At 62.2% G+C, this 56,533-nt stretch carries 52 protein-coding genes (2 of these 52 running past the window's edge); 23 read left to right on the top strand and 29 right to left on the bottom strand.

The annotated features are described in order from the left end of the window. A protein-coding gene (locus K8B33_RS04690) for a cation diffusion facilitator family transporter (RefSeq protein WP_223423870.1) crosses the window boundary here: on the top strand, positions 1-36 show its 3' portion. Its footprint begins 885 nt before the window's first position; only the last 36 of its 921 coding nucleotides appear in the window; its start codon lies beyond the left edge, outside the window; the stop codon is at positions 34-36. A gap of 31 nt (positions 37-67) precedes the next feature. Here the strand turns inward: K8B33_RS04690 and rnt are convergent, their stop codons facing one another. Beyond that, the gene (gene rnt, locus K8B33_RS04685) at positions 68-742 is read right to left on the bottom strand and encodes a ribonuclease T (RefSeq protein WP_223423868.1); all 675 of its coding nucleotides are present in this window, start codon (positions 740-742) and stop codon (positions 68-70) included. Positions 743-967: 225 nt separating this feature from the next. Here rnt and K8B33_RS04680 point away from each other — a divergent pair, with 225 nt between their 5' ends. The 4 genes from K8B33_RS04680 (at position 968) to K8B33_RS04665 (ending at position 4,805) form a co-directional block, all read left to right on the top strand. Next, entirely contained in the window at positions 968-2,188 is a 1,221-nt protein-coding gene (locus K8B33_RS04680) for an argininosuccinate synthase (protein WP_223423865.1), read from the top strand. A gap of 225 nt (positions 2,189-2,413) precedes the next feature. After that, on the top strand, positions 2,414-2,854 hold the full coding sequence (locus K8B33_RS04675; RefSeq protein ID WP_223423863.1) for an ATP-dependent zinc protease family protein: 441 nt from the start codon (positions 2,414-2,416) through the stop codon (positions 2,852-2,854). Next, positions 2,851-3,759, top strand: coding sequence for a 30S ribosomal protein S6--L-glutamate ligase (gene rimK / locus K8B33_RS04670; RefSeq protein ID WP_223423860.1), 909 nt, complete (start codon positions 2,851-2,853; stop codon positions 3,757-3,759). Before K8B33_RS04675 ends, rimK begins: the two co-directional genes overlap by 4 nt. Next, positions 3,756-4,805, top strand: a complete 1,050-nt coding sequence (locus K8B33_RS04665) for a succinylglutamate desuccinylase/aspartoacylase family protein (RefSeq protein ID WP_223423858.1) — start codon at positions 3,756-3,758, stop codon at positions 4,803-4,805. The genes rimK and K8B33_RS04665 overlap by 4 nt, the downstream gene beginning before the upstream one ends. 527 nt (positions 4,806-5,332) lie before the next feature. On the opposite strand, the gene K8B33_RS04660 is transcribed toward K8B33_RS04665, so the two are convergent. The 3 genes from K8B33_RS04660 to K8B33_RS04650 all read right to left on the bottom strand — a co-directional run bounded on the left by K8B33_RS04660 (position 5,333) and on the right by K8B33_RS04650 (position 6,833). Continuing rightward, complete coding sequence (locus tag K8B33_RS04660) at positions 5,333-5,479, bottom strand: hypothetical protein (RefSeq protein ID WP_223423856.1); 147 nt, start codon at positions 5,477-5,479, stop codon at positions 5,333-5,335. 105 nt (positions 5,480-5,584) lie between these two features. After that, entirely contained in the window at positions 5,585-6,226 is a 642-nt protein-coding gene (gene nth, locus K8B33_RS04655) for an endonuclease III (RefSeq protein WP_223423854.1), read from the bottom strand. Positions 6,227-6,302: 76 nt separating this feature from the next. Then, positions 6,303-6,833, bottom strand: a complete 531-nt coding sequence (locus K8B33_RS04650; RefSeq protein WP_223423853.1) for a BrnT family toxin — start codon at positions 6,831-6,833, stop codon at positions 6,303-6,305. Positions 6,834-6,957: 124 nt separating this feature from the next. Here K8B33_RS04650 and K8B33_RS04645 point away from each other — a divergent pair, with 124 nt between their 5' ends. Continuing rightward, positions 6,958-7,791, top strand: coding sequence for an HAD family hydrolase (locus K8B33_RS04645; protein WP_223423850.1), 834 nt, complete (start codon positions 6,958-6,960; stop codon positions 7,789-7,791). A 14-nt stretch (positions 7,792-7,805) separates the two neighbouring features. Here K8B33_RS04645 and K8B33_RS04640 read toward each other — a convergent pair whose 3' ends face one another. Then, on the bottom strand, positions 7,806-8,453 hold the full coding sequence (locus tag K8B33_RS04640; protein WP_223423849.1) for a glycine zipper 2TM domain-containing protein: 648 nt from the start codon (positions 8,451-8,453) through the stop codon (positions 7,806-7,808). A gap of 218 nt (positions 8,454-8,671) precedes the next feature. On the opposite strand from K8B33_RS04640, the gene K8B33_RS04635 reads away from it, so the two are divergent. Continuing rightward, the gene (locus K8B33_RS04635) at positions 8,672-9,082 is read left to right on the top strand and encodes a DUF1330 domain-containing protein (RefSeq protein WP_223423847.1); all 411 of its coding nucleotides are present in this window, start codon (positions 8,672-8,674) and stop codon (positions 9,080-9,082) included. Between the two features lie 22 nt (positions 9,083-9,104). Here the strand turns inward: K8B33_RS04635 and K8B33_RS04630 are convergent, their stop codons facing one another. Genes K8B33_RS04630 through rsxA form a run of 6 tightly spaced genes read right to left on the bottom strand, consistent with a single transcriptional unit; the run spans position 9,105 to position 15,475 of the window. After that, positions 9,105-9,884: an electron transport complex subunit E gene (locus K8B33_RS04630; RefSeq protein ID WP_223423845.1), complete on the bottom strand. Its 780-nt coding sequence runs from the start codon at positions 9,882-9,884 to the stop codon at positions 9,105-9,107. Beyond that, positions 9,881-10,534: an electron transport complex subunit RsxG gene (gene rsxG, locus K8B33_RS04625; protein WP_223423842.1), complete on the bottom strand. Its 654-nt coding sequence runs from the start codon at positions 10,532-10,534 to the stop codon at positions 9,881-9,883. The genes K8B33_RS04630 and rsxG overlap by 4 nt, the downstream gene beginning before the upstream one ends. Next, positions 10,534-11,559 (bottom strand): electron transport complex subunit RsxD, encoded by a 1,026-nt coding sequence (gene rsxD / locus K8B33_RS04620; protein ID WP_223423840.1) that lies wholly within the window; start codon positions 11,557-11,559, stop codon positions 10,534-10,536. Before rsxD ends, rsxG begins: the two co-directional genes overlap by 1 nt. A gap of 30 nt (positions 11,560-11,589) precedes the next feature. Next, complete coding sequence (gene rsxC, locus K8B33_RS04615) at positions 11,590-14,310, bottom strand: electron transport complex subunit RsxC (RefSeq protein WP_223423837.1); 2,721 nt, start codon at positions 14,308-14,310, stop codon at positions 11,590-11,592. Continuing rightward, a complete protein-coding gene (gene rsxB, locus K8B33_RS04610) occupies positions 14,307-14,894 on the bottom strand; it encodes an electron transport complex subunit RsxB (RefSeq protein WP_223423835.1) in 588 nt (195 codons plus the stop codon). The genes rsxC and rsxB overlap by 4 nt, the downstream gene beginning before the upstream one ends. Next, complete coding sequence (rsxA, locus tag K8B33_RS04605; RefSeq protein ID WP_223423833.1) at positions 14,891-15,475, bottom strand: electron transport complex subunit RsxA; 585 nt, start codon at positions 15,473-15,475, stop codon at positions 14,891-14,893. Before rsxA ends, rsxB begins: the two co-directional genes overlap by 4 nt. A 354-nt stretch (positions 15,476-15,829) precedes the next feature. Between rsxA and K8B33_RS04600 the strand changes: the two genes are divergently transcribed. The 3 genes from K8B33_RS04600 to K8B33_RS04590 all read left to right on the top strand — a co-directional run bounded on the left by K8B33_RS04600 (position 15,830) and on the right by K8B33_RS04590 (position 21,280). Further along, positions 15,830-17,332, top strand: coding sequence for an amidase (locus K8B33_RS04600; protein ID WP_223423831.1), 1,503 nt, complete (start codon positions 15,830-15,832; stop codon positions 17,330-17,332). Then, positions 17,329-19,488, top strand: a complete 2,160-nt coding sequence (locus tag K8B33_RS04595) for a molybdopterin oxidoreductase family protein (protein ID WP_223423829.1) — start codon at positions 17,329-17,331, stop codon at positions 19,486-19,488. Before K8B33_RS04600 ends, K8B33_RS04595 begins: the two co-directional genes overlap by 4 nt. 169 nt (positions 19,489-19,657) lie before the next feature. Continuing rightward, on the top strand, positions 19,658-21,280 hold the full coding sequence (locus K8B33_RS04590; RefSeq protein WP_223423827.1) for a BCCT family transporter: 1,623 nt from the start codon (positions 19,658-19,660) through the stop codon (positions 21,278-21,280). 120 nt (positions 21,281-21,400) lie between these two features. On the opposite strand, the gene K8B33_RS04585 is transcribed toward K8B33_RS04590, so the two are convergent. The 4 genes from K8B33_RS04585 to K8B33_RS04570 form a co-directional block, all read right to left on the bottom strand. Continuing rightward, positions 21,401-21,697, bottom strand: a complete 297-nt coding sequence (locus tag K8B33_RS04585) for a sll1863 family stress response protein (RefSeq protein ID WP_223423825.1) — start codon at positions 21,695-21,697, stop codon at positions 21,401-21,403. Positions 21,698-21,752: 55 nt separating this feature from the next. Continuing rightward, a complete protein-coding gene (egtD, locus tag K8B33_RS04580) occupies positions 21,753-22,742 on the bottom strand; it encodes an L-histidine N(alpha)-methyltransferase (RefSeq protein ID WP_223423822.1) in 990 nt (329 codons plus the stop codon). Next, positions 22,739-24,106, bottom strand: coding sequence for an ergothioneine biosynthesis protein EgtB (gene egtB / locus K8B33_RS04575; protein WP_223423820.1), 1,368 nt, complete (start codon positions 24,104-24,106; stop codon positions 22,739-22,741). Before egtB ends, egtD begins: the two co-directional genes overlap by 4 nt. Positions 24,107-24,236: 130 nt before the next feature. Continuing rightward, the gene (locus tag K8B33_RS04570; RefSeq protein ID WP_223423818.1) at positions 24,237-24,962 is read right to left on the bottom strand and encodes a glycerophosphodiester phosphodiesterase; all 726 of its coding nucleotides are present in this window, start codon (positions 24,960-24,962) and stop codon (positions 24,237-24,239) included. A gap of 98 nt (positions 24,963-25,060) precedes the next feature. Here K8B33_RS04570 and K8B33_RS04565 point away from each other — a divergent pair, with 98 nt between their 5' ends. From K8B33_RS04565 to K8B33_RS04555, 3 genes are all read left to right on the top strand, one after another. Beyond that, complete coding sequence (locus K8B33_RS04565; RefSeq protein WP_223423816.1) at positions 25,061-25,336, top strand: hypothetical protein; 276 nt, start codon at positions 25,061-25,063, stop codon at positions 25,334-25,336. 135 nt (positions 25,337-25,471) lie between these two features. Next, on the top strand, positions 25,472-26,356 hold the full coding sequence (locus tag K8B33_RS04560; RefSeq protein WP_223423814.1) for a universal stress protein: 885 nt from the start codon (positions 25,472-25,474) through the stop codon (positions 26,354-26,356). Between the two features lie 110 nt (positions 26,357-26,466). Further along, complete coding sequence (locus K8B33_RS04555) at positions 26,467-26,616, top strand: DUF3096 domain-containing protein (RefSeq protein WP_223423812.1); 150 nt, start codon at positions 26,467-26,469, stop codon at positions 26,614-26,616. 520 nt (positions 26,617-27,136) lie between these two features. On the opposite strand, the gene pyrC is transcribed toward K8B33_RS04555, so the two are convergent. Beyond that, positions 27,137-28,171, bottom strand: a complete 1,035-nt coding sequence (gene pyrC / locus K8B33_RS04550; RefSeq protein ID WP_223423810.1) for a dihydroorotase — start codon at positions 28,169-28,171, stop codon at positions 27,137-27,139. Between the two features lie 156 nt (positions 28,172-28,327). Here pyrC and K8B33_RS04545 point away from each other — a divergent pair, with 156 nt between their 5' ends. The 3 genes from K8B33_RS04545 to K8B33_RS04535 all read left to right on the top strand — a co-directional run bounded on the left by K8B33_RS04545 (position 28,328) and on the right by K8B33_RS04535 (position 31,934). Next, a complete protein-coding gene (locus K8B33_RS04545; RefSeq protein WP_317846191.1) occupies positions 28,328-30,166 on the top strand; it encodes an ABCB family ABC transporter ATP-binding protein/permease in 1,839 nt (612 codons plus the stop codon). A 113-nt stretch (positions 30,167-30,279) separates the two neighbouring features. Continuing rightward, a complete protein-coding gene (locus K8B33_RS04540) occupies positions 30,280-30,750 on the top strand; it encodes a hypothetical protein (RefSeq protein WP_223423808.1) in 471 nt (156 codons plus the stop codon). 23 nt (positions 30,751-30,773) lie between these two features. Continuing rightward, positions 30,774-31,934, top strand: a complete 1,161-nt coding sequence (locus tag K8B33_RS04535) for a PQQ-dependent sugar dehydrogenase (protein ID WP_223423807.1) — start codon at positions 30,774-30,776, stop codon at positions 31,932-31,934. A gap of 28 nt (positions 31,935-31,962) precedes the next feature. Here the strand turns inward: K8B33_RS04535 and K8B33_RS04530 are convergent, their stop codons facing one another. From K8B33_RS04530 to coxB, 4 genes are read right to left on the bottom strand one after another with little or no spacing between them, the layout of a single operon-like run. Further along, the gene (locus tag K8B33_RS04530; protein ID WP_223423805.1) at positions 31,963-32,844 is read right to left on the bottom strand and encodes a cytochrome c oxidase assembly protein; all 882 of its coding nucleotides are present in this window, start codon (positions 32,842-32,844) and stop codon (positions 31,963-31,965) included. Next, a complete protein-coding gene (locus K8B33_RS04525; protein WP_223423803.1) occupies positions 32,837-33,199 on the bottom strand; it encodes a hypothetical protein in 363 nt (120 codons plus the stop codon). Before K8B33_RS04525 ends, K8B33_RS04530 begins: the two co-directional genes overlap by 8 nt. Further along, positions 33,199-35,676 (bottom strand): cytochrome c oxidase subunit I, encoded by a 2,478-nt coding sequence (ctaD, locus tag K8B33_RS04520; protein WP_223423801.1) that lies wholly within the window; start codon positions 35,674-35,676, stop codon positions 33,199-33,201. Before ctaD ends, K8B33_RS04525 begins: the two co-directional genes overlap by 1 nt. After that, entirely contained in the window at positions 35,673-36,719 is a 1,047-nt protein-coding gene (coxB, locus tag K8B33_RS04515; RefSeq protein WP_223423799.1) for a cytochrome c oxidase subunit II, read from the bottom strand. The genes ctaD and coxB overlap by 4 nt, the downstream gene beginning before the upstream one ends. A 45-nt stretch (positions 36,720-36,764) precedes the next feature. Here coxB and K8B33_RS04510 point away from each other — a divergent pair, with 45 nt between their 5' ends. Next, positions 36,765-37,265: a DUF2231 domain-containing protein gene (locus K8B33_RS04510; RefSeq protein ID WP_223423797.1), complete on the top strand. Its 501-nt coding sequence runs from the start codon at positions 36,765-36,767 to the stop codon at positions 37,263-37,265. A gap of 5 nt (positions 37,266-37,270) precedes the next feature. On the opposite strand, the gene K8B33_RS04505 is transcribed toward K8B33_RS04510, so the two are convergent. Continuing rightward, entirely contained in the window at positions 37,271-37,762 is a 492-nt protein-coding gene (locus K8B33_RS04505) for a CopD family protein (RefSeq protein WP_223423795.1), read from the bottom strand. Positions 37,763-37,898: 136 nt separating this feature from the next. Here K8B33_RS04505 and K8B33_RS04500 point away from each other — a divergent pair, with 136 nt between their 5' ends. Both K8B33_RS04500 and sbcB read left to right on the top strand, forming a co-directional pair. After that, the gene (locus K8B33_RS04500; protein ID WP_223423793.1) at positions 37,899-39,128 is read left to right on the top strand and encodes a lytic murein transglycosylase; all 1,230 of its coding nucleotides are present in this window, start codon (positions 37,899-37,901) and stop codon (positions 39,126-39,128) included. A 27-nt stretch (positions 39,129-39,155) separates the two neighbouring features. Beyond that, positions 39,156-40,643, top strand: coding sequence for an exodeoxyribonuclease I (gene sbcB / locus K8B33_RS04495; protein WP_223423790.1), 1,488 nt, complete (start codon positions 39,156-39,158; stop codon positions 40,641-40,643). Between the two features lie 7 nt (positions 40,644-40,650). On the opposite strand, the gene K8B33_RS04490 is transcribed toward sbcB, so the two are convergent. Continuing rightward, positions 40,651-41,046: a DUF2721 domain-containing protein gene (locus K8B33_RS04490; RefSeq protein ID WP_223423787.1), complete on the bottom strand. Its 396-nt coding sequence runs from the start codon at positions 41,044-41,046 to the stop codon at positions 40,651-40,653. Between the two features lie 122 nt (positions 41,047-41,168). On the opposite strand from K8B33_RS04490, the gene idi reads away from it, so the two are divergent. Further along, on the top strand, positions 41,169-41,687 hold the full coding sequence (gene idi / locus K8B33_RS04485) for an isopentenyl-diphosphate Delta-isomerase (RefSeq protein WP_223423785.1): 519 nt from the start codon (positions 41,169-41,171) through the stop codon (positions 41,685-41,687). Between the two features lie 463 nt (positions 41,688-42,150). Here the strand turns inward: idi and ahpF are convergent, their stop codons facing one another. From ahpF to K8B33_RS04460, 5 genes are all read right to left on the bottom strand, one after another. Continuing rightward, positions 42,151-43,701: an alkyl hydroperoxide reductase subunit F gene (gene ahpF / locus K8B33_RS04480; protein ID WP_223423783.1), complete on the bottom strand. Its 1,551-nt coding sequence runs from the start codon at positions 43,699-43,701 to the stop codon at positions 42,151-42,153. Between the two features lie 188 nt (positions 43,702-43,889). Next, the gene (gene ahpC / locus K8B33_RS04475; protein WP_223423781.1) at positions 43,890-44,453 is read right to left on the bottom strand and encodes an alkyl hydroperoxide reductase subunit C; all 564 of its coding nucleotides are present in this window, start codon (positions 44,451-44,453) and stop codon (positions 43,890-43,892) included. A 233-nt stretch (positions 44,454-44,686) separates the two neighbouring features. Further along, entirely contained in the window at positions 44,687-45,745 is a 1,059-nt protein-coding gene (locus K8B33_RS04470; RefSeq protein WP_223423779.1) for a patatin-like phospholipase family protein, read from the bottom strand. A 36-nt stretch (positions 45,746-45,781) separates the two neighbouring features. Beyond that, complete coding sequence (gene metG, locus K8B33_RS04465; RefSeq protein WP_223423777.1) at positions 45,782-47,836, bottom strand: methionine--tRNA ligase; 2,055 nt, start codon at positions 47,834-47,836, stop codon at positions 45,782-45,784. 108 nt (positions 47,837-47,944) lie between these two features. Then, a complete protein-coding gene (locus tag K8B33_RS04460; protein ID WP_223423775.1) occupies positions 47,945-50,902 on the bottom strand; it encodes a hybrid sensor histidine kinase/response regulator in 2,958 nt (985 codons plus the stop codon). Positions 50,903-51,113: 211 nt separating this feature from the next. Here K8B33_RS04460 and K8B33_RS04455 point away from each other — a divergent pair, with 211 nt between their 5' ends. Beyond that, positions 51,114-52,583, top strand: a complete 1,470-nt coding sequence (locus K8B33_RS04455; protein WP_223423773.1) for an alkaline phosphatase D family protein — start codon at positions 51,114-51,116, stop codon at positions 52,581-52,583. Positions 52,584-53,315: 732 nt separating this feature from the next. Here K8B33_RS04455 and K8B33_RS04450 read toward each other — a convergent pair. After that, positions 53,316-53,618 carry a DUF2288 domain-containing protein gene (locus tag K8B33_RS04450; RefSeq protein WP_223423770.1) on the bottom strand — a complete coding sequence of 101 codons (303 nt, stop codon included), beginning with the start codon at positions 53,616-53,618 and terminating at the stop codon, positions 53,316-53,318. An 11-nt stretch (positions 53,619-53,629) separates the two neighbouring features. Further along, the gene (locus tag K8B33_RS04445; protein ID WP_223423768.1) at positions 53,630-54,289 is read right to left on the bottom strand and encodes a glutathione S-transferase family protein; all 660 of its coding nucleotides are present in this window, start codon (positions 54,287-54,289) and stop codon (positions 53,630-53,632) included. 176 nt (positions 54,290-54,465) lie between these two features. Here K8B33_RS04445 and K8B33_RS04440 point away from each other — a divergent pair, with 176 nt between their 5' ends. Both K8B33_RS04440 and K8B33_RS04435 read left to right on the top strand, forming a co-directional pair. After that, on the top strand, positions 54,466-55,167 hold the full coding sequence (locus K8B33_RS04440; protein ID WP_223423766.1) for an alpha/beta fold hydrolase: 702 nt from the start codon (positions 54,466-54,468) through the stop codon (positions 55,165-55,167). 125 nt (positions 55,168-55,292) lie between these two features. Beyond that, positions 55,293-56,533, top strand: the 5' portion of a protein-coding gene (locus tag K8B33_RS04435; protein ID WP_223423764.1) for a tetratricopeptide repeat protein. 286 nt of this gene lie beyond the right edge of the window; the window shows 1,241 of its 1,527 coding nt (coding positions 1-1,241); its start codon is at positions 55,293-55,295; its stop codon lies off the right edge, out of view.

Raw genomic sequence — 56,533 nt, 5'->3', positions numbered from 1 at the left:
CATGCCGATCCGGTGCCGGAGCCCGGCTCTCGCTGAATTTTGTTTCGCCGCATCGAGATGCGGGGATTCAGAAGTCGCTGGTCTTGCGGGCCAGCGTCGGGGGCATTTCTGAGGGCGGTGGCGGCGGCCAGCCGCCCATGCCGCGCCAGCGGTTGACCATGGTGCAGAACAGTTCTGCAGTGCGGGTGGCGTCATACAGAGCCGAGTGGGCTTCGTTCTGGTTGAACGGGATGCCGGCCATCTCGCAGGCCTTCGCCAGCACGGTCTGGCCGAAGACCAGCCCGGCCATGGTGGCGGTATCAAAGCAGGAAAACGGGTGGAACGGGTCGCGCTTGAGGTCTGTGCGCAGCACGGCCGCCTTCATGAAATCGTGATCGAAGAAAGCGTTGTGGCCGACCAGAATCGCGCGCTTGCAGTGGTTTGCCTTGACCGATTTGCGCACGGCCTCGAAAACCCCGCGCAGAGCCATTTCTTCCGGCACCGCACCCCGCAGCGGGTTGTGCGGGTCGATACCGGTGAAATCCAGCGCCGCCTGCTCCAGGTTGGCGCCGTCAAACGGGTCCACATGGTAGTGCACACGCTCGGCTGGCCGCAGCAAGCCTTCGTGGTCCATCTCCAGCGTCACCGCCGCCACTTCCAGCAGGGCATCGGTATTGGCGTTGAAACCGCCAGTCTCCACGTCTACCACCACGGGCAGGAAACCGCGGAAGCGCAGCGCCATTGAAGAGCGAGATTCAGACATGGGGACTCCATCTACCAAGGGGCGCATGCTACCGGATTCAACCGGCCAGCGACAGGCGCGATGCCGGCTTTTCACCCCGACAGCCGATTCTCCTTGGCAGGAGCGTTTCCGCGGCGCATCAGGGCAGGTACAATATGCGCCCTGCGCGGCCCATGGCCCTGAGTCCCTGACCCGCGCAGACACATTGAATGCCTTGCGTTAAGCGCCCTAGCAGATGGAGTCCCCATGTCGGATATCAAGAAGGTTGTACTGGCTTATTCCGGAGGTCTGGATACCTCGGTAATCGCCAAATGGCTGCAGCAGACCTACAACTGCGAAGTCGTCACCTTTACCGCTGATATCGGCCAGGGCGAGGAAGTCGAGCCGGCACGTGCCAAGGCCGAGGCCATGGGCATCAAGGAAATCTACATCGAAGACCTGCGTGAAGAGTTTGCGCGCGACTACGTTTACCCGATGTTCCGTGCCAACACCATTTACGAAGGTGAATACCTGCTGGGCACGTCCATTGCCCGCCCGCTGATTGCCAAACGTCTGGTAGAAATCGCGGAAGCCACCGGCGCCGATGCGGTATCCCATGGCGCCACCGGCAAAGGCAACGACCAGGTGCGCTTCGAGCTGGGCGCCTACGCCCTGACACCGGGCATCAAGGTGATTGCTCCCTGGCGCGAATGGGATCTCAACAGCCGTGATCGCCTGATGGCCTATGCGGCCGAGCACGAGATTCCCGTGGACTTCAAGAAAGCCGGCACCAAATCGCCGTACTCCATGGATGCCAACCTGCTGCATATTTCCTACGAAGGCGGCATTCTGGAAGATCCTTGGGCGGAAGCTGAAGAAGACATGTGGCGCTGGACCGTCAGCCCCGAAGCGGCACCGAATGAGGCCGAGTATCTGGACCTGACCTATGCGGCCGGTGACATTGTTGCCGTTAATGGCCAGGCCATGAGCCCGGCTGAGGTGCTCGCAGAACTCAACCGCCTGGGCGGCAAGCACGGCATCGGGCGGCTGGATATCGTCGAGAACCGTTACGTGGGCATGAAATCACGGGGCTGTTATGAAACCCCCGGCGGCACCATCATGCTGCGCGGCCACCGCGCCATCGAGTCGCTCACGCTGGATCGCGAATCCGCGCACCTTAAAGACAGCCTGATGCCCAAGTATGCCGAGCTGATCTACAACGGTTACTGGTGGTCCCCGGAGCGCCTGGCAATGCAGAAGCTGATTGATGCCACCCAGGAGTGCGTCAACGGTGAAGTGCGCCTCAAGCTCTACAAAGGCAATGTGATTCTGGTGGGCCGTCGCTCGGAAGACAGCCTGTTTGATGCCAGCATCGCTACCTTTGATGACGACGCCGGCGCCTACAACCAGAAGGACGCGGAGGGCTTCATCAAGCTCAACGCGCTGCGTTTGCGCATTGCTGCACGGGCAGGGCGCAAGCTCTCCTGAGGCAACAGTTTTTTACCATTGCGCCATCCGTGTCCCGATCCTTTCCTGCCCATGCCCGGCATCCTGCCGGGCATGCTTTTGATGCCCCGCGACAGGTTTTCGTGCTCGCTCCGACGCCAGTAATATGTTGTTATCGCAACAGACGTAGCATAGCTGCAAGTGTCATGATGAACGCCAGAATCCGGCGGCCACACAGGATGCCGACAACACGATGACAAACACACCATGACAGAGAAAAGAACAGTGGGCTGGCGTGAATGGGCGAGGCTGCCTGCGCTCGGCATTGACGCCATCAAGGTCAAGGTGGATACCGGCGCCCGCACCTCGGCGCTGCATGCCTTCGAAGTGACGACATTCATGCAGGGCGATCAGGAGTGGGTGAAATTCCGCATTCATCCGATTCAGGGTGACAATGATTTCGAGCGGGAGTGTATCTGCCCCGTGCTTGATCGCCGTCAGGTGACAGATTCCGGCGGCCATCGCGAAGAACGGGTCGTCATTCGCACCGATATCGAGATGGGCGAACAACGCTGGCCCATCGACATCACGCTGACGGATCGCGATACAATGAAATTCCGCATGTTGCTCGGACGCACCGCCATGACCGCATTGCGCGTTGACCCTGCGGCCTCATATCTTTTGGGCACCCATGGAGCCAGACCATGAAGATCGCGATTCTGTCCCGGAATGCGAAACTCTATTCCACCCGCCGCCTTGTCGAAGCTGGCGAAGCGGCGGGCCACGAGATGCATGTCGTGGACACCTTGCGCTGTTACATGAGCATGACCTCACACAAGCCCGAGATTCATTTCAAAGGCAAGGTGCTGGAAAACTTCGATGCCGTGATTCCGAGAATCGGCGCCTCGATCACGTTCTACGGCACTGCTGTGCTGCGCCAGTTTGAAATGATGGGCGTGTTTCCGATCAATGAATCCGTGGCCATCACCCGCTCACGGGACAAGCTGCGCTCACTGCAGTTGCTGGCACGCAAGGGCGTCGGCCTGCCGGTGACCGGCTTTGCCAATGCGCCGGATGACATTCCCGATCTGATCAACATGGTGGGCGGCGCCCCGCTGGTGATCAAACTGCTGGAAGGCACCCAGGGCATCGGTGTGGTGCTGGCGGAAACCCGCCAGGCCGCCGAGTCCGTGATCGAGGCGTTCATGGGGTTGTCTGCCAACATCATGGTGCAGGAATACATCAAGGAAGCGGGCGGGGCCGATATTCGCTGCTTCGTGGTGGATGGCAAGGTCGTGGCTGCCATGAAACGCCAGGCCAAGGACGGCGAATTCCGTTCCAACCTGCACCGCGGCGGCAGCGCCGCCCTGATCCGCATCACTCCGGAAGAACGCGCCACCGCCGTCCGCGCTGCCCGCATCATGGGCCTGAACGTGGCCGGTGTGGATATCCTGCGCTCCAACCACGGCCCCCTGGTCATGGAAGTGAACTCGTCACCAGGCCTGGAGGGCATCGAGCTGGCCACCGGCAAGGACGTGGCCGGATTGATCATCCGCTTCCTGGAAAAATCAGCGCGGCCCTATCACACCGCCACCAAGGGAACCAAAGGATGACCGCTACTCCGTTCGAGCTGGGCGGTGTCAGTGTTGCACCCGGCCAGCGCACCATCGTTGAAATGCCGGCAGCGCAGTTGTACACACAGACACCGCTGAATATTCCGGTGCATGTCGTGCACGGCCGACAGAAAGGTCCGGTGCTGCTGGTGTGCGCCGCGATTCATGGTGACGAACTCAACGGCGTCGAAATCATTCGCCGCGTATTGCGCATGTCCTCCATGAAGCGCCTGCATGGCACGCTGGTAGCCGTGCCTGTCGTCAACGTTTTTGGCTTTATTCACAAGTCCCGCTATCTGCCGGATCGTCGCGATCTCAATCGCTGTTTCCCGGGCTCCGAAACCGGCAGCCTCGGCGCACGGATGGCCTGGCTGTTCAAAACCCAGATTCTGGACCGCGCCACTCATGCGGTGGATCTGCATACCGGCGCGGTATATCGCTCCAATCAACCGCAGATCCGCGCCAATCTGGAAAGCCCGGACACCGCCGCCATGGCAGAAGCCTTCGGTGTGCCGTTGATCCTCAATTCGGTGCTGCGGGATGGCACGCTGCGTGAAGTCGCCGAAGCGCAGAATATTCCGGTGATCACCTATGAAGCCGGTGAGGCGCTGCGTTTTGATGAAACCTCTATTCGGGTGGGTGTGCGTGGCATTACCAATGTCATGCGCCATCTGGGCATGCTCAGTGAGCGCAAGGTGCCGGGGCATCATGTCAAACCGGCGGTGGCTGGCAGCTCTGTCTGGGTGCGGGCTGAACGTGACGGGGTGTTCCGTTCTCTGGTAGCACTGGGGGCGCGAATCAAGAAGGACCAGATTCTGGGGCGCATCAGCAGCCCATTTACGGCTGACGAAATCGAAGTGCGCTCGCCCTGTGCGGGCATTCTGGTGGGGCGGGATAATTTGCCATTGGTGAATGAAGGCGAGGCGCTGTTTCATATCGCGCGCTTTGATGAGGTCAAGCAAGTGGCTCAGCAGGTCGAAGACTTTACCAACGGCATCGTCGATGCAGACCCCGTGGCTGAAAACGATCCGCCTATTGCGCCTTGAAGGAAGGCTTGTCTCTGATTGGTGGGCAGGTTTTCCAACAGAGAAGGTTGAGCGCCAATCGGTGTGTGGCGTGCTCTCTGGCTGGGTGGGTTACCCTCCATTGAGTACGCGTTGAGCCGGGGTATGCCCTTCCGGGACCGCTCAAGCCGTCCCTGGTCGCTCGCGCTTTGGCCATCCCTGGCCAAAGAGGTCCCTCCAGGGCATACCCCGGCTCAACGCTGGCAGTAGAGTCTGAGTTCGGTGGTTTTATCAACTTTTTGGAGGAACAAAGCCGCCGGTTGGCTGGGAGCTGTTAACTGGGCTGTGCGTGACGGCCCTCGGGGGGCGGGGATGTATTTTCAGGACTGTGTGAGACAAGGATGTCGAACACAAGCCTACAGGGACGTATTTACGGCGTGTCCTGAAAATACATCCCCGCCCCCCGAGGGCCACAACCACCAGACAAAGCAGAATGAAAAACACCAGGAAAAAAACTTCCCGGCTACTCTGCGATGAATATCAGGAAAGGCCCGCAGCTACAGCACGTTTCAGTTAGCGTCAGAGGTGTGGTGAGGGGCGTTATGGATGACCAGCGTTTCCTGCCGCGCTGTCCCTTCTGCAAAGACATCCTCGAAGATTTCCGGCATGTGTGCCGGTATCCATTGAAAGTTCTCGTTCTGGGTATCGTCAGCCATGTCCCGCTCCCCGCCAATACAGGTGATAGTTGAGTCTGGCGCGAGAGGGGGTGGTTTTTCCGTAAGGAAATTGTTGGGTTTTGGTTGCCGGGCAGCGTTGCCCTGCTAGTAGTCAGGCCGCTGGCTGATGGGCAGCTCACACAGATCCTCGATGATGCAGCTGCCGCACTTCGGCTTGCGGGCGATGCAGGTGTAGCGGCCGTGCAGGATCAGCCAGTGATGGGCGTCCAGTTTGAATTCATCCGGGATCACGCGCTCAAGGCGCTTTTCCACTTCCAGTACATTCTTGCCCGGCGCGATACGTGTGCGGTTGGAGACCCGGAAGATATGGGTGTCCACGGCAATGGTGGGCTCGCCGAAGGCGGTGTTCAGCACCACGTTGGCTGTCTTGCGGCCGACGCCCGGTAATGCTTCCAGTGCTTCGCGTGCTCTGGGAACCTCGCCGCCGTGCTCGGCCACCAGAATGCGGCAGGTCTTGATGACATTCTCGGCTTTGGCATTGAACAGCCCGATGGTCTTGATGTGTTCTTTCACGCCGTCTACGCCCAGCGCCAGCATGGCCTCGGGGGTATTGGCGGCCGGGAACAGTCGGGCGGTGGCCTTGTTCACGCCGACATCGGTAGCCTGGGCAGAGAGCAGTACGGCGATCAGCAGCTCGAAGGGGCTGGTGTAGTGCAGCTCGGTCGTCGGATTCGGCCGTTGGGCGCGCAGGCGGGCAAATATTTCGGTGCGTTTGGCTTTATTCATGGTGTGGTTCGATTCGGGGTTCGCTGCATTCTAGCGGCGTGGTCGGGGAATCGCATCTTTCTATTGTTCCCGTGACTTATTGTTCCTGTGGCGCGTCCTCGTTCTGCCAGTGCAGGGCAAGTTTGCGCTGCTTTTCGGCGCAATCGCGCAGATACAGGTTGATCAGGCTCTGGTAGGGCATGCCCATCTCGTCGGCCATGGTCTTGAAATAATCGATGGTCGCGGCTTCCAGGCGGATGGTGATCTGCTTGCGCTCGCGCTTGCTGTACGGGCTGGGCCGGGCGTTGCTGAAGTCGTATTCGCTGCGCATATCCATTACCCCTGTGGGCTTCTGCTGACTGAAATACTGATTTCCCTCGCCGGGGCTGGCTCGGCGGGCGGAAATCAGCCGGATGACATCGTCGCTGCGCCAGGTGTGGCAGACCACCAGCAGGTTCATACGCCGGCTCAGGCCGAGCAAGACGAAACGGTCCTCGTGAGGGTGATCCGGGTCGCAGATCACAAGCCCCGTGTCATCATCAAACACCGTGGCGGCTTCCTTGAAGCTGACGCGGTGCTTGCGCTGGTTGGTGCTGGCTTTGCTGTCATCCCACTCGAACGTGATCATAATGTAATTACTTTGTAGTTTCTCAGGGCGGAGGTGCGCCGTCAAGTATGGACCGTTGGTTGACTGGCTGTTGTCAGCGGTTGCTGATAGAAGAGGTAGGAGATCCGCCATTCGGGAGAGATGGATGAGCATACTGGCACTGCCGCATGCGCAGCCGGACGTCATACTGATTGATTGGCATGCGACGTTGGTGAATACCCACGATGCCATGTATCACGCGGTGGACGATGTGTTGCCGCGTTTACGCGAGTTGGGGTTGCTGGAGCGGTTGTTGACGGCGGAGCAGTCGAAGACGGTAGAGGATGCGAAGCTGGTGAAGTACGTGCGAGACCATCAGCGTTTGCATCCGAAGGTGGTGGCGGCGCGCAAGATTTCGCGTACGGATATCTTTGAGGTGCTGTTCGGGAATGACGAGGACGCCAAGCGGCGCGCGCATCTGGCGTTCGACAGCGCCTATCGCCAGCATGTGGGGGAGGTGGCGCCGCTGGAGGCGGATGCGCGGGTGCAGTTGACGAAGCTGCGGGAGCTGGGCATTGCGCTGGGGCTGATCTCCAATCGCAGTCGCGAGTTCATGGAACAGGAAGTCGCGCGGGTGGAGGAAGGCGGTTGGGCGGATCTGTTCGATGTCATGGTGTGCGGCAATGATGTGCCGCGCCGCAAACCGGCGCCGGATATGTTGCTGACGGCATTATCACGCCTGGGGAGGCTGCCGTCGGAGGCGTGCTGGTATCTGGGCGACAGCACGACGGATGTGATTGCGGCCAAGGCAGCGGGGGTTACGTCGATTTTCTATAATGGCGCCCACTGGGATCAGGCGTGGCTGGACAAGATCTTTCCCGGTACCCAGCGTCATCCGTCACTGCCCGACGCGGTGGTCACGGATTTGCCTGCGCTGGTGGCGATGGCCCGGCATCTGCAGGCGCAGAATATCCGGGTCACGCGCCACCGGGAGGGTTGACCACCGGGGAGGGTTCAGCGAATGACGACCTGGCCATCGCGCACCGGCAGGGTGTCGCCGGGGCGGTGGTCCATGCGCACGCTGCCGCGTTCATCGCCCAGCAGGTAGGTCACGGTATAACCGGTGGTCTCGCTGCGGGTGTCGTAGACGGTGCTGCACTGCAGTTCGGTGGTCGTGTAGGTGCGGCTGCGTTGCTGGTTGTCCTGGATACGGTTGCCGGTGTAGCCGCCCGCGAGAATGCCCGCGGCGGTGGCGACCTTCTTGCCGTTGCCGCCTCCCACCTGATTGCCCAGCACGCCGCCGACGACAGCGCCGATCAGGGTGCCTGCGGTGTTGTGTTCGCTGGTGATCGGCGCCTGGCGCTGGACCTCGACGACGTGGCAGTCCTCACGGGGTACCTGCCAGCTGCGGCTGATGGGCTCGACGTTCAGTACATGGGCCAGGGTTGGCGCTGCCGGGGCGACAGGCTCGACAGCCTGATCCGCGACCTTGTCGTGGATCGGCTCTTTTTTGTCGTGGAAAGTTTCGTCATGGAAAGTCTCGTCCTGGAACGCGACGGGCGCGTCTGCCTGGCGAGCACCGGCCTGGTAGGCGCCGAAGCCGACGCCCGAGAGGCCGATGATGCCGGCGGCAGACAGGGCAATCAGGTTGGTCTTGTCCATCTCGTCTCTCCTTGCATGGATTCGATACGCTGATTAAGACAGGCAATCGTGGTGTAAAGCGGGCGGAAATGTGGAAAAAGCGGGGAAGTGCTGTCCGGTCAGGGCCGGCTATTTCCGGTCATTGTGCCGACGGGCGCGGGCGGCAAGACTGGGGCCTCGACAATTCCTGCCACGCATCCACACAAGCACCCATACGTGGACCCACAACGGAGAGCATCATGCCCACCATTGATCCGGACCCGAAGCAGCTGCCCGCATTGCTGGCCAGCCTGCCGCAGGACACGCCCCTCGTCATGCTCAACCTGCTGCGCTTTCGCGACCAGGCGCAGTACAGCGATGCCAGTGAACCGGCGCGCAGTGGCCGTCAGGCCTATGGGGAATATTCAAAAACGGCGCTGGCGAAGGTGCAGGGTGTCGGTGGCCAGCTGGTATGGATGGGCCGTACGCAGGCGTCAGTGATTGCGCCAGAAGGGGAGCAGTGGGATGAAGTGCTGCTGGTGCGCTACCCCTCGGCGGCCGCGTTTGCCAGCATGCTGGCGGACCCGGAGTACCGGGCCGCAACGCGGCATCGCAGCGCTGCGCTGGAGGATGCACGCCTGATCGCCAATGTGGAGCAGCCGCTGGGGTAGCGTCGGCGTAAACGGTGTAGCGTCAGTTCACACTGCCGGTGGTGCGGACGCGGCGGTTGCCCTTGATCACTGGGCCTTGCTGGCGCCGGGCGCGCTCGCGGATGAATTTGTCGATCACGTTCTTGCCGGCAATGATCAGTCCCAGGCCGATGAAAGCGCCGGGGGGCAGGATCGCCACCAGGAAGCCCCGGTAGTCGGCGACCAGGGTGATCTGCCAGTCCCGCGCCATCTCGCCGAACAGCAGGTGCATATTGGCAAACAGCGTGCCTTCACCCACCGCCTCGCGCATGGCGCCGAGCAAGACCAGGATCAGCAGAAAGCCCAGCCCCATGACGAAGCCGTCGTACGCCGCTGGCAATGGCGCATTCTTGGAGGCGAAAGCGTCAGCGCGCCCGAGGATGGCACAGTTGGTGACGATCAGCGGAATGAAGATGCCGAGGATCTCGTACAGCTCGAAGGTAAACGCCTGCATGACCATTTCAATGACCGTCACCAGCGCCGCAATGATCATCACGAAGGCGGGCAGACGCACCGCGGGTGTGACGACATCACGGATGAGCGATACGACGAGATTCGAGGCGATCAGCACCGCCATGGTGGCCAGACCCAGGCCAAGGGAATTGACGACCGTGCCGGTCACCGCCAGCAGGGGGCACAGGCCCAGAAGCTGAACGGTGGCCGGATTGTTTTTCCACAGGCCGTTGTTGGTCAGTGCGCCATAGTCCGCCGTGGGCGTCGCGGCAGGCGTCGTATCCTGCTCAAGGTCAATGCCGGTCGGGGCGGTGGTGTCGGTACTGCTCATGACCTGCTCCCGCAGCCGCTCATGTCCGGGGCGGCTTCTGATTCTGCAGCGAAGAGACTGTCGCGCTGCGCCTGATAAAAGTCCAGAGCTCGATATACGGCGCCAACAACCGCGCGCGGGGTAATGGTCGCGCCGGTGAAGCTGTCGAAGTCGCCACCGTCCTGACGTACGGCCCAGTCCTTCGGCGGCGTGTCCGCCAGGGAACGGCCGTCAAAACTCAGGATCCAGTCGGACTTGCGCGTTTCGATCTTGTCGCCCAGCCCGGGCGTTTCATTATGCGGCGGGACGATTCTGACGCCAGTAATGACCCCGTCATAGTCCACACCGATGAGCATGGCGATATTGCCACCGTAGCCATCGGGCGCGGCGGCTTCAAGCACTGCACCACTGGGGGCGCCGTCCAGACGCGCCCGGTACAGGGAGTAGCGGCTCCGGCCCAGGCGGGAATCGGTGACGGTAATGCGATCTTCCAGCAGGCTGTTGTCGGCGTGCGTGGCGGGCATCACCGCCAGCAGGGATTCTTCCAGCGCGAACTGCCTGTTGCAGGCGACCCGGTCGCGGGTGCGGTCGTTGGTCCACGCCAGCATTGCTGCTGTGGCGATGGCAAACAGGCCGAGGATCACGGCGTTGCGGATGATCGCCTGGTGCATCAGCCGGTCCTCCGTTTGGCTTTGTCGTGGCCGTAGGTGCGGGGCTGGGTGTAGTAATCAATGGTCGGGGCCGCCAGGTTCAGCAACAGCACGGCAAAAGCGACCGCGTCAGGGTAGCCCCCCAGGCTGCGAATGACCCAGATCAGCACGCCGATCAGGGCGGCATAGATCAGCCGGCCCCATCGGCTGGTGGCGGCAGAGACCGGGTCGGTGGCAATGAAAAAAGCCCCGAACATGGCGGCACCGCTGAACAGATGGAACAACGGGCTGGCGAAGCGTACCGGGTCATACAGCCAGAAGGGCAGGGCGCACAGCGCCAGGCCGCCGAGGAAACCGGCCGGGATATGCCAGGTGATGATACCGCGCCACAGCAGGTACAGGCCGCCGAGCAGAAACGCTACGTTAACCCATTCCCAGCCGACCCCGGCGAAGACGCCATGCAGGATCTGCTCATTGGCCAGCGCCGCAGCGTCGCCAGCCCAGGTGCGGAAGCTGTCCAGCGGCGTCGCCCCCGTCATCAGGTCTACGGTCTCGGCATACCGCCCCAGGAACAGCTGCACCGAGCCCATGAAATACTCGGGCCCCTCGCCCGGCGCAAACCAGCGCGTCATCTCGATGGGGAAGGAAATCAGCAGCAGCACGTACCCGGCCATGGCGGGGTTGAAGGGATTCATGCCCAGCCCGCCATAGAGCTGCTTGGCTACCACAATGGAGAAGCTGACGCCGATCAGTGTCAGCCACCAGGGTGCGGAAGGCGGTATTGCCAGCGCCAGCAGCACGGCGGTCACCAGCGCACTGTTGTCGCGCAGATAAAAGCCCACGGCCTTGCCCCGCGCCTTGAGCACCGCTGCTTCGCTGGCCAGCGCAATCAGCATCGCCCAGATCACATTGATCAGTGAGCCCCAGCCAAACAGCCAGGTCAGCACCGCCAGCCCGGGCAGGGTGGCGAGCATGACTTCGCGCATCAACCGGCCGGTGCGTTGCTGGCCGGTGGCATGGGGTGAGGTGACCTTGATCAGGGCCATCAGCGGGTGTCCTTGTCGTACATGAGCGCGTCAGACATCAGCAAGCCCCTGGTCGGCAACCGCCTGCTTGAGTGTGCGGGCGGCCTCAAGCGCTGCTTGCTCGGCGGCGGCCAATTCCTGTTGAAGTACCGCTATTTGCGCCTCATCGCCAGCCTCGCGGGCTGCGGCCAGGGCGGCCGTTTTTTCCCGCGCGGCGCTCTCGGTGCGCGCGGCGGCGAGTTTGAGGGTTTTCAGGTCGCTGCCGGTGGCCTGTTTCATGGCCGCCTTGGCCTCGTCCACCAGCAGGTTCAGCTGGGTTTTGGCCAGATCGGCTTTTTTCTTCAGCTTGTCGACACGCGCCTGTTGCACATCCAGATCATCAGCGCCTTCCCGGGTTGCCCGCTCGAGCGCCGCAGAGGCGTCTTTCCACTGCTTGTTGGCCATGTTGAAGGCGGTTTTCAGTGCCTTCATGCGCTTTGCCCGGGCCGCGCTTTCTGCATCGGTGCTTGCGGCGACGGGGGCAGCGGCGTCTGTCTCTGTCGGCATGGTCGATGTAGCCGGTGAGACCGATGAGACCGGCGCGACAGTGACCGCCGGGGCTCGGTCTTTCGCGTCACGCAGTTCCGCCTTGAGCTGGTCAGCGCGGGCTTTCAGTTCGTCTGCTCTGGCACGCAGGGCATCGGCATCGTCGGCATTGTCTTCGGCGGCGGCCTTGGCGGCCTTCAGCGCATTCTTGTACTGGCTGGAGGCCTCGCCAACGGCTTTCTTCAGCTCGGCGACGGGGTCTGCTGCCGGCGGCGCGGCTGTCACGGCGGGGGCCTGGTCCTTGGCCTCGCGCAGGGCATTCTTGAGTTCGTCGGCACGCCCCTTGAGGGTATCTGCTTCGGCGCGCAGTGCGGCGGCCTCGGCGCTGCCTGAGGCCTCGGCCTCTTTCGCCGCCTTGACCGCCTGCTTGTAAGCGGAGGAGGCTGCGGCCACCGCTTTCTTCAGGTCTGCCACCGGATCGCTGGCTGGGGCTGCTGGTGTGGCAGCCGCGCCGCTGGCTTTGGCGTCGCGGACGGCCGCCTTGGCGGCATCGGCGCGGGCCTTGAGGGTGTCCGCCTCGGCACGCAGTGCATCAATATCCTCGCCTGCCGCTTCGGCGGCTTTCAGGGCTTTCACGGCAGCCTTGTAGGCGGAGGATGCTTCCAGGGATGCGGCTTTCAGCGCGGCCATGTCCACGGCGGGGGCGCTGTTGCTGCCCGGCGCCTGTTTCTGGCGATTGGCCGCCAGGCGCGCCTGACGTTTGGCTTCTTTCTCCGCTTTTTCGCGCTCGATGCGTGCCGTGCGGGCTTCGAAGCGTTCCCGGGCGCGGTCGGCTTTCTGCTGCTCTGCGGCCTGCTGGCGCAGGGCGCCCTTGGCAAAGCGGTAGTACTGCACCAGCGGAATATGGCTGGGGCAAACGTAAGCGCAGGCACCGCACTCAATGCAGTCCATCAGGTTGTAGTGCTGCGCGCGATCGAATTCCCCGGCTTTGCTGTACCAGTACAACTGCTGGGGCAGCAGATCCGCCGGGCATACCTCGGCGCAGGCGCCGCAGCGAATACAGGGTTGCTCCGGTTCCGGTTCCGGCAATTCCTGCGCGGGGGCGGCAATGATGCAATTGGTGGTCTTCACCACAGGTACAGTCGGGTGGTCGATGCTGAAGCCCATCATCGGGCCGCCCATGATCAGCCGGCCGTCGTAGTCGCCGTGCTCCGCCAAGTTGACGCCGCCGAAGGCGAGCAGGTCCTTCACCTGGGTGCCGAGCAGCACCTCGACATTGCCCGGCGCGCTGAACGCGGTGCCGGTGAGGGTGGTGATGCGGCTGATCAGCGGCTCGCCGTGGCTGAGCAGGCGATGGATCGCCCAGGCGGTGCCGGTATTGTGGCACACCACACCCACTTCGGCCGGCAGGCCGCCGGCACGCACTTCCTTGCCGGTGAGTATCTGGATCAGCTGCTTTTCCCCGCCGGACGGATACTTGGTGGGGACGACGACAATCTCGATATCGGTGCCGGCCGCCGCCGCGCGCATGGCCGCGATGGCCTCCGGCTTGTTGTCCTCGATGCCGATCAGGGTTTCTTGCGGCTGCACCAGGTACTGCAGCGCCTGTACGCCTGCGATGACGCCCTCTGCCCGTTCCCGCATCAGCAGATCATCGGCAGTGATATAGGGCTCGCATTCCACGGCGTTGATGATCAGCTGTTCGATGCGCTGGCTGTCCCGCAGATTGACCTTGATGGCGGTGGGGAACCCCGCGCCGCCCATGCCGGCAATCCCGGCTTCCCGAATCAGGCCCACCAGTTCGGCACGGGGCAACTGATGGTAGTCCGGGTGCGGTGTCAGGGGCGCCCAGCGATCCTCGCCGTCGCTGTCGAGCACGATACACAGGGCATCCAGGCCGGACGGATGCTGGATCGGTCGCGCTTCGATGGCGCGGATGACGCCGGACGTGGGCGCATGGACGGCGGCGCTTACCGGGCCCGACGGTTCGGCAATCTTCTGGCCCTTGAGTACCGTGTCGCCCACCTGCACGCAGGGCAGGGCGGGGGCGCCGATGTGCATGTTCAGCGGCAGCACCAGGGAGTGCGGTATGGGGCCCGGGCGAATGGGTGTCTGATTGGACAGCGTCTTGTGCTGGGGCGGGTGTATGCCGCCATGAAAATCGTGCAGCCGACGGGTATTGCCTGCCAGCAGTGGCTGGCGCGCGGGCGCGGACTTGCCGGGTCTGAGCAGCGACAGCAGATTCATGGCAGGTTCACCAACGCAATTTTGCGGGCTGGCTGATGGCCGACGCCGGGCGGCCGCGACCAGCCCCAGGTCTGCAATGTCGGTGCTACGTCGATCATGTCGATGCAGTCCACCGGGCAAGGCTCCACACACAGATCGCAGCCGGTGCATTCATCCACGATCACGGTGTGCATCAGGCGCGCCGCGCCAACGATGGCATCTACCGGGCACGCCTGGATGCATTTGGTGCAACCGATGCACTCATCCTCGCGGATATAGGCCACTTTCTTGATGTCGGAAGTATCGCCGTGTTCGTCGTCCAGCGGCAGCACCTCGCGCCCCAGCAGGTCCGAGAGTTCCTGAATGGTGGTTTCGCCACCGGGCGGGCATTTGTTGTGTTCTTCGCCCTCGGCAATGGCTTCGGCATAGGGGCGGCAGCCGGGGTGACCACACTGGCCGCACTGCGTCTGGGGCAGGATGGCGTCGATCTGATCCACAATGGGGTCGCCCTCGACGCGGAAGCGCTCCGACGCAAAGCCGAGGATGGCGCCGAATACGGCGGCCATGGCCAACAGGGCGGCTACAGCAATCAGGATCGTCGTCATAAGCGAATCAGACCACTGAAGCCCATGAATGCCAGCGACATCAGGCCGGCGGTGATCAGACCAATGCTGGGGCCACGAAATGCCTCCGGTACATCCGCCACGGCAATGCGCTCACGCATGGCCGCAAACAGCACCAGCACCAGAGAAAAGCCCAGCGCAGCGCCGAAGCCGTAGGTCAGCGAACTGAGGAAGCTGGTGTTCTCGGCGCGCACGTTCAGCAACGCGACGCCCAGCACGGCACAGTTGGAGGTGATCAACGGCAGGAACACGCCCAGCACTCGGTAGAGCAGCGGGCTGGCTTTCTTGACGAACATTTCGGTGAACTGCACGGCTGCCGCGATCACCAGAATGAAGGAAATGGTGCGCAGATATTGCAGCTCGAAGGGCACCAGAATGTAGGCCCAGGTGAGATAGGCGAGCACCGACGACAGGGTCAGCACGAAAGTGGTGGCCAGGGACATGCCCATGGCGGTCTCCACTTTGTTGGAAACCCCCATGAACGGGCACAGGCCCAGGAACTGGACCAGTACGAAATTGTTGACCAGCACCGCGCTGACCAGAATCAGGAGATATTCAGTCATATCGCAAACAGGTCGTCAGGGTTGGGCCATCAGGCATCGGGGCCGTCATCATGGTGTCGTAACCGATGGTGTCGCATCCGATGGAGTCGTGTACGGGCTATACATGCCGTCTACCCTCGTAACAGGGCCATAGTATGGAGCAGCAGCCCGGAGCGCTCAAGCGCACAGGCAACAAGGTTGTTGGTGCACATTGTGAACGCGCAGCGCGAGCTTGGCCATGACGGGTAAACACCCCGTTTATTGACAAGGCGAGACGGGCAGGACGCAATGTGGTCTTCACCGACTGGCACCGTAGCGTAGGCAGGGTATGATCGGGGTCGCTGCAACAATTGGATTGCCCAGGGGAAGCAAAAAATGAACTTTGATGAATACCGCAAACATGATGCGCTGGGTCTGGCTGCGCTGGTGGCAAAAGGGGATGTCACCGCAGAAGAGCTGCTGCACATCGCCATCAGTCGCACCGAGCAGGTGAATCCAGCGCTTAACGCGCTGATCCATCCGTTGTTCGAGCAGGCCAGGAAGCGCGCGGCGGGGCCCTTGTCCGGGCCCTTTGCCGGGGTGCCCATGCTGTCCAAGGATCTGTTCCAGGATATGGCTGGTGCGCCTCACTACATGGGCTGCCAGGGTCTCAAGGCGGCAGACCATCGCCCCGCCGAGGATTCAGAGCTGGTGCGGCGCTGGCTGGCTGCCGGTCTGGTGATCTTCGGCCGCACCAACACGCCGGAGTTTGGTGCCAAGGGCATCACCGAGCCGGACGCCTACGGCGCGACCCGCAACCCCTGGCATACCGACCACACACCGGGCGGTTCTTCGGGGGGCTCGGCGGCGCTGGTGGCGGCAGGCGCGGTGCCCATGGCGGGCGCCAATGATGGGGGTGGGTCAATTCGTATTCCGGCGGCCTGCTGCGGTTTGTTCGGCCTCAAGCCGGGGCGCGGGCGCACGCCCTGGGGGCCGGAGTTTACCGAGGCCATGCACGGCATGGCGATGAATCACGCGGTCACCCGCAGCGTGCGCGACAGCGCCGCGCTGCTGGATGCGGTGCAAGGTGATGAGCACGGCGCGCTGTTCCGGCTGGCGCCGCCGGAGCGTCCCTATATCGAGGAAGTGACACGCGATCCCGGTCAGCTGCGCATCGCGTTTACCTCCCGCTCGCCGATCAACACGCCTGTGGACCCGGAAGCCGTGCGTGCCGTGGAGGATGCAGCGCGCTTGCTGACGTCCCTCGGCCACATCGTGGTAGAGGCCGAGCCGCACATCGACATGGATGCGCTGACCATGGACTGGCTGAAGCTGTGGTTTGCCAACTGTGCCGCGACAGTGGATATGGTGCGCAAGGCGACCGGGTGTGGCGATGAAGGGTTCGAACCCGATACGCTGGTCATGGCCGCGTTTGGCCGCAGCATTCGCGGCAACGAGTATGTGGAAATCTGCCAGCGTATTCAGGACTACATGCGCCAGCTGGCGAATTTCTTCCAGAACCATGATTTCCTGATGACGCCGACACTGGCCATGCCACCAGCGAAAATCGGTGCCATGGCAACACCGCGCTGGCAGCAGCAGGCCTCCAAAGTGATTTTGCGACTCGGTGCCTCGCGGCTGATTCTCAAGTCCGGCATGCTGGAAACCATGGCGCAGGAAAACCTGAAATACACCCCGTTCACCCAACTGGCCAATGTCACCGGTGTGCCCGCCATGTCCGTGCCCCTGCACTGGTGCGATGCGGTGTCCGGCAATGGCTTGCCGCTGGGCGTGCAGTTCGTCGGCAACCATGGTGACGAGGGCAAGTTGCTGCGTCTGGCGGCGCAGCTGGAACAGGCCAGTCCCTGGTTCGATCGGCTGCCTCAGGAGGCATCATGAGCGACACACAGACCCACTACCGTACCTGTAATCTCTGCGAAGCCATGTGTGGCATCGAAATCACGCATGCGGATGGCAAGATCCAGAGCATTCGCGGTGACAAGGATGACCCGTTCAGTCAGGGGCATATCTGCCCCAAAGCCGTAGCGCTGAAAGATATCCACGAAGATCCGGATCGTCTGCGGCGGCCGATGATGCGGGTCGGTGACAGCTGGAAAGAAATCAGCTGGACCGAGGCGCTGGATCGCGCGGCGGAAGGCCTGAAGAAGATCCAGGCCGAGCACGGCCGCAACGCCGTCGCGTCCTACCTTGGCAATCCGAACGTCCACAACACGGGCGCGATGCTGCTGGGGCGCTTGCTGCACAACAGCCTGAAAACCCGCAACAGGTTTTCAGCGACCTCAGTGGATCAGTTGCCGCATCACATTGTGGCGCACCACTTGTTCGGGCATCAGCTGAAGATTCCGGTGCCGGATATCGACCGCACGGATTTCATGCTGATTCTGGGCGCCAATCCGATTGCCTCCAACGGCAGCATCATGACCGTGCCGAACGTGAAGAAACGGCTGCAGGCCATTCAGGGGCGCGGCGGCAAAGTGGTGGTCATTGATCCACGCCGCACGGAAACCGCCGCCATTGCGTCGAGCCATCATTTTATCCGTCCGGGCACGGATGTGTTGCTGCTGCTGGCCATGATCAACGTGTTGTTCGCCGACAAGCTGGTGCGCGAGGACAGCCGTGTGCTGGCCCTGTGTGACGGGCTCGAGGCGCTGCCGGAAGCTGTCGCACCCTGGACGCCGGAGCGGGTCGCACCGCTGACCGGCATGGACGCTGGCGAGATTCGCCAGTTGGTCGCATCATTCTGCGCGGCGAAGCGCGCTGTCTGTTACGGCCGTATGGGCGTCTCGGTGCAGGAGTTCGGGCTGCTCAGTCAGTATCTGGTGATGCTCATCAACCTGTTGACCGGCCGCCTGGATGAAGAGGGCGGCATGATGTTTACCCGCCCTGCGGTGGATGTACTCAGTCACGCCGGGCCCGGGCGTCTGGGGCGCAATCACACGCGCGTGCGCCAGCTGCCGGACTTCGGTGGTGAGTTCCCGGTGTCGGCGCTGGCGGAGGAAATCCTGACGCCGGGTGAAGGGCGTATTCGTGCGCTGGTCACCGTGGCGGGCAACCCGGTGTTGTCGACGCCCAACGGCGTGCAACTCGACGAAGCGTTTGCATCGCTGGATTTCATGGTAGCCATCGATTTTTATCTGAATGAAACCAACCGCCATGCCGACCTGATACTGCCGCCGGTCAGCCCGCTGGAGCGGGAGCACTATGATGTCATCTTCCACACGCTGGCGGTGCGCAACACGGCACGGTATGCCGATGCGCTGTTCAGTCCGCCGAAGGATGCCCTGCATGACTGGCAGATTTATCTCGGGCTTGCCGAGCGCATGGACCCACCGAAAAACCTGCGTGATCGTGCTTCCCGCGCGCTGCTCGGGCGCACGGGGCCGCGCGGCCTGCTCGCCATGATGCTGCGTTTTGGCGCCTGGGGGCGCGGCTTGCGGCCTGGTGGCCTGACGCTGGGCAAGCTGCGCCGTAATCCCCACGGGATTGATCTGGGCCCGCTGACACGCAGTTTGCCCGGTGCCCTGAAACATGCGGACAAGCGTATTCATCTGCATACGGAATTCTATCTGCCGGATCTGTTGCGGGTGGAGCGACATTTCTTCGGGGATGATGCCATTGCGCCGGAACAACCTCTGCTGATCGGACGGCGGCATGTGCGCAGCAATAATTCCTGGCTGCACAACAGCCACCGGCTGGTGAAAGGCAAGTCTCGCTGCACCGCGATGATTCATCCTTCCCACGCACAATCGCTGGGCGTCAGTGATGGCGATTTGCTACTGATCACATCCCGCGTGGGCAGTATCGAAGTAGCGGCGGAAGTCACGGCGGACATCATGCCTGGTGTGATCAGCGTGCCCCATGGCTGGGGGCATCAGCGCGTCGGTATTCGTCAGCAGATTGCGGCAGAACACCCGGGTGTGAGCGTCAATGATCTGACCGACGACCAGCGTATCGACATGCTGTCGGGCAATGCAGCGCTCAATGGTGTGCCGGTAACGGTGGCGCGCGCCAACGCATTGGCAGACGCGGTGTAACGCCCGATTCCCGGCGAGCGTCGTGGTCGGCGGCGCGATTCCGGCAGCGTGGCGCGCCGTGGCACCGGCATCAGGCGGTGTCACGGCTGGCCAGCGGCTGTCCGCTTCGCTATGGTTGTGACACTTCCGCCGGGCTGCGGCGCTTGACTCAACCACCACCGGGGGTGTGATGTTTGCCAGGGAACGCGTTTATTTCCTTTCTGCGGGTCTGATTTTCTTGCTGGTATTGTTTGGTGCCGCCTTTCCGGCTGAATTTGCCAGGGGCGCCGGTGTTGCCCTGGCAACGCTGGGCCATTACTTCGGCTGGTTTTATCTGCTGGCCGTGTTCATCTTCGTCGTTTTTCTGCTGTACCTAGCGCTGGGGCGTTACGGCAAGATTCGCCTGGGGCCCCAGGACAGCGCGCCGGATTACAGTTTCTTTTCCTGGATCAACATGCTGCTGTCTGCCGGTTTCGGCGTCGGCCTGGTGTTTTATGGCATGGCGGAACCCATGCTGCATTTTCTGACGCCACCCCATGGCATGGCGGAAGCCGGCACCGAAGCAGCAGCGGAGCTGGCCTTTCAGTACAGCTTCTTTCACTGGGGGATCAACCAGTGGGCGGCCTTTACGCTGGTGGGGCTGATCATTGCATTCTTTCAGTTCCGCAAGGATCGCCCCGGGCTGGTCTCGAATATGGTGGAACCGATGCTGCGTAGCGTGAAGCGACCGCGGCCGATCATGGACGGGCTCAATGTGCTGGCGGTGATTGCCACGGTAATGGGAGTGGCCACTTCCCTGGGGCTGGGCGTGCTGCAAATGAACGGCGGGCTCGAATCCCAGTTTGGCTGGGCCAATAATTTCTGGACCAAAGCGGCGATTCTCAGTGCCATGTTTGTGGTGTACACCGCTTCGTCATACTCGGGGCTGGATCGGGGGATCAAAGTGCTCAGTAACATCAACATGACGTTGGTGCTGATCTTCCTCGCCTACATGCTGATTTCCGGCCCCACCATCTATATCCTCGAAACGTTTGTGCATGGCATGGCAGGGTATCTGGGCAACTTCATTCAGATGAGCCTGACCTTGCCGCCCCGCGACAGCTCCGGCTGGATGAACGAATACACCGTGTTCTACTGGGCCTGGGTGATCGCCTGGTCACCGTTTGTCGGCACGTTTATCGCGCGGATATCCCGGGGCAGGACCATCAAGGAATTCGTATTCGGTGTCATGTTCGTGCCGCCCCTGCTGGCGTGCGTCTGGATAGCGATTTTCGGTGGCAATGCCATGTTCCTGCAACTTGAAGGAACACTGGACCTGGCGGCAGCCGTGGACAGTGATGTGACATCCGGGCTGTTCCGGATGTACGAGGTCATGCCCTATACCGCAGCGCTGTCGGCGCTGACGCTGCTGGTGATCTTTATCTTCCTGGTGACCTCGGCGGATTCGGCAGCCTATATCGTGGCGCAGATGACGGATAACGGGTCTCTCAATCCGCCGCTTTACAAGCGCCTGAGCTGGGGGGTGCTGATTTCGGCGATATGTATCACGCTGATCGCGGCCAGTGGTCTGCGGGGGTTGCAGTCAGCGTCGCTGGTGTCAGCGCTGCCGTTCTCCATCGTGCTGTTCATGATCATGATTGTGCTGGTGCGAGAGCTCTCCAGTGATCGGCGGGACATGCTGCTCAATCTTTATCATCGCAATGATGCAACGCCAGTGGGTGGGGATATCTTCGAAACGGATGAATTCAGCGAGCTCGATACCGAAGAGCGCATCCGGCGCAGGTTGGTCACGCGCAATCCGCGTCTTAAATAACACACATCAAATAACACACATCAAATAATGCACAGGGGCAGCATGATGCTGCCCCTGCTTGTGTTGGCCGCGTGTGCGCTGAGTTGCTCCGGGCAGTGTGCCAGTTGCGGCCTGAAAAGATCAGTTCCCGGGGAATAGCCGGTCAGTCACGGTTTTCAGTTCCCGGGACAGGCGCTCCCAGCCACTTTCAAGTTTGCTGCGGGTTTCTTCCCAGTTTTCCTCGACGCTGTCATGGGCATTCTTGACGCGCATCTCGAGATCGCGAAGTACCTGCTCAAGCTCCGGGCGACGCTCTGCCCACTGTTGCTGCACTTCATCGCGTGCCTGCTTTGCCTTGTCCTCAAGACGATCCAGTTCGCCGTCCCATTCATCCAGCTTGCGCTTGATGCGCTCGATATATTCCTTCCTGTGCGGCATCGGACAACCTCCATAAGAACGTACTCCTTAACCTTCCTCCAGCCGGGTCGACAGGTCAAGTGCCACTGGGCGCCAGGCAAAATACCGCGAACATGCCGGCCGGGTCCTGCCAGCAGTGCCGAACCGTCAAGCCTGCGGCATCCGCAAGCAGGGCAAAGTCATCGCGAGTGTATTTGCAGGAATACTCCGTGAGCAAACGTTCGCCGGCATCCAGCGTAATCGTGATGTCGGCGCAATCAACCTGCTGCGCCTTCCGGCTCTCCAGGTGCATTTCAATGCGCTTTTCTGCCTCATTATAGTGCGCGACATGGCGAAACGCGCGCAGGTCAAAATTGGCCGGCAGCAGTTGATTGAGGTGGCGCAGGATATTCAGGTTGAAGTCCGCCGTGATGCCGGCGCTATCGTTGTAAGCGGCTTCAAGCGTGGCCGTTTCCTTGTGCAGATCAATGCCAATCAGCAGTGTACCGCCGGCCCCGATAAGCGTGGCGGCCTGGCACAGAAACGCCTGCGCTTCATCACGCTGGAAGTTGCCCAATGTCGAGCCGGGATAGAACAGACAGCGCGGCCCCGCAGGCAGGCTCTCGGGCATCGCCGTCAGGGCGGTGAAATCTGCCTGGATGGCCGTGACCGGCAGCCACGGAAATTCCGAACGCAGTTTTTCCGCCGATGCATGCAGAAAGTCACCGGCGATGTCCGTGGGCACATAAGCTGCCGGTTGCATGGTGGGTAACAGCAAACGCACCTTTTCACAGCTGCCAGCGCCGGGTTCGATCAGCACACGGCGGGTGCCGGTTGCTTGCGCGATCTGTCGGGAGAAGGCCTTCAGAATGCCGCGTTCTGTCCGCGTCGGATAGTACTCCGGCAGCGCCGTGATGCGTTCGAACAGCGCTGAGCCATGGCTGTCGTAAAAGAATTTCGGATTGATGCATCGGGGTGTGGCGTTGAGCCCGGCCAGTATTTCTGCCGTGGTGTCGCCCGAGGCGGTGGACAGATCGACGAAGTCGGGCAGTGCGTTGCGGGCAGACGCGCGTGTGGCAAGGGTCATCTGGCAGTCTCCGGACGATCATCACGGGCCAGGCGCACACCGCTGAACTGCCAGCGATCACCCGGGTAGAAGAAGTTGCGATAGCTGGGGCGAATATGTTGCCGCGCACTGACACAAGAGCCGCCGCGCAGCACCAGCTGATTGCACATGAATTTGCCGTTGTACTCACCGATGGCGCCTGCTGCGGGGCGATAGCCCGGATAGGGGCTGTAGCTGTTGGCGGTCCATTCCCAGACGCTGCCGAACAGTTGCTGCAGCGGGCCGGTGTCGGCGGCGGCTGCGGTCGGGTGACGCATGCCCTGATCCAGAAAATGTCCGCTGAGCGCTGGCGATGCGGCGGGCGAGCGCGCAGCCAGTTGGCTGTTGGCGGCGTGTTCCCACTCCGCTTCGGTGGGCAGCCGGGCGCCCGCCCAGCGCGCCAGGGCATCGGCTTCGTAGGCGCTGAGGTGGCAGGCGGTGGCGGCGGGGTCCAGCGGCTGGAGCCCGTGCAGGGTAAAGTTGTGCCAGGCACCGTGAGCATCCTGTTGCCAGTAAAGCGGATGTTGCCAGCGCCCCTCCTGCACTCTGGCCCAGCCGTCAGCCAGCCAGAGCGCCGGGTTGCGATAGCCGCCATCCTCAATAAAGGCCAGCACCTCGGCATTGCACAGCGGACGCGTTGCCAGACGAAAGGGTTGCAGCAGCGTCTGGTGACGCGGCGTTTCGTTATCGAAACAGAACTGATCCGGCTCTTCATCAACGCCGAGGTGGGAGAGCCCGCCAGCAAAGCGATGCCAGGTTTGCGGCGTCTGCGTATCGCTGACGGGGAGTGTCGCCGGTTGCCACGCGGGCAGAAGAGGGTTGCAGTGAAAATTGTATTTGAGGTCAGTAAACAGCAGTTCCTGATGCTGGTACTCGTGATGCAGGCCTAACCGTGTGCGCGACAGGATCACCGCAATGTCCCGATGATCCTGCTGGTTCAGCAGCTGCGCCATGGCGTGGTCCACATGAGCCCGATACCGGATCACCTCCTCCACAGTGGGGCGTGAAAGCAGCCCCCGTTCGGCACGGGGAAACTGGGCACCGACACCGTTGTAATAGGAATTGAACAAGTAGGCATAGCCGGCGTTGTACTCGGTATACCCTTGCAGAAAGGGACGTAACAGAAACGTCTCGAAGAACCAGGCGGTATGGGCGAGGTGCCACTTTGCAGGACTGGTTTCCGGCACCGCCTGCAGGCCGAAATCCTCCGTTTGCAGTGACGCGCAATGAACCAGCGAGGCGTCGCGTACATGACGGTAGCGTGTCAGCAGCGCTGCCGCATCGTCCGTGCTCATGCAGTCGTCATCGGTGTCGTCGTCACCGACCTGTCTGGCGGGATGGTTCATGTTTGCCACCTTTCCTTTTATGGCTTATCCGTCATGGCGAGGGCCCGGCATGTTCATGTGCGGCACCGCACAGGAGTATGCGCATCACACATGACAAAGTATGACAGCAACGCCAGCGGAAGGACGTGAATCACAAGGGTGCCCGGCCGTTGATCAGTATTTCATTGGCGCCATTGGCCAATGCTTTCTCCACGTCGGCAGGGGACTCGGGCAGGAACGCCAGCACCCTGGCGCCGTGGCGCTGATAGGCGCGAATCACAGACCGTCGCAGCAGGTTCAGGCCAAAGTAGCGTGGCGGAATCGAGTAGGTCCGGTTGCGGCAGATATTGCCGAGCTGGCTCATGCCGCACAGCACCGACAAGCCGGCGCGACGGCATTCGCGCTGGTCTGCCATGGTGACGGCGTCGGGGAAGTAGCGGGCCAGCAACGGATAGTGTTGCGGTGCCCACAACAGAAAGCGGGCCTTGCGCGTCAGCCAGCCACCGGCGCCATGCCGCTGGGCCCAGTCATGCAGCAGTTTCAGGGTCTCGGCACCGCGCTCCGGCTTGATGTCCAGAATCCATGACTGGCGATCAAACTGCTCGGCGAATTCAGTGAACAGGGGCGGCACCTGACCATCGGCGAGACGGGCATTGCGGAATTCGGCCAGCGTCAGCGTGTGAATGGCGGCGGGGTTACCCGCCGTGCGGCCCATGTGCGGATCATGATGCAGCACCAGATGGCCGTCGCTGGTGCAGCGCAGGTCGGTCTCAAGATGGGTGAAACCGGCATCCACCGCAGCGCGGAACGCCAGCAGTGAATTTTCTGCGTAGCGTTCGTTGAGACCGCGATGACTGATCCAGACGATGGGTGTCATATCCTGCATCCGGTATGGCAACAACCTGCGTTTCATTATTACGCTGATAGGGTCTGAAGGCCAAGTTCTCACAGGAAAGCTGTCACAGGAGTTGCACGATGCAGACCGTGTTATTACTGATATTTACGTTGGGTACACTGGTTGCGGTGATCTATGCCCATCGGGTGCTGGCCGTGCGGGCAGCAACGGTGCGACAGGTTCTGCTGGTCCGTACCGTGCTGATTTCCGTCGGCGCGCTGTTCGGGGCTATGATGGCCTGGCGCTATGCACAGCTGGGCGATCTGTCGCCCTGGCTGGTGTTCTTCAGCGCTTTCGGCGTCACTCACGTGCCGGCGGCTTTCATCCTCTGGCTGAAGGGGCTGGAGAGGCGATAGGCCTGTTGGTCGGACGCAGCGTGCCGTGGCATGAGATTGTTGACCTGCGTCAATGTGTTGACCGATGGCGCGGGGGAGACTGACCGTCGACCGGGTGTGCCGGGATGACCCGAGCAGATTTTTCAGGAGACAGATATGAGCACCATCAAGTCAATTCGCATTGCGACGGACTTTTCGGAATTTTCAGACCGGGCAGCACGCCGCGGCGCCCTGCTGGTCGACGATCTGGGATTGAGCAAGGGCAAGCTGGTTCACGTACAGGATGGTCCGGGTGTACGCCGTGTGCGGGCGCTGTTGCCGGTTATCGCCGGGCTGGAGCGTAACCTGGCCGAGGCGGCAGAAAAGGCGCTGGCCGCCAGTGTCGAGGAAGTTCTGGCCGCCACCGGTGTCACCCTGACGCCGGAGATGGGCGAAGGCAACGTGATGGACGTGATGCTCAAGGGGGCGGATGACAGCACGCTGGTGATCGTCGGTGGCCAGGGCGCCCATGCACTGCAGGACCGTATGCTGGGCACCACCGCAGAGCGGATTGTGCGGCAGAACACCAGCCCGACACTGGCGGTGCTCGCGCCGGCGGACAAGCCTTACCGGAAAGTGCTGGTGCCGGTGGATCTGTCCGCCGCGTCCGCGCCGGCCCTGCGCATGGCCCGCGCCATCGCACCCGAGGCGCGTCTGTGCCTGCTGTACGCGCATACACCGATTCCGGCCGCCTTTGGCAGCTACTCGGTGATCACGGAGCATGACCTCAGCCGGGCGACCGGCGAGCAGGAAGCAAACGTGCGCGCGGCGATGGAAGCACTGCGCGATGAGTGTGGCCTGAGTGCTGACGACGTGGAAATCATCACTGCGCATGATTATCCGGCCCGCATGATCATGGCACAGATCAACGATCAGTCGGCCGATCTGGTGGTGATGGGCAAGCACGGCGACAATCGAGTCGCAGAGTGGCTCATAGGCAGCGTGACAGCACGGGTGCTGGGCCACGCAACCTGTGATGTGCTGGTCGTCCCGGCCAGCTGATTTACAGGTTTTTGCACACGGCACGGCGTCTTTCGGGCAATCTCGATAATGCATGACTGCATGTGAGCAAGCATGCGAGCAAGCCCGAAAGACGAGCCAGGAGAAGCCCGATGCAGATCACCATGGATATGGCTTTATTGACCGCGATTCTGTCGATTATCGCGGGCGTATTGATTCTGATGATCCCCCGATTGCTGAATTACATCGTCGCCCTGTACCTCATCCTTGTGGGCGTGGCGGGTGTGATTACCTATCTCTAGTATTTTCACAAGGTTCATCGCGGATCAGAGGAAGTGTTTGCCTGTGATGACCACTTGTGGGTCAACCAAAAGGTAGGTGGCTCCTCTGCGGGTTGGTCACCTTCCATCGAGTACGCGTTGAGCCGGGGTGCGCCCTTCCGGGACCGCTCAAGCCGTCCCTGGGCGCTCGCGCTTTGGCCATCCCTGGCCAAAGAGGTCCCTCCATGGCGCACCCCGGCTCAACGCTGGCAGTAGATTCGAATCACGGTGGTTATAGCAACTTTCTGGAGGAACAAACCCGTCAGTTGGCATCGAGGCTGTTAACCGGGCTGCGCGTGACGGCCCTCGGGGGGCGGGTACAGGTTTTCAGGACTGTGTGAGACAAGGATGTCGAACACAAGCCCCCAGGGATGGGTTTACGGCGGGTCCTGAAAACCTGTACCCGCCCCCCGAGGGCCACAACCACCAAACCAACAAGGAATGGAAGACGCCCGGAACGAACCTCCCATCCACGATGAACGCCAAAAGCGCGCTATCGCTATCAGGCCAGTCGCCACTGCAAGGCGACGCCGGCCTGCCAGGGCACCAGAGTTTCACCCGCGGCGTGAATATGCGCCGGCACCTGCCAGGGGTCGCGTTTCAGCGTCACGGTATCGGTGTTGCGAGGCAGGCCGTAGAAGTCTGCGCCAAAGTGACTGGCGAAGGCCTCCAGGCGTGATAACGCACCGTGCTCCTCAAAAAACGCCGCATACAGCGGCAGTGCCGCCGGTGCGGAATAGCAGCCTGCGCAACCGCAGGCGGCCTCTTTCTTGTTACGCGCATGAGGCGCAGAGTCCGTGCCCAGGAAGAATCGCGCATCCCCCCCCAGAACCGCCTGCTGAATGCTGAGCTGATGCTCGCGGCGCTTGAGCACCGGCAGGCAGTAGTTATGCGGCCGGATACCCCCGGCCAGCAAGTCATTACGATTCATCATCAGATGCTGCGGCGTCACAGTGGCAGCAGTATGGCTGTCGTGGTCCTGCACAAACTGCACACCCTCGCGAGTGGTGACGTGTTCGAAAATGATTTTCAGATCCGGGAAGCGTTGCCGAATCGTCAGCAGGTAGCGGTCAATGAACAGCTTCTCCCGGTCGAAGATGTCGATCTCGGGTTCTGTCACCTCGCCATGGACCTGCAGTGGCATGCCATGTTTCTCCATGGCTTCATACAGCGCCATAATCGCAGACGGATCACGCACACCGCTGTCAGAGTTGGTCGTGGCACCCGCCGGATAGAGCTTGCAGCCGTACACAATCCCTGATGCCGCCGCCGCGGCGATATCGGCTGGCGTGGTGGCCTCGGTGAGGTACAGGACCATCAGCGGCTCGAAATCGGTACCGGCGGGCAGGGCGGCCAGGATGCGTTCACGGTAGGCCTGCGCATCGGCAACCCGGATAACAGGCGGCGTCAGATTGGGCATGACGATGGCACGGCGAAAGACGGCGGCCGTGGCCGGCACGGTTTCCAGCAGCATATCGCCATCGCGGAAATGCAGATGCCAGTCATCGGGACGTGTCAGGGTGAGGGTGTCGGTCATCGTCAGGTTCACTCTCGGGCTAAAGTCACTCTCGGGTTAAAACTGTGGGCTGCGCAGGCGGCAAGGATAGCAGATGGTGCTGCAGACGGGCAGTTCACTCGCGGCCCCACCCGGTAGCCGTTATAGTCGTGGCCCCTGAGTTCCGGAGCTTGCCGCGTGCGTCAGTTTGCCCAGCACGACAATTCTGCCGACCACCCCGCCGACCAGCGCCCGAACTGGCGTATTCTCCGCTCGCTGTGGCCTTACCTGATGGAGTTCCGCACCCGTGTGGTGCTGTCGATGGTATTGCTGGTGCTGGCGAAGCTGGCCACCGTGGCGATGCCGCTGGCGCTGAAATATATCGTCGACGCGCTGGAGGCGGAACGGGGTATGCAGGCTGCCCTGGCTGTGCCGGTGTTGCTGGTGCTGGCCTATGGCGCGCTACGCTTTGCCTCGACCCTGTTTGGCGAACTGCGCGATGCGGTGTTCGCCCGCGTGGCCGAACGTGCCATGCGCCGGGTGTCGTTGAAGGTCTTCGAGCATCTGCATCGTCTGGAGCTGAGCTACCACCTGTCACGGCGCACCGGCGGGCTGGCGCGGGATATCGAGCGCGGCACCAACAGCATCAGCTTTCTGCTGCGTTTCGCCATTTTCAATGTGGTGCCAACCCTGCTGGAAATCCTCATGGTGGCGGTGATTCTGCTGCTGGTGTTCAGCCCCGGGTATGTGCTGGTGGTGTTGCTTGCGGTATTCACCTATCTGGTATTTTCCATTCGCATTACCGAATGGCGCACCCGCTTTGTGCGTGAAACCAACGAAATGGACAACCGCTCCAACACCCGTGCCGTGGACAGCCTGCTCAACTATGAAACCGTCAAGTACTTCGGCAACGAAGGCTTTGAAGCGCAGCGTTATGACGCGGACCTGGTCCTGTGGGAAGAAGCTCGCATGAAGAACCGCTTGTCCCTGTCGGCGTTGAACAGCGGGCAGGCGTTGATCATCGCACTCACCATGACGGTGATGATGTGGATGGCGGCAAGCCAGGTGGCGGCGGGCACCATAACCCTCGGCGACCTGACCATGATCAACGCCTACATGATTCAGCTGTTCGTGCCCCTCAATGCCCTGGGTTTTATCTACCGTGAAATTCGCCAGGCGCTGATCAACGTCGAACGCATGTTCGGTCTGCTGGAGCAGCCGCCCCGGGTGACGGACCCCGAGGAGGGCACCACCCTGACCATGGGCGGTGCCGCGCGCGCGACGGACCAGGCGGTGGGTGAGGTGGTGTTTGAGCGTGTCAGTTTCGGTTATCACCCGCAGCGGCCGATCCTGCATGGGGTGGATTTTCGTATTCCGGCGGGCCGAAAAGTGGCTGTGGTGGGGCCGTCCGGCGCGGGTAAATCAACGCTGGCACGGCTGCTGTTTCGCTTCTTTGATGTGGAGGCAGGCGCGATTCGTATCGACGGCCAGGACCTGCGTGCGGTGACCCAGGCGAGCCTGCGGCAAGTGATCGGCGTGGTGCCCCAGGATGCGGTGCTGTTCAACGACACCATCTTCAGCAACATCGCCTACGGTCGGCCGGGCGCCACCCGGGCCGAGGTGGAAGATGCGGCCCGGCGCGCCCATTTGAGCCAGTTCATCGCCGATCTGCCGGAGGGGTTCGAGACCATGGTGGGGGAGCGCGGCCTGAAGGTCTCCGGGGGTGAAAAACAGCGCATTGCGATTGCCCGGGTGCTGTTGAAAGACCCGCCGATACTGATCCTGGATGAAGCGACCTCGTCGCTGGACGCTCACGCCGAACAAGTGGTGCTGGCGGCCCTGAACGAAGTGGCTGCCCGGCGCACCACCCTGGTGATTGCCCACCGGCTTTCCACCGTGCGCGATGCAGATCAGATTCTGGTGCTGGAGGCCGGGCGCATTGTCGAGTCAGGCGATCATGAGACGCTGCTGGCTGCCCGGGGTGCTTATGCTGCGCTATGGCAGGCGCAATCCCGGGAACGGCCTGCCTCGGCTTGACCTGGTCCGCGACAGCGTATGCAACTGGTGTCGTGCGGATGGTCGTGGCACAGTCGTGGCACAGAACGTCGTGCCAGGATTCAACGGATAGCATCAAGGGCGGAGCGGGAGCCATGCAGAAAATGATAGTGAGCGCGATGCGCATGTTGGTGTATTTCATTCTGGCGGTGCTGTGCGCCAGCCTGGCGGGCAGTGTGATCCAGAGCCAGTTCAATCTGGTGGCGATCAGCGCCCTGGGCGCGCCGGTGCCCGTTCCGGTATGGCTTGCCACGACGCTGGAAGACCTCGCCGGTTTCGCCCCCTTGTACGCCGCCATGATGGCCGTGAGCCTGTTGCTGGCCTTGCCGGTGGCCGCTCTGGCGCTGCGGCTGCTGACGCCCGCACAGCGCAGCACCTGGCAGTTGCCGGTGTATGCCCTGGCCGGGGCGCTGGGAATCTGCGCGGCGTTCCTGGCGGCCAACGCGGCGGCGCCTATGCCGACCTTGATAGCCGCAACGCGCAGCGTCGCCGGCACGCTGGCCATGATGCTCAGCGGCGCGCTGGGCGGCTGGGTGTTTGCCCGACTGCACACGCTCGATCAGTGACCCGCCACAGCGAGGATCGCCTCATGTACAACCGCTTCCCCCATGCCCCGCGTCGCGTCAGCGCTGCACGCACTACAAGCCTCATCGCCTTGCTCATGGCAGTCCTGTGGCTGGCGTCCGCCCACGCCGCGGACAGTGAATCCCGTGAGTACGACAGCCAGGTGATGGCCGAAGGGCTGGTCCATCCATGGTCCCTGGCATTTCTGCCCGATGGCCGCATGCTGGTAACGGAACGTGCCGGGCGTTTGCGCTTGGTGGATGTGCAAGACGGGTTGCGCGAGGCGCCGGTCAGCGGTGTGCCGGATGTGTTTGCCAGCGGTCAGGCAGGCCTGAAAGACGTGGTGCTCGCGCCCGATTTTGCTGACAGCGGTGAACTGTATCTCACCTATGCCTGCGGCACGGCCCGTGCCAACGGCCTGTGCCTGGCCCGCGCCCGCTGGCAGGACGATGCATTGCAGGACGTGCAGACCCTGTTCACCACCCGCCCGACCAAACGTGGCGATGCCCACTACGGCGGCCGCATGGTATTTCTGCCGGACGATACGCTGGTGCTGACGCTCGGGGATGGCTTCGATTATCGCGAGGCGGCGCAGGACCCCGGCAGCCATATCGGCAAGACAGTGCGGCTCAACCGGGATGGCTCGGTGCCGGCGGACAATCCCTTCGTGGGCCATGCAGGCGTGCTGCCGGAGATCTACACACTGGGGCATCGCAATGCGCAGGGTATTGTCTTCGATGCGACCACGCAGCGGCTCTATGCCCATGAGCATGGCCCGCGTGGCGGCGATGAACTGAACCTGCTGGCGCCCGGCAAGAATTATGGCTGGCCGCTGGTGACCCACGGCAAGGATTACACCGGCGCACGCATCACGCCTTACACCACACTGCCGGGGTTTGAACCGCCGATGGTCGACTGGACGCCGTCCATCGCGCCGGCGGGCATGACGCAGTACCGCGGCGACCTGTTTCCGCAATGGGAGGGCAACCTGCTGGTGGCGGCCCTGGCCGGCAAGCGGGTGCATCGCGTGGTGCTGAGTGACGAGGGCGCTCGTGATGAAGAGCAATTGTTTGGCGAGATCAATGCGCGCTTTCGTGACGTGCGGACCGGGCCTGATGGCGCCGTCTACCTGCTGACAGACAGTCCTGCGGGGCGCCTGCTGCGCATCACACCCGCAGAGCGCTAACCGCCTGCTCGACGCCACACCCGACGTCTCAGGTGTGGCGTACCAGCCAGCGGTAGCCGATCCAGCTGATGGCGGCCAGATAGGCGATGCCGCCGGGCACCCACATGATCAGACCGGCGAGCTGTTGATCCGCCAGGCTGCGCGCCTCATCGTAAATGGGCGCCGTGGCAAAGGTCAGCAGGGCGCCAAGCAACCCGGTATGCATCAATGTCAGCAGCAGCGCCATCAGCGCCTTGCCGGTATTGAGGCTGCTGCCGCGCAACACCGCCCACCAGAACACCCAACCGCTGAGCAGAAAGCAGGCATGCTCCAGCAGGTGCCACCAGACGTTTTCCACGGCAACCATGTAAGGCCCCGGCGCATGCCAGACCCATATCATGGCGCCGTGGACCAGCGCAGCGGCCAGCGGATAGCGAGTGGCCCGCAAAAGCGGTTCCCACAACACCTTGCCCAGATCGCCCGTGGCAGCACGCCACTGGGGCAGGGGGCGTGCCAGGACCCACAGCGGTGGTATCACCACCATCAGCAGCATGTGTTGTGTCATGTGCATGGCCGAACTCGTCTTGGCCCAGTCATCAAACGGCCCGAACAAGGCCAGTGCTGCGACCAGCATGCCGCTGTGCAGCGCCAGCGCTTCCCGACGCCGGGGTTTTACGCCGCCACGACGTGTGATGCTGCCGAGCACATAGGCCAGCCACATCAGGCCCAGCAGCACGGCGCTGAGCAATGCCGGGATGCCGTCGGCGCCGCCCAGCACATCCAGGGGGCTGTGTGCGGCAGCGACGGAAGGCAGGGCCAGTCCAACCAGAAGCAGTCCAGCCAGAATCAGTCTAGCCAGAACCCGTCCGGCAAAGCCGATGGGCCTTGCCTGGCGACGCAGTGCGTCCGGGGCGGGCGACAGCTCAGACACAGGGCGGCAAGACCAGAATCGGAAGCCCGGTGATCAGAGTGCTGACAGCGGCAATGACATGCACGCCGGCGGCAAGACGGGCAATGAACCGGCGCTCTGTGCGTGGCTCATTCCGCGCCGCCATCAGACAAAAGCGCGCGAGGGCCAGCAGGCCGACAGTGACGACGAGGGTCAACAGCCCCAACACGGCATTGATCCAGGTGAGCGAGCCCGCCTCCGCCGCCGGGGTGGCGATGGCGCAGCCCACGGAGAGCCCGCCGTAGACGGCAACGAACCACAGGGCCCAGATCACCAGTCCCAGAGGCAACTGGAACGGATGCACGGCGGCAATCGGGAATGGTTTTCTTGTCCACATCAGTAAACGCCCCAGCTTTGTGGAAAGGCGATCAGTACCAGCAGCAGGATCCAGGCGATCAATTGGGTGTAACGCCATAACTGCCGCACGATCGGCACTTCGAAGGGCGCCGCTGCACTGACATAACCCAATGCCACCCGGCGCAGTTGCAGCAGCGTGGCCAGAGTGGCCACGCCTGCATGCATCAGCAGATACAGCAACATGACCAGGATCACCGCGTCGTGCGCCTGGCCGGTGATATCCAGCGGTGCGCGCAGCAGCGCGATCAGTGCCGCACAGGCGACAAGACCGATGCCGGCAACCGCCCACAGAGTGCGTGGCAAGGCGGCTCCGTCGCCAGTGCGCAGACGCACCAGTGTGCGCCGGTACAGCAGCGCAGCCAGAGAGCACAGCAGGCACACCGTCAGGAGCAGGGGCCATGCGAGCGGTGAGGTTTCCGGGAATTGCCAGAGCGGCGCTACCGTCCACAAATAGAACCAACCGAACAGCATCGACATGAACAGTGAGCCGCTGGCGAGCAGGGCGGCGTTGGTGCCCCAGAGCCCCGGGCTGTCAAAGCCGGTGAAATGCATCGGCAACGGGTCCGGGGCTGGCAGGGCACGGGCATGGGGTTTGCGCAACCCGTTATGCCAGGACCAGGCACTGAGCAGGCCCACACTCAGCAGCGCAATGAAGGCCGCCAGGGGATAGGCGCGTACCAGCAGCGACACACACAACGCGGCCAGCGCCAGGGCACAGACGAAGGGCCACCAGGAATTGGCTGGCAAATGGATCACCTGTCGGGGCTCGCCGCTGACCGGATCGCAGCCCAGGGTTTCCCGGCGGCCATGATGCATATCAGGCAGCCAGGTTTCTTCCTGCAACTGCGCGTCGTGACTCGGGTGGCGGTCGTGCACCCGCGGCAGCAGGTCGAAATTCCAGGTGGGCGGCGGCGCAGCCATGGACCATTCCAGTGTGTCCGCATGCCAGGGATTGGCCTTCGCCTTGCGACCGAAGCGCGCATGGGTCAGCAGATCGATCAGCACCATGGCGACCCCGGCGCACATGACAAAACCGCCGACGGAGGAGATCAGGTTGGGAATGTCCCAGCCGAGCCCGGCCTCATAGGTGTAGACCCGCCGGGGCATGCCCAGCAGGCCGGTGAAATGCATCACCAGAAAGGTCAGGTTGAAACCGATGAAACACAGCCAGAAGCCCCAGCGCCCCAACTGCATCGAAGGCATGCGCCCGGTGAACAGCGGCAGCCAGTAGTAGATACCTGCCACCAGCGGAAACAGCATGCCGCCGATCAGCACATAGTGCATGTGCGCAACGACAAAATGCGTGTCGTGCACCTGCCAGTTGAAGGGCACCAGCGCCAGCATGACACCGGTGAGGCCGCCGAAGACAAACACCACCAGAAAACCGAACACCCACAGCATGGGCAGGCTGAATACCGGGCGGCCGCCCCACAAGGTCGCCAGCCAGGCAAAGATCTGTATGGCGGTGGGCACCGCCACCAGCATGCTGGCCACGGAGAAAAACGCCTGCGCCAGTTGCGGAATGCCAACCGTGAACATGTGGTGGACCCACAGGCCGAAACTGATGAAACCCGTGGTCAGCACCGCCAGCACCACGGCGCGGTAACCGACAATGGGCCGGCGCGCAAACACCGGAATCAGTGTCGAGATCACCCCGGCGGCGGGCAAGAAGATGATGTACACCTCCGGGTGCCCGAACAGCCAGAACAGATGCTGCCACAGCAACGGGTCGCCACCCCGGGCCACATCAAAGAAGGCCAGCCCGCCGGCACGCTCCAGCTCCAGCAGGATGCTGCCGAGGATCAGCGGCGGAAAGCCGAACACCACCATCACCGACGTGACCAGGATGTACCAGACGAACAGGGGCATCTTCGACAGGCTCATGCCGGCGGTGCGTGTGCGCAGGATCGACACCAGCAATTCGATACCGGCGGTGACCGCTGCGATCTCCACAAAGGTGACGCCCAGCAGCCAGAAATCGGAATTCACCCCTGGCGAAAACACATCGCTGCTCAACGGCGTATACATGAACCAGCCGCTGGCGGGCGCCAGCGCCAGCACAATGCTGGCCATCAGGATCAGGCCGCCAAACAGGTAACAGAAATAACCGAACGCGCCGAGGCGCGGAAAGGCCAGGTCCCGGGCGCCGATCATTTTCGGGATCATGTACATGGCCAGGCCTTCCAGCATCGGCAGCGCAAACAGGAACATCATCACCGTGCCGTGCATGGTGAACACCTGGTTGTAGATATCCGAGGACATGAAGGCCTGATCGGGGAACGCCAGCTGCGCCCGGATCAGCATGGCCAGCAAACCGCCGACCAGAAAAAACACCAACCCGGTGAGCATGAATCGTTTGCCGATCACCGAGTGGCTGACCACGGTCAGTGCACGCCAGCCAGTGGGGTTGTGCCAGACCGCGGCGCGGGTGGCACGGGTGGTCTGCTGTTCGCTCATTGCTGTCTCCGCAACCAGTCGACGAGCGCCGAGAGGGTGTCATCGTCGAGATGATCATGGGCTGGCATGTGATTGCCGGGCTTGAGGTGCTGGTGTTCGCGCAGCCAGCGTTGCAGGCCGTCGCCATCATGGCGCAATGTGCCCGCACCGAGCAGCGTGCGGCTGTGCAGATGGCGCAAATCCGGACCGCCGGTTGCGGGCGTGCCGGCGACACTGTGGCACTGACTGCAATGGGCTTCAAACACTTGCGCGGAGGGCGCACCTGCGTCGCGAACAGGCCGCGCCTCATCCGCCTGCCGGGCAGCGACCCACTGCGCGAACGCCTCCTCCGGCAGGGCCTCCACCGTGAAACGCATACGCGCATGCTGCAGTCCGCAGAACTCGGCACATTGGCCACGGAAGCGGCCGGGTGCGTCGGCCTGCAGCCGCAGCACATTGGTGCGTCCGGGAATCATGTCGAGCTTGCCGCCCAGTTGCGGCACCCAGAAGGCGTGAATGACGTCAGCGCTGGCGAGATGAAAATCCACCGGGCGCCCGGCGGGAATATGAATCTGGTTGGCGGTGGTGATGCCCTGCTCGGGATAGTGCACTTCCCACCACCACTGGTGGCCGGTGACCTCAATGCGCAGCGGTGCCTCCGGCAACGGCAGTGGCAACATCCGGTGCCCCATGGGGATGCCGAACGCCAGCAGCACGACCATGGTGACGGTCGGCAAGATCAGGCCGCCGCCGATCAGCCAGCGCCGCGCAATGATGCGGTCAACAGCTGCAGTGTGGCGCATGCCCGCCTGTTCCGGTGCGGGTTGTTCGGATGACGCGGGAGGCGGGCGACGAAACTGCGCATAGAGCCACAAACCGACCACGGCAAAGACGATGACCGCTGACGTTCCCAGCATCCACCACCACAGCAGCGCGATGTCCTGCGCGGCAGGACCGGCGGGTTGCAGTGCAGACTGGCTGCCTTCGCAGCCGCTGAGCAGCGCAACAGCCGTTACTGCGAAAGTAAATAATCCGACACGGGGTTTGTCACGGAGGGGGTGCATCAGGCAGGCTCTGAGGCCATGCAAGACGGAAACCAGAGCAACGCCATGACGCGCGAACCAGGCAATCAACAGAGCAGCGGGCAACACAGCAGCAGGCCGGAGAATATTCCCAGTCGCGCAGCGATTGGCGGGCACCCGCTGCATCCGATGATGGTGCACTTCCCGGTGGCGGCCTTGCTGGGCGTGCTGGGGGCGGATATCGGCTGGTTCTTTACCGGCGATGCCTTCTGGGCCCGCATGGGGCTCTGGCTGGCGGGTGTGGGCGCTATCGGCGGCTGGCTGGCGAGTATCGCGGGCCTGATTGATCTGCTGACGGTGAGTGCCATCCGTCGTCTGATTACCGGGTGGCAGCACGCGATTCTCGCCGTGATGATGCTCTCCATTGCCACACTCAACTGGCTGTTGCGTCTGATGTGGGGTGAGATAGTGATTCTGCCCTGGGGCATGGTCGCTGGCTGGCTGACGGCGCTGCTGATTGCCATGGCCGCTTACCTGGGCGGGCGCCTGGTCTATGAGAAGGCGGTGGGTGTGGATGTAGAGCAGTGAGTGCGTCATAGCGGCTTCGCCAGCACCAGATACAGCACCAGCAGAATCAGTAGCGTGGTCAGTGATGCGGTCAGCGCACAGAGGAGAGTCAGCGTGCGTGAGGCCCCGGCCGTTGCGTCCGCCGCATGCAACTCGCTGCGTTGAATCAGCCAGCCGCAAAACGCATGGCAGAGCACCATGCCGGCCACCAGTAGCAGCTTGGCGAGCAGCCAGGCCGGGAAAGAAGGCAAACTGTCATGCTGTGTCAAAGAGGTGACGCGGATATCCAGCACCCCGGCGAACAGCAGACTGCCCGAAATAATGGCCAGCAGTGCCGCCGGCGTGGCGACCAGCGTAAAAAACCGGCGCGGTAGCCCGGGGCTGGTTACGAGTGCAGCGTCCGCCGCCTGCGTACCGCGTTGCGCCCGGTCACAGGCAGCAATCAACGCGGGCAGGTACAGCAGTGCGCCGCACCAGATTCCCAGTGTGGTGATATGCAGGATCTTGAGCCAAGGCATCATCACTCAGTGTTATCGCAGCCATGCGCGGCTTTTGCAATCACTGGTCTGCTCAGCAGAGAAGAGGTTTTACATTTGTGTCGACGAGAGCTGATGGATACTGTTATCGCCTGAGCTTTGGTCTGCTGGAGAAATAATGAAGTCCCTGTGTGCGGTATCTGTTGCAGTCATGCTGAGTGTGTCCCCTGTTTTCGCCAACGATGCCGTGGAGGATACAGCCAGTCTGACCATGAGCGAGGCAGACTTTACGGCCTGTGTGAGCCGGCTCGGTGAGCGCGCCCGGGAAGCCGGTGTGTCAGCGAAAACCGTAGAGGCGAGCCTTTCCGGGTTGAGCTTCAATACCCGCGTTATCGAACTGGATCGTGCTCAGCCGGAATTTACGGCCAGTTTTGCCGGTTATTTCAACACGCGCATGAGCGAACAGCGGATCCAGCGGGGCAGGGACATGCTGCGCGAGCATCGTCCGCTGCTGGATCGCATTGCGCGGGAGTATGGCGTGCCCGCGCAGTATCTGGTGGCATTCTGGGGCATGGAAACCAACTACGGCAGCTTCTTCGGACGCATGTCAGTGATCGAATCGCTGGCCACGCTGGGGTGTGATGGCCGCCGCAGCACCTATTTTTCCGGTGAGCTGGTGAATGCACTGCGCATCATCGACGAGGGAGCAATTACCCCGCAGCGGATGCAGGGGTCCTGGGCCGGCGCCATGGGCCATGTTCAGTTCATGCCGTCCGTTTTCCTGGAGTATGCAGTGGATGATGACGGCGATGGCCGTCGCGACCTGTGGGGCAGCGTTCCCGATGCCATGGCATCAGCGGCTAACTTCCTGCGCGGCATTGGCTGGGAGACAGGCAGCCGCTGGGGACGGGAAGTGCGCCTTCCCGAGGGCTTCGACTACAGCCTTGCCGGATTAAGCGAACGGCGGACGCTGGCCGAGTGGCAACAGCAGGGCGTGCGCATGACGGATGGCAGTGCCTTGCCGCAGGTCGAGGATATGCGCGCCTCATTGTTGCTGCCCTCTGGCCATCAGGGCCCTGCATTCCTGGTGTATGACAATTTTCGTGTGATCATGCGCTGGAATCGCTCCGAGTTTTACGCTCTGTCGGTGGGGCACCTCGCAGATCGTATTGTCGGTGCCGGCGCACTGAGCCGGGCACCGGTGGACGCCCCGCGCCTGCACCGTGATCAGGTCAAGGTGGTGCAGACCACCCTGAACGACAAGGGCTTCGAGGCGGGCGAGGTCGATGGTATTCTCGGCCCGGGCACGCGCGCAGCGCTGGGCCGATTCCAGAAAGACCAGGGCATGATCGCAGACGGTTTTCCGGGCAAGGAAGTGCTGGCCCGTCTCGGGGTTGAGGTTGAATAACGCGCTGCGGCATATCAGGACAGCTTCATGACACAGACCACCTTCTACTGGCACGACTACGAGACCTGGGGCGCGACACCGGGGCTCGACCGGCCGGTACAGTTTGCCGGCCTGCGCACTGACGCGGACCTCAATGTGATCGGCGAACCGCTGATGCTTTACAGCCGGCCCGCCGCAGATTTTCTGCCGCACCCGGAAGCCTGCCTGATTACCGGCATCACACCGCAGCACGCGCTGGAAGAAGGCATTCCCGAAGCAGAATTCATCGCCCGCATTCATGCCGAACTGTCGCAACCGGGCACCTGTGGCGTGGGCTACAACAGCATCCGCTTTGATGATGAAGTCACCCGGCACACCTTGTACCGCAACTTCATGGACCCCTATGCCCGGGAGTGGCAAAACGGCAATTCTCGCTGGGATCTGATTGACGTAGTGCGCCTGTGCCGGGCACTGCGCCCGGAGGGCCTGCAGTGGCCCGAACGCGAGGACGGCACCCCGAGCTTCAAGCTGGAGCAGTTGACCCGCGCCAACGGCCTGGCCCACGAGGCGGCCCATGATGCGCTGTCCGATGTGACGGCGACCATCGCCATGGCCAGGCTGTTGCGCGAAGCACAACCCAAACTGTTTGAATACGCGCTGTCGTTGCGCTTCAAGCACGAAGTGGCGAAGCAACTCAACGTCGTCAGTCAGGTGCCGGTATTGCATATCTCCGGCAAGATCCCGGCTGCGCGTTTCTGTGCCGGCATCATGATGCCGCTGATGATGCACCCCACCAATCGCAACAGCGTTATCGTCTATGACCTGAGCGTGGACCCGCAACCGCTGATCAATCTGGATGCCGACGCCATTCGCGCCCGCGTCTTCGCTTCGGCGCAGGAACTGGACGCACTGACCAGCGAGGACCCGGCGGCGGCACGCATTCCACTACGGGAAATCCAGATCAACCGCTCACCGATGGTGGCCACCATCAAGCTGGTGGACGACACGGTGGCCGCACGTTTGCAACTGGATATGGACGCCTGCCGACGTCATTGGCAACTGCTGCGCGACGCCATGCAAGCTGACCACCAGGGCATCAACGCCCGATTGGCCGCAGTCTTTTCCCAACGTGATTTTCCAGCCCAGACCGACCCGGATTTACAGCTCTACAGCGGCGGGTTTTTCAGTGACAACGACCGCCGCCTGATGACCCAGGTGCGCGACACCGACCCCGAAGCACTGGTCGGCAAGCCCCTGCCGTTTGAAGACCCACGCCTGCCGGAAATGCTCTGGCGCTACCGCGCCCGCAACTATCCCGCGTCACTGACCGCCGAAGAGCGCGGTGCCTGGATCGCCTTTTGCCGCGAGCGCCTGCACACACCGCCTGCTGGCGCATTGAGCGTAACGGCGTTTCGTGAACGCCTCGCCACCTTGTCCTCGGAAGACAGAAGCGACCGCGACCGCCACATACTCGACGAACTGTCACACTATGCAGACGAACTGATGATGGCTGTCGACCAACCCGACGTTCAGTGACTGGCGTTCAGCGACCCGCATTGTCCTCGATGTCCTGCAACTGCACGTTCAGGGCATTGGTCGAGATGGTGACTTCCCACAGGGAATACACCAGCGACAGCGACAGGCTCAACAGACTGGCACCAAACAACACCATGCCCACCAGCGCCAGCTGCAGAAACAGCGCGAACATGGACAGGGTGCACAACAGGAAGCTGAGCACCCCCGCTACCTGCATGGTCTTGGTCAGGCCAATGCGCTGACGCAGCAGATGAATCTGCCGGGTCTTGATCTCATGGTGCTGGCTGCGCTCCTCGTCGGCCAGCTTGCGAATCAGCTGGGCCAGCGTCAGAAAGCGATTGGTATAGGCCAGCAGCAACAGTGAAATAGCCGGGAACAAGAGGGCAGGGGTGGTCAGGGTCACGGGTGTCTCCTTCAGCAACGTGCTGCTATGCTACCGCATCAGCACGGCGTCCGTAGCGATTGCCGTACGTTAACGCATTCTGGTCTGCCTCTATGCCACAAGTTCCCGCCTCACCTTCTGAGTTGGATCACACAGACGTCATTCTGGTGGATGCCGATGATCGCGCTGTGGGCACCATGGCCAAACTGGCCGCGCATGAAAGCGGTCAGTTGCACCGGGCCATTTCGGTTTATCTTTTCAATCAGGCGGGCGAGCTGCTGATACAACGCCGCGCACCGGGCAAGTACCACTGCGGCGGCCAATGGGCCAATACCTGCTGCAGTCATCCGGTGCCGGGGGAGCGTGTGGCGACTGCTGCCAGTCGGCGGTTGCGAGAGGAGATGGGGTTGTCGGTGCCGTTACGGGCGCTGTTCAGCATGATCTACCGAGTGCCGGTGAGCGATGGCCTGGAAGAGCATGAGTATCTGCATGTCTTTGTCGGCCAGTGCGATCAGGATCCTGTGCCGGACCCTGCGGAGGCGGATGCCTGGCAGTTCATCTCGTTGGCCACTCTGCAGCACGACATGCAGGCACAACCGCAACGGTATGCGCCCTGGTTGCATGAGGTATTACCGGCGTTGTTGCGACACATGGATCGCTGACGGTTGAGTGGCGGTTGGCAGATGGTTCCTTTCAGCGGGCTGGTCACCCTCCATCGAGTACGCGTTGAGCCGGGGTATGCCCTTCCGGGACCGCTCAAGCCGTCCCTGGTCGCTCGCGCTTTGGCCCCTTCGGGACCGGCCCACCATCACAGATGGCGTGCGTTCGGCTGCGCGCAAAGCCGTGCTTTGCAAAACGCTTGCCTCACCCCTGGCCAAAGAGGTCCCTTCAGGGCATACCCCGGCTCAACGCTGGCAGTAGATTCAACGCACGGTGGTTATAGCAACTTTCTGGAGGAACACAAGCCTACAGGGACGTATTTACGGCGGGTCCTGAAAAACTGTACCCGCCTCCCGAGGGCCACAACCACCAGACAAAAAAAACCGGAAAGCACTACAACTGAGCGCTTCCCGGCTTTCCACAATGAGCTCTACGGCTCGTCAATCCATCAGGCAATCCGCCAGATCAGCTTCGAATAATGTAGTCAAAGGCGCTCAACGCAGCTTTAGACCCTTCGCCGACAGCGATCACGATCTGCTTGTAGGGCACCGTGGTGACGTCCCCAGCAGCGAACACGCCGGGGATGGATGTTGCGTTGCGATCATCGATGATGATCTCACCGTGACGTGACAACTCCACCGTGCCAGTCAGCCATTCCGTGTTCGGTACCAGACCGATCTGCACGAAGACGCCAGCGAGTTCCACCGTGTGCGCCTCACCGCTGTTGCGATCCTTGTAGACCAGACCGTTGACCTTCTGGCCATCACCGGTGATCTCCGTGGTTTGCGCGCTGACGTGCACCGTCACGTTGGGCAGGCTGTGCAGCTTTTTCTGCAACACGGCATCGGCGCGCAGCTTGTCGTCGAATTCCAGCAGCGTGACGTGCTTGACCAGGCCGGCGAGGTCAATCGCCGCTTCCACGCCGGAGTTGCCACCGCCGATGACGGCAACATGCTTGCCCTTGAAGAGCGGGCCGTCGCAGTGCGGGCAGTAGGCGACGCCTTTGCCTTTGTATTCTTTCTCGCCGGGCACGTTCACTTCGCGCCAGCGAGCGCCGGTGGCGAGGATCAGTGTCTTGGTTTTCAGGCTGGCGCCGGAAGCAAATTGAACTTCATGGGGCGCGCCGTTTTCGCCGGGGATCAGTTTGTTGGCGCGTTGCAGGTTCATGATGTCCACGTCGTAGCTTTTGACGTGTTCCTCGAGTGCCACGGCCAGGTGCGGGCCATCCGTTTCCTGCACGGAAATGAAGTTCTCGATGGAGTTGGTGTCCAGCACCTGGCCGCCGAAGCGTTCTGCGGCGACGCCGGTATTGATGCCTTTGCGGGCGGCGTAGATGGCCGACGCCGCGCCGGCGGGGCCGCCACCGACAACCAGCACGTCGAAGGTGTCTTTGGCGTTGAGCTTTTCCGCTTCGCGTTTGGCGGCGCCGGTATCAATCTTGCCGACAATTTCTTCGATGCTCATGCGGCCCTGACCGAAATGTTCGCCGTTCAGGTAGACGCTGGGCACGGCCATGACCTGACGTTTGTCGACTTCTTCCTGGAACAGGGCGCCGTCGATGGCAATGTGGCGGATGTTCGGGTTCAGTACCGCCATCAGGTTCAGTGCCTGGACGACGTCCGGGCAGTTCTGGCAGGACAGGGAGAAGTAGGTTTCAAAGCTGAAGTCGCCTTCAATGCCCTTGATCTGTGCAATGACATCGTCGCTGACTTTCGGCGGGTAGCCGCCGACCTGCAGCAGTGCCAGTACCAGGGAGGTGAATTCGTGCCCCATGGGGATGCCCGCGAACACCACGCCGGTGTCTTCGCCGGGACGGTTCAGGGCGAAGGACGGTACACGTTGGTCGCTGCCGTCGGTGCGCAACGTGATCTTGTCGGACATCGGTTCGATATCCTGCAGCAGGCCGAGCAGCTCTCGGGATTTCTCGCCGTCGTCGAGTGTTGCGACGATTTCCAGCGGCGAAACGAGGCGCTCCATGTAAGCGTGCAACTGTGTTTTAAGATCCGCGTCCAGCATGTGAGGGGTCTCCACCATCAGGGTCAAAAGCAGTTAAGTGTATTTCAGATACAGCAACGCCCGGGGAAGCCGTCGCAGGGAACAGCCGTGCTGCTTGTGGCGGCAGGGCTACTGCGAGGGGTAAGGCCGACCCGGGCGAATTTTTCACCGCGCTGACGCGATTGCGTCAGCGCGTCTGGTCAACCGACTCAGATCTTGCCAACAAGATCCAGAGAGGGCTTCAGGGTTTTCTCGCCTTCTTTCCACTTGGCCGGGCAGACTTCGCCGGGATGGGCGGCAACGTACAGGGCAGCGCGCACTTTGCGCAGCAGCTCGGTTGCGTCGCGGCCAATGCCGCCGTCGTGCAGTTCGGCAATCTTGATGTGGCCATCCGGGTTGATGACGAAGGTGCCGCGTTCGGCGATGCCGTCAGCTTCGATCAGGACGTCGAAGTTGCGGGACAGGACGTGTGTCGGATCGCCGATCAGCGCGTACTGCACTTTGCTGATCGCATCAGAGGTGTCGTGCCAGGCTTTGTGGGCGAAGTGGGTGTCGGTGGACACGCCGTAGACTTCCACACCCAGCTTCTGGAATTCGTCGTACTGCTCGGCCAGATCTTCCAGTTCGGTCGGGCATACGAATGTGAAGTCGGCCGGGTAGAAGAACACCACGGACCACTTGCCTTTCAGATCGGCGTCAGACACTTCGATGAATTCGCCGTTTTTGAATGCAGTGGCTTTGAACGGCTGGACTTCGGTATTGATCAGCGACATTGAATACTCCTTCGGGGTTGCTGTTTGACTGGTGGTGATCATAGCGTCCTGTCGGCCATCTGTTTAATGCATTGCAGGTATGGCCGTAATAGGCGCTGCTTATCGCTCGGCGCACGCCGGACGAACACAATGAATCAGTGGCAATGTGGGGGCAACAGGCTGATTCACAAGGGATAGGGCCAGATTGCGCTGCTGTTCGTTTATTTATTGATCGTTTATGGCTTTTTGTGCACTCAAGTGGTGCGCAAGTGGTGTGCAAGCCGGTCCCGATCCATCGTCAGCTGGTGGAACTCGTCTGCCAGTTGTTCCGAGCGGGCGATGGTCTCGCCCCAGTAAGCGACTTTCTGTTCGTGGGACATGCGCCCGAAGTCCTTGCGATCCGGAATCTTGCCGTAGGGCAGGGCAGCGATCCAGGCCGGTGACGGGCACACCATGAGCACGTTCTCGTAGTGCTTTGGCCGGGCCCGGCGCCATTTCAGGCTCTTGTCGAACCAGCCGGGGGAGGCGTAGGGGTAGAAGTGCGGATAGAGCACCAGGCCGTCGTCGGTGAACGGGATGTCGAAATGATAATCCGTGATGCCGCCGTCGTAATAAATGCCCGGGCCCGCGCCGGCAATGTCCGGTACGCCACTGAGGACCAGGGGAATGGAGCCGGAGGCCAGTACCGCATCGCGCAAATTGTCGGCCGCCAGCGGCACGCGCCGGGTGGGCAGATCATTGATGTGGTAGAACGGCGGCTGCGCATCGGCGGCATGGAACAGAACCCGCTCGAAGAAGGCCCCGAGGGTGCGCCGGTGTACCGCGTTGGCCAGCGCAGTGACGCCCAGGCTGGCGGCCTGCAAGCCCCGCTGGCGGGCGGTGGTGATGCCCTTGGCGCGGGCCACGACCAGATTCAGCTTGATGTGCGGATTGCCCAGGACCTCCTGCGCTGCATCCGGGTCGGGCAGCACGGCTTGCAGCAGCACTTGCGAGCGTTCCGTGACTTCCGCCACGCTGATACCGCGCGGGTAGGCAATCTCCTGATAGGCGTGAGCGAAGGCCGCCGAGGCGGCGACCGGGTCCTTGCGAGCAAAGCAGGTAAAGCGCCATGCGCCGGCGGAGCTGCCGATCAGGTGCAGGGGCGCGTCGCGGTCGCGAAAGAATTCGCCGAACAGATACTGGTCCAGCTTTGCCAGGGCGAGCCACTTGGGGCCGCCGCTGGCGCCGACCATCACCGAGAAATCGGCTTGTCGCAGGCCGTGTTCAAGCAGGTGGGCCCGGGCTTTCGGGCCAGCTATCAGGCGCAGGTGCATAGCAACGTTTTTCCTTTATGGCTCTAACGTATGACCCTAGCGCACTTCCATGCCCGGCTGTGCGCCGCTGTCCGGGCTCAGCAGGAAGATATCCTCGCCGCCGGGGCCAGCGGCCAGCACCATGCCTTCCGACATGCCGAATTTCATCTTGCGCGGGGCCAGATTGGCGACCACCACGGTCAGGCGGCCTTCGATGTCTTCCGGCGCGTAACGGGCCTTGATGCCAGCGAAGACATTGCGGGTTTCATCGCCCAGATCCAGTGTCAGCTGGAGCAGCTTGTCAGCCCCGTCCACATGGGCCGCCTTGACGATGCGTGCCACCCGCAATTTGACGCGCAGGAAGTCGTCGATGCTGATGGTATCCGGGGTGCTATCCGTAACGGCCGTATTCTGGGCCGGGGTTTTTTTGGCTTTCTTTGCCGGCGCAGGCGGCTCAGCCGCTGCGGTGGTGTCCTTCGAGGCGGCCAGCATGGCATCCACCTGCTTGTTGTCGACGCGGCTGATCATGGCGCTGAAGCGCTCGATCTCATGATCCCGGAGCAGGGTGTCAGCATCGCGCCAGCTCAGCGGTGGGATACGCAAAAACGCTTCGGTCTTTTCCGCCAGCGCTGGCATGACCGGTTTCAGGTACAGCACCAGCAGGCGGAACACGTTCAGCGCGCTGGCGCAGACGGCCAGCACCTTCGCTTCGTTGCCGTCTTCCTTGGCGAGCTTCCAGGGCGCCTGGTCGTTGATGTACTGGTTGGCCTGGTCGGCGAGCATCATGATGTCGCGGATGGCCTTGCCGAACTCCCGCGCTTCATACAAGGCGGCGATACGCGGGGCAGCGGCCTGCACCTCGCGCACCAGCGCTTCGTTATCCAGCTCCGCAGGCAGGCGCCCGCCGAACTTGTGCACGAAGTTGCCGGTGCGGCTGGCGATATTGACGACCTTGCCGACCAGATCCGCATTGACCCGCAATACGAAGTCTTCCAGGTTCAGATCGAAATCATCCACGCCCTTGCCCAGTTTGGCGGCGAAATAATAACGCAGGTATTCCGGGTCCAGATGTTCCAGATAGGTGCTGGCCTTGATGAAGGTCCCGCGGGACTTTGACATCTTGGCGCCGTTGACGGTGACGAAACCGTGCACATGCAGCGCCGTAGGTTTGCGCAACCCGGCGCCTTCGAGCATGGCAGGCCAGAACAGGCCATGGAAATTGACGATGTCCTTGCCGATAAAGTGATGCAGCTCGGTGGTGCTGCCTTCGCGCCAGTACTCGTCGAAGTCCAGCCCGTGCTTGTCGCAGTAATGACGGAAGCTGGCCATGTAGCCCACCGGCGCGTCCATCCAGACGTAAAAGTACTTGCCCGGCCAGCCGGGAATCTCGAAACCGAAGTAGGGGGCTTCGCGGCTGATGTCCCAGGGCTGAAGGCCGGCGTCCACCCATTCGCGCAGCTTGTTGGCCACGCTGGGTTGCAGGGCGTCGCTGTCGAGCCACTCGCGCAGCATGTTCTCGAAGCGCGGCAGATCGAAAAACAGCTGCGTCGTCTGCCGTTCTTCCGGCGTCGCGCCGCTGATGGTGGAGTAAGGCTTGATCAATTCCGCCGGGGTATAGGTGGCGCTGCACACCTCGCAGTTGTCGCCGTACTGGTCTTCTGCGCCGCATTTGGGGCAGGTGCCGCGCACAAAGCGGTCCGCCAGAAACATGCCCTTGACCGGGTCATACAGCTGGGTGATTTCTTTTTCAAGAATGTAGCCGGCATCCCGGTTCAGGGTGTAGACCTGCTCGGCCAGCACCCGGTTTTCGGGGCTGTGGGTGCTGTGATAGTGATCGTAGCGGATGAGAAAGCCATGAAAATCACGCTCATGCTCTGCCTGTACCCGGGCAATCTGCTCTTCCGGGGTGATACCGGTCTCTTCCGCCTTGAGCATGATGGCCGTGCCATGGGCGTCGTCCGCGCAGACGTAGATGCAGTGCTCGCCGCGCATCTTCTGGAAGCGCACCCAGATATCGGTCTGGATATGCTCAAGCATATGGCCCAGATGAATGGAGCCATTGGCGTAGGGCAGGGCACTGGTCACCAGAATCTTGCGTGGCGCGTCGGTCATGGTGCGGCGAATCCGTAGGCTGGAGATGGGCGCCCAATGATAAGGGTCAAGCGCCGGTGGTGCCACCCGCCTGCATCGGCGGGCAATCAGGATGGCGGCCAGGTTGGTTCAGGCGGGCCCGGCAGTGCTCTGGCGGCGGGTCGAGCGCAGGATCGCATCAATGACCTGGTCTCGGGAGACCGGTTTGCTCAGATAGTCGTCGACGCCGGCGTCCCGGGCTTGCTGGATATGGTCGCCGGAGGCATGGGCGCTCAGTGCGATGATCCAGCTGCGGCGCTCCTCTCCTGATTGAGAGCTCGGTTGAGGGCCCGATTGTGTGCCAGCTTGCTTGCCGGGTTGCGCGCCGCGTCGCGGGTCCTCTTGTTCCAGTGCACGAATGGCCCGGGTTGCCTCATAGCCGTCCATGATCGGCATTTCGCAATCCATGAATACGATATGCCAGTGACGGCGGCTGTTCTCGAAAGCCGCCAGCGCCTCCCGGCCGTTACCGACCAGCGTGGCGCGGATGCCGGCGGTCTTGAGAATGCTGTCGATCACCAGCTGATTGACGGCGTTGTCTTCGGCGACCAGTACGTTGAGCTGGCTCAACTCGTCCTGCTCGGCGGCACGCCTTTGCGCACGGCTTGTAGCGTTGGCCCCTGGTGCCGGATTCCGAGATGGCCCGGCGATCTGCCGGGTGAGCATTTCACGCAGGGCTTTTGCGCGAATGGGTGTGTCAATCAGCGGCGCGTCCAGGGGCAGATCATCACCTGCGGCGTCGCCCGCAACGCCAGCCAGAAGCAGAATGCGTGGGCGTGTTTCCGGAGACAGCTGTGCGAGATCATCGCGCAAACGACGATTGATCAGTATGGCATCGAAGGGCTGATGGGCAGCTGCGCGTCTCAAGCGCTCGTTGGCGCTGGCTACGTCGCGACAGTCTTCCACTTCCATGCCCCAGCGCGCTGCCATCTGCGACACGCTGAGACAGAACGGCGGCTCGGGATCGACCACCAGCAAACGCTTGCGCAGCAATGCCGGGACAGCGGTGGGCGCAGTGGCACAGCGACTCTGTACGGTGAACCAGAAAGTCGCCCCCCGGCCGGGGGAGCTGTTGACGCCGATCTCGCCGCCCAGCAGCTGACACAGTCGCTGGCTGATGGTCAGGCCAAGCCCGGCACCGCGCCGGCGCGGTGACGGTACGGTATTCGGGGTGCTGAAATCACGGAACAGCATGCGTTGCTGCGCATCGTTGAGGCCGCTGCCGGTGTCAGAGACTTCGAATTGCAGCAGACAACGTCCGTTGGCGTCCGGCGGCTGACGTAACGCAACATGCAGGGCAATCTGGCCGTGCTCGGTAAACTTGAAGGCATTGCTGAGCAGGTTGGTAATGATCTGTTTTACCCGTACCGGGTCGGTATGAATGATGGCCGGGACACGACTGTCGAGGTAGGTGTACACAGGAATATTGCGCTCCGCAGAGTGCAGGGCGAACAGCGACACGCAGTCATCCACCAGATCTTCAATGCGGACTTCCACCTCCTCCAGCTCGAGCTTGCCAGCTTCGATGCGCGAGTAATCCAGTATGTCGTTGATGACGGTAAGCAAGGAGCGGGTGGCTTCATGAATGGTATCCACATACTGCGACTGCTGGTTGCTCAAGGATGTGCGTTTCAGCAGATCTGTCATGCCGAGCACACCGTTCATTGGTGTGCGTATTTCATGGCTCATGGTGGCCAGGAACTCGCTCTTGGCGTGGTTGCGTGCACCGGCCTTGAACACCTCCATTTCCGCAAGCGCGCGTTCGTGCGCCGCGCCTGAATGCTCGGTCTTGAGCCGGTTGATGCGATAGGCCAGCGCGAACGACAGCAGGACGACCTCGATAAAGACACCTGCCTGGATCAGATACTCGGTGAAATTGTTGCGCGGCACCCAGCCCAGCTTGCTGATCGCCATGGTGGCGGTGCCGAGGATAAAACAGGTCCAGGCGAAGGTGAATATGCGGGCATCGGGGTCGCCTGCTCGCGTGCGCAGGACGCCCACCACCAGAATGGCCACGTCCATGGCCAGAATGGCAAGCACCGACAGGGGAATGATGATGTCTCGCCCGACGAAAGGCGTCAGCAATAGCAAAGCGATACCGAGGCGAACATGGAAGCGTAGCACCCGATGCAGCAGCGGTGCCCGCCGTGGCAAATCAAGAAAGTGTATCGTGAACAGTGGCGGTAATATCACAATCATCGGCAGCAGATACGGGGTGCCGTAGGTACTCAGCAATGGCATCCCTGGCCACAGGAAGCGTTGGGCAAAGCCGTGCAGGACAGCCAGAAACAGGGTGATGGTGAACGACCAGGCGACGTACAGCAGATAGGCTTTTTCCCGAATCGAGATATACAGAAACAGGTTGTAGAGAATCATCACCAGCATGCTGCCGAAGAACAGCCCTTGCAGTAGCAACGTGTTCTGCGCCCGGCGTTCCATCTCCGTGCGTTCCAGGACCGCGATGGGTGCCTGCATGCTGTAGGTCGTGCTGATCCGCAGGAACGCTTCGGCCTGCTCACCCGGGGCAAGCGTGATCGGAAAGGTGGGAAGCTGATACGGGTAAGGGCGCACGTCATAACGCAATGCGTGGCCGGCACGTGCTGTGTCGGTGACGCGGCCGTCCGGGTGACGCAGATAGAAATCCACTTCCCCCACCAGCGCACTGCCGAGCTGCAGCAGCCAGCGTTGCTCGGCTGTCGCCCCGTTGTGCAAGGGCAAACGAAACCAGCAGATGTCACGGGTAAAACCGAAATTGGGGATACGCCGCCCGACCTCCTGCCATGTATGGGCGTCGGGGTGGGCCAGCACGGTTTCCGGCGACAGGTCTTCCTCCGGAGCACAGACATAGGTACTGCGGGAGTGCGCTTCCGTATAAGCCAGCTGCGCCTCGGTGAGCACCATGCCCTGAACGGGGAAGGCGCACAGCATCAACAGCAGCATCGCTGGCAGGGCCAGGCACAACGACCGACCCGGCCGGCTCTGCCATGCCGGTCCCGTGGAGAGCCTGTTTCCCTGGCTCACGACCCACCTGGTGGCCGTGTCAGTCATTCGTTGCATCCCGCCCCCGAATCTGGCCCGAGACTGCACGCGGCGGAGCGCCGGCAGTCTTGGTACTTTATTCCTATCCGTTTATGGTAGCGGGCGGCGGGTCCGGCCACAAATCCTTTCAGACGCGCCTTCACGTCCCCGGTGGCGTCGTGCAGCCATATGGCGCTATCGTGCCAGGGGGATTGAAGAAGGCTGAAGGGGAGTGACAGCTGTGAGGGTACAGGGATTTTCAGTAGGGCCGATTGTCGGCGAATGCGGTACCACCCGGGTGCGAATTTTCGGGCGTGCCGCCATGGCGGCGGTCACTGAGCCGCGCAAGGCGATGTGGGGGCGGATTCAGTGGCGACCTCGCGACCAGTCGCACTGGAGCGCACCGCGCCCGTTCCGCCTGAATGCCAATTTTGACGGCAGCGGCATCGTTGTTCTCACCGACCTCCAGCCGGGGTGTGAATACGTCTACCGCGCAGGCTGGGTCAGCGACCCGCAGGCGCCGGACACTGCACTCGACTGGCAGCAGGCCAGCGAGGGCAGCTTCCGCACCGCGCCCGCAGATCCGCAAGCCCCGGTCAGTTTCCTGTTCGGCTCCTGCAGCTACCGCTTCTTCGACCTGGGCGGGCGCCTCTCTGACGACCGCGCAGACAAGACCTTTGCGGCAATGCAGGCAAACCAGGCACGTGAAGGCGCCGCCGATTTCGTCCTGTTCTGCGGCGACCAGATCTATGCCGATCCCCTCAATCGCCTTGGCGCGATCAGCTCCGAAGAGTCGTACCTGCAACGTTACCGTACCGCGTTCGGCCAACCCGCCATGCGCAGCCTGATGGCGCGCACACCGACCTACATGATCCTCGATGACCACGAAATCGAGGACAACTGGCCGGCCTCGGCCTCAGCGCGAGACTGGGTGGAAAAATTCCCTGCCGCTATCAAGGCCTACCAGATCTACCAGGCCTCCCACAGCCCGGCCATGCCACTGGGGCCGGAAGGGCTGTACCTCGACCAGGACCCGGACCATCTCTGGTACCACTTCAGCCACGGCTGCATGGACATGTTTGTCATGGATGTGCGCACAGAGCGACAGTTGGCGGGCAGCCCGGCACAGCGCTGGATGATCTCCCCCGAACAGGAACAGGCACTCGCGGACTGGCTGCTGCAATCCCCGGAGCGGGTCAAATTGATCGTCTCGCCGGTAGTGCTGTTCCCCGACAACCGGCCGCTGTTTCGTGGCGGGGATGCCTGGGAGGGTTTCGTGCATCAGCGTACCCGCATTCTGGAGATCATCCGCCGCCACAAACTGCCCCGGGTGGCCTTCGTCTCCGGAGATGTCCATGCCTCTCTGGTGGCCGCCCTGACCTGCAGCGGCCGCCGCGCACCGCTGGCGCACAGCCTGGTCAGCTCCGGCCTGTTCTGGCCCGCAGCGCTGCTGCCATTTCGCTGGTACGCGCCGATGATCCAGCGCCAGGGCAGGTTGGCAACCAGCAGCGTCTGGTCACGCATGCTGGCGCGCATTGCGGGGCTGTCGTTGTCTCGCTACAAGGTATCTCTGCTCAGCGGTGTCTACAGCCGCGATGCCTTTGCGCGGGTCACGGTAACGCCGGAGGGATTCGAGTTCTGTCTCTACGACCGGCGTGGTGATCCGTTGCCTGCAATGACGGTGCGGCGCTCCTGGCTGGCGCCGGAGTAGCCAATGGCTGGCGGGATTTGTCGGTAATGGCTTACAAGAATTGTCGGCAATGTCCTGCATGCGGGTCGTCTTTGAGGGGCTATGCTTTGTCTCACTCAAGGATGAGTAAGCGAACACGGAAGTTCCACTTCATCGACCACGGGGTTATTGACCACCCCGAACAAAACAGCCTGAAACAATTGCCCGCGACCCAGCGGGCTTTTTTTGTCCATCTCGCATTGGCGGGAAAGGGGAGTGGTGTTTTCCATTCTTTGTTGGTTGGGTGGTTATGGCCCTCGGGGGGCGGGAAAGGTTTTCAGGACACGCCGTGGACCCATCCCTAGGGGCTTGGTTTCGGCATCCTGCCTCAAACAGTCCTGAAAACCTTTCCCGCCCCCCGAGGGCCGTCACGCCCAGCCTGGTTAACAGCTCCCAGCCAACTGGCGGTTTTGTTCCTCCAGAAAGTTGAGACAAGCCACCAGACTTCAAATCTCCTGCCAGCGTTGAGCCGGGGTATGCCCTGTAGGGACCTCTTTGGCCAGGGGTGAGGCAAGCGTTTTGCAAAGCACAGCTTTGCGCGCAGCCGAACGCACGCCATCTGTGATGGCGGGCCGGTCCCGAAGGGGCCAAAGCGCGAGCGCCCAGGGATGGCTTGAGCGGTCCCGGAAGGGCATACCCCGGCTCAACGCGCACTCGCTGGAGGGTGACCAACTCGACCAACAGACTCCTCGCCTGCCGGGTAGACGACAAACTTCAGTGCGTGGTGACAGCCTGCACAAGCACCCACGGGGCGATCACGACGGCCCAGACTTCCTGCTCCGCAGCCAGCCACTCGGCACACAGGTCATCACTGACCCGCGCCACACGATCATCCTGCATCCAGGCCTGTACCTGCGCCCGGTTGTCCTCCGCGAATGCCGTGGCGACACTGACCAGATCCAGACCGGGATCAATCGTGATGGTCTGGCCGCGCGCGAAGAAAGGTTGCAGCTCGTGCCAGGGGATACGAGCGGTTTCCTGATTCAGGCGGGTACTGAGATTGTCGATCTCGCTCATCACGGCTTCCTTCATCGCTGCACCATGGTTTTTGCTGCGGCCAGAATGGTCGCCGGGTCCAGGTCACCGGGTACCCGGACACCGCGTTCTACTGCCTCGCGGCTGCGAATCTGATCCAGCCAGCGCTGCAGATGGGGCAGGTCGGTGATATCGATACCGGACCAGGCGTGGGTGCGGGCCCAGCACCAGTTGGCGATGTCGGCAATCGAGTAATCGCCTGCCAGGTATTCATGCGTTTCGAGGCGGTCGTTCAACACGGTGAGCAGCCGTTTTGATTCGTTCTGGTAGCGATCAATGGCGGTCTGGATCTTTTCCGGCATGTAGCGAAAGAAGACGTTGGCCTGGCCCATCATCGGACCGACGCCGCCCATCTGGAACATCAGCCACTGCATGACGGTGGATCGGCCTTTCACGTCGGTGGGCAGCAGTTGGCCGGTTTTCTCGGCCAGATAGACCATGATGGCGCCGGATTCGAATACCGGAAAGTTGCCTTCATCCCGGTCCACGATGGCGGGGATGCGGCCGTTGGGATTGATGGCGAGGAAGTCCGGTTTTTTCTGGGCGCCGCTCATCAGATCCAGGGCGATGACCTCATAGGGCAGGGCCATTTCCTCGAGGGTCACGGACGCTTTCCAGCCATTGGGGGTGGCAGCGGTGTAAAGATCAATCATCGTGGGCTCCGGCAGATTCAGTGCACAGTGAGTATGCGCGAGGCAGGGGGTATCGCCAACCCGTGCGGCGTTGGTCTGGTCATGTGCGGTGATCGGTGTGTCTGCGACAATAGGGAAAACAGGCCGCGCGCCGGATCAGCAGAGGGGCCGGGCGCAAGGATGGAAGGAGACAGGGTTTGCCTGAATTGGTCTGGCACAGATCGGCAGCACCGGTGGCCACGCTGGTGTTCGCGCACGGCGCCGGTGCGCCGATGGACAGTGATGTGATGCAGCGTCTGACGGCGCTGTTTGTTGCCCGGCGTATCACGGTGGTGTGCTTCGAGTTTCCCTATATGCAGCGGCGCAGGGAGGATGGCCGTCGGCGGCCGCCGGATCGTCCTGATGTGTTGCTGGAATGCTTTGCCGAGGTGCTGGCCGAGGTGAGATCCGCGCTGCGAGAGGCAGGGGATGGGGCTGCGCATCGCCCCGTGCTGATCGGCGGCAAATCCATGGGCGGGCGCATGGCGACCCTGCTGGCGGCGGACCCGGCCCGGGGGGCGGCACCGGATGGCGTGGTGTGCGTGGGGTATCCGTTTCACCCGCCAGGGAAGCCCGAGCGTCTGCGGCTGGATCACTGGCCGGCATTGCAGGTGCCGGTCCTGATTTGCCAGGGAGAGCGGGATACATTTGGTACGCGCGAGGAGGTGGCCGGGTACGCGTTGGGCGCGCAAACGCAGATGTGCTGGCTGGTAGACGGTAACCACGATCTGAAGCCGAGGAAGGTCAGTGGCCTGACCCACGATGACAATCTGGCGCAGGCTGCGGAGGCGCTGGCGAGTTGGCTAGGTTCCCTAGCAGGTTGCGGCAAAGAGCGCGGCGCGGTCAGGCTGAAAATGTAAGCCAGGGCTTACATGAATATGGGGGAAAAGCTGACGTAAACAGGTGCTATCCTCCTACCGTCTTCACCTCTTTTCAACTTGCCTGCAGGCCATGAAAATGACCGTTGCCAGGCCGGTTTGCCGGAATGCCGCTGTGGCGCACCGCCGACCACAGCAAGGACCACAGCAAGGATCGCAACATGGAACACTGCCGTTACCACAGTCGCCAGGGGGCCTCCTGGCATTGTCCGGGTTGCCAGACCCATTTCTGCAATACCTGTATCCCGGGTGGTGAGGAGAACTTCCGTGCCGGTCAGCCACGCTGTCCGTTGTGCAGCACCTCGCTGGCCTACCTGGGGGAGGGGCGGAAACCCGAACCGTTCTGGCGCATGGGGCCGCGTTTCTTTGCCTATGGGCTGCATCCCCGGGTATTGCTGTTTGGTCTGCTGGCTGGCTGGGCGGGTGCCTGGCAGGGTGGGCTGGCCAGCGGTGTGCTGTCCTTGTTCCTGTACGGTCTGTTGCTGTGCTATGGCCTGTTGATTGTCTCGGCGGTCGCCGCTGGCGACTGGGAGCCGCCTTCCATGGCCGAGGCAATGGATCACGGCAATCTGTTCGTGCGTCAGATAGCCGTGCTGGTGCTGATGTTCGTGGTGCCGCTGTTTGTACTCACCCAGGTGCTATGGCTCGGGCTCGGGTTGCTGGTGCTGACCACGGTGGCCTTGCCCGCCAGTGTCATGCTGTTGGCGCTGAGCCGGTCGGTCACTGTGGCGCTCAATCCGCTGCTCTGGCTGAAGCTGATGTTTACCATTGGCTGGCCTTACCTGCTGCTGTGGCTGGCGCTGCTTACCGTCAATTCTGCACCGCAAGTGGTCGGCAGCCTGTTTGCGGGCGCGCTGGGGAATGCCGTGGTCCAGGTGCTGCTGGGTGCGTTGGCGGTGTACGCCAGCGTGGTGGCCTACGCCATGATGGGCTATGTGCTGCATGAGCGGGGTGACCGGCTGGGCTTGTCCGCCACGCAAGCGCGGGGAAAAAGTCTGGCGCCGGACGAATACGAGCGGCGTGAAGCGCTGGGGTTGAGTCATATCTATGCCCGCGAGGGGCGCCTGGATGACGCCCGGCAACGGCTTGAAGCGGTGCTCAACCAGCAGCCGAATGATCGGGGCTTGCATGATCAGTTACACCGGGTGCTGCGCTTGCTGAAAAAAGACAAGGCACTGGCCCTGCACACCGAACGTTACTGTCGTTTGCTGGTTGCCCAGGGCTATGGTGGCTCTGCCGCGGGTGTGGTGCGGGCGACCCGGCAAGAGCTCAAGGGATTCCGGCCCGAGGACCCGGCGCTGTGCCATCAGTTGGCCGAGCAGCTTGCCGAGCAGGGCCATTGGCGGGA

Origin of the sequence: Alcanivorax limicola (assembly GCF_019931215.1) — a bacterium.
In the GTDB taxonomy this organism is placed as follows: domain Bacteria; phylum Pseudomonadota; class Gammaproteobacteria; order Pseudomonadales; family Alcanivoracaceae; genus Isoalcanivorax; species Isoalcanivorax limicola.
The sequence above is the reverse complement of the archived record's forward strand: the minus strand, read 5'-3'. Positions and strand labels throughout refer to the sequence as shown.

Bases quoted from the DNA above. Each gene is read 5' to 3' on its own strand.
- rnt (WP_223423868.1), bottom strand. From the start codon at position 742: ATGTCTGAATCTCGCTCTTCAATGGCGCTGCGCTTCCGCGGTTTCCTG.
- K8B33_RS04680 (WP_223423865.1), top strand. From the start codon at position 968: ATGTCGGATATCAAGAAGGTTGTACTGGCTTATTCCGGAGGTCTGGAT.
- K8B33_RS04675 (WP_223423863.1), top strand. From the start codon at position 2,414: ATGACAGAGAAAAGAACAGTGGGCTGGCGTGAATGGGCGAGGCTGCCT.
- rimK (WP_223423860.1), top strand. From the start codon at position 2,851: ATGAAGATCGCGATTCTGTCCCGGAATGCGAAACTCTATTCCACCCGC.
- K8B33_RS04665 (WP_223423858.1), top strand. From the start codon at position 3,756: ATGACCGCTACTCCGTTCGAGCTGGGCGGTGTCAGTGTTGCACCCGGC.
- K8B33_RS04660 (WP_223423856.1), bottom strand. From the start codon at position 5,479: ATGGCTGACGATACCCAGAACGAGAACTTTCAATGGATACCGGCACAC.
- nth (WP_223423854.1), bottom strand. From the start codon at position 6,226: ATGAATAAAGCCAAACGCACCGAAATATTTGCCCGCCTGCGCGCCCAA.
- K8B33_RS04650 (WP_223423853.1), bottom strand. From the start codon at position 6,833: ATGATCACGTTCGAGTGGGATGACAGCAAAGCCAGCACCAACCAGCGC.
- K8B33_RS04645 (WP_223423850.1), top strand. From the start codon at position 6,958: ATGAGCATACTGGCACTGCCGCATGCGCAGCCGGACGTCATACTGATT.
- K8B33_RS04640 (WP_223423849.1), bottom strand. From the start codon at position 8,453: ATGGACAAGACCAACCTGATTGCCCTGTCTGCCGCCGGCATCATCGGC.
- K8B33_RS04635 (WP_223423847.1), top strand. From the start codon at position 8,672: ATGCCCACCATTGATCCGGACCCGAAGCAGCTGCCCGCATTGCTGGCC.
- K8B33_RS04630 (WP_223423845.1), bottom strand. From the start codon at position 9,884: ATGAGCAGTACCGACACCACCGCCCCGACCGGCATTGACCTTGAGCAG.
- rsxG (WP_223423842.1), bottom strand. From the start codon at position 10,534: ATGCACCAGGCGATCATCCGCAACGCCGTGATCCTCGGCCTGTTTGCC.
- rsxD (WP_223423840.1), bottom strand. From the start codon at position 11,559: ATGGCCCTGATCAAGGTCACCTCACCCCATGCCACCGGCCAGCAACGC.
- rsxC (WP_223423837.1), bottom strand. From the start codon at position 14,310: ATGAATCTGCTGTCGCTGCTCAGACCCGGCAAGTCCGCGCCCGCGCGC.
- rsxB (WP_223423835.1), bottom strand. From the start codon at position 14,894: ATGACGACGATCCTGATTGCTGTAGCCGCCCTGTTGGCCATGGCCGCC.
- rsxA (WP_223423833.1), bottom strand. From the start codon at position 15,475: ATGACTGAATATCTCCTGATTCTGGTCAGCGCGGTGCTGGTCAACAAT.
- K8B33_RS04600 (WP_223423831.1), top strand. From the start codon at position 15,830: ATGAACTTTGATGAATACCGCAAACATGATGCGCTGGGTCTGGCTGCG.
- K8B33_RS04595 (WP_223423829.1), top strand. From the start codon at position 17,329: ATGAGCGACACACAGACCCACTACCGTACCTGTAATCTCTGCGAAGCC.
- K8B33_RS04590 (WP_223423827.1), top strand. From the start codon at position 19,658: ATGTTTGCCAGGGAACGCGTTTATTTCCTTTCTGCGGGTCTGATTTTC.
- K8B33_RS04585 (WP_223423825.1), bottom strand. From the start codon at position 21,697: ATGCCGCACAGGAAGGAATATATCGAGCGCATCAAGCGCAAGCTGGAT.
- egtD (WP_223423822.1), bottom strand. From the start codon at position 22,742: ATGACCCTTGCCACACGCGCGTCTGCCCGCAACGCACTGCCCGACTTC.
- egtB (WP_223423820.1), bottom strand. From the start codon at position 24,106: ATGAACCATCCCGCCAGACAGGTCGGTGACGACGACACCGATGACGAC.
- K8B33_RS04570 (WP_223423818.1), bottom strand. From the start codon at position 24,962: ATGACACCCATCGTCTGGATCAGTCATCGCGGTCTCAACGAACGCTAC.
- K8B33_RS04565 (WP_223423816.1), top strand. From the start codon at position 25,061: ATGCAGACCGTGTTATTACTGATATTTACGTTGGGTACACTGGTTGCG.
- K8B33_RS04560 (WP_223423814.1), top strand. From the start codon at position 25,472: ATGAGCACCATCAAGTCAATTCGCATTGCGACGGACTTTTCGGAATTT.
- K8B33_RS04555 (WP_223423812.1), top strand. From the start codon at position 26,467: ATGCAGATCACCATGGATATGGCTTTATTGACCGCGATTCTGTCGATT.
- pyrC (WP_223423810.1), bottom strand. From the start codon at position 28,171: ATGACCGACACCCTCACCCTGACACGTCCCGATGACTGGCATCTGCAT.
- K8B33_RS04540 (WP_223423808.1), top strand. From the start codon at position 30,280: ATGCAGAAAATGATAGTGAGCGCGATGCGCATGTTGGTGTATTTCATT.
- K8B33_RS04535 (WP_223423807.1), top strand. From the start codon at position 30,774: ATGTACAACCGCTTCCCCCATGCCCCGCGTCGCGTCAGCGCTGCACGC.
- K8B33_RS04525 (WP_223423803.1), bottom strand. From the start codon at position 33,199: ATGTGGACAAGAAAACCATTCCCGATTGCCGCCGTGCATCCGTTCCAG.
- ctaD (WP_223423801.1), bottom strand. From the start codon at position 35,676: ATGAGCGAACAGCAGACCACCCGTGCCACCCGCGCCGCGGTCTGGCAC.
- coxB (WP_223423799.1), bottom strand. From the start codon at position 36,719: ATGCACCCCCTCCGTGACAAACCCCGTGTCGGATTATTTACTTTCGCA.
- K8B33_RS04510 (WP_223423797.1), top strand. From the start codon at position 36,765: ATGACGCGCGAACCAGGCAATCAACAGAGCAGCGGGCAACACAGCAGC.
- K8B33_RS04505 (WP_223423795.1), bottom strand. From the start codon at position 37,762: ATGCCTTGGCTCAAGATCCTGCATATCACCACACTGGGAATCTGGTGC.
- K8B33_RS04500 (WP_223423793.1), top strand. From the start codon at position 37,899: ATGAAGTCCCTGTGTGCGGTATCTGTTGCAGTCATGCTGAGTGTGTCC.
- sbcB (WP_223423790.1), top strand. From the start codon at position 39,156: ATGACACAGACCACCTTCTACTGGCACGACTACGAGACCTGGGGCGCG.
- ahpF (WP_223423783.1), bottom strand. From the start codon at position 43,701: ATGCTGGACGCGGATCTTAAAACACAGTTGCACGCTTACATGGAGCGC.
- ahpC (WP_223423781.1), bottom strand. From the start codon at position 44,453: ATGTCGCTGATCAATACCGAAGTCCAGCCGTTCAAAGCCACTGCATTC.
- K8B33_RS04470 (WP_223423779.1), bottom strand. From the start codon at position 45,745: ATGCACCTGCGCCTGATAGCTGGCCCGAAAGCCCGGGCCCACCTGCTT.
- metG (WP_223423777.1), bottom strand. From the start codon at position 47,836: ATGACCGACGCGCCACGCAAGATTCTGGTGACCAGTGCCCTGCCCTAC.
- K8B33_RS04460 (WP_223423775.1), bottom strand. From the start codon at position 50,902: ATGACTGACACGGCCACCAGGTGGGTCGTGAGCCAGGGAAACAGGCTC.
- K8B33_RS04450 (WP_223423770.1), bottom strand. From the start codon at position 53,618: ATGAGCGAGATCGACAATCTCAGTACCCGCCTGAATCAGGAAACCGCT.
- K8B33_RS04445 (WP_223423768.1), bottom strand. From the start codon at position 54,289: ATGATTGATCTTTACACCGCTGCCACCCCCAATGGCTGGAAAGCGTCC.